The organism is Intrasporangium sp., assembly GCF_032907665.1.
Taxonomy (GTDB): Bacteria; Actinomycetota; Actinomycetes; order Actinomycetales; family Dermatophilaceae; genus Intrasporangium.
Genome location: NZ_JAJJPG010000006.1, coordinates 7,300 through 63,966, shown reverse-complemented (window position 1 = coordinate 63,966; position 56,667 = coordinate 7,300). Strand labels below are relative to the sequence as shown.

Annotated in this window: 53 protein-coding genes and 1 pseudogene (1 of these 54 only partly in view); 33 read left to right on the top strand and 21 right to left on the bottom strand. The window is 71.5% G+C overall.

Annotated features, from left to right (window positions below; translation table 11 throughout):
- A protein-coding gene (locus LOY02_RS02085; protein ID WP_317180661.1) for a LuxR C-terminal-related transcriptional regulator crosses the window boundary here: on the bottom strand, window positions 1–1,404 show its 5' portion. The gene continues 1,314 nt to the left of window position 1, outside the view; only the first 1,404 of its 2,718 coding nucleotides appear in the window; it begins with the start codon at window positions 1,402–1,404; the stop codon falls past the left edge of the window.
- Window positions 1,405–1,592: 188 nt separating this feature from the next.
- Here LOY02_RS02085 and LOY02_RS02080 point away from each other — a divergent pair, with 188 nt between their 5' ends.
- Window positions 1,593–2,159, top strand: a complete 567-nt coding sequence (locus LOY02_RS02080) for an OsmC family protein (protein WP_317180660.1) — start codon at window positions 1,593–1,595, stop codon at window positions 2,157–2,159.
- Window positions 2,156–3,328 carry an NAD(P)/FAD-dependent oxidoreductase gene (locus LOY02_RS02075; RefSeq protein WP_317180659.1) on the top strand — a complete coding sequence of 391 codons (1,173 nt, stop codon included), beginning with the start codon at window positions 2,156–2,158 and terminating at the stop codon, window positions 3,326–3,328. The genes LOY02_RS02080 and LOY02_RS02075 overlap by 4 nt, the downstream gene beginning before the upstream one ends.
- A gap of 84 nt (window positions 3,329–3,412) precedes the next feature.
- On the opposite strand, the pseudogene LOY02_RS19205 reads toward LOY02_RS02075, so the two are convergent.
- The 4 genes and pseudogenes from LOY02_RS19205 to LOY02_RS02055 all read right to left on the bottom strand — a co-directional run.
- Window positions 3,413–3,823 (bottom strand): annotated as a pseudogene (locus tag LOY02_RS19205) (dihydrofolate reductase family protein); the annotation flags it as partial.
- A gap of 63 nt (window positions 3,824–3,886) precedes the next feature.
- Complete coding sequence (locus LOY02_RS02065) at window positions 3,887–4,546, bottom strand: hypothetical protein (RefSeq protein ID WP_317180657.1); 660 nt, start codon at window positions 4,544–4,546, stop codon at window positions 3,887–3,889.
- 25 nt (window positions 4,547–4,571) lie between these two features.
- Window positions 4,572–7,037: a phosphoketolase family protein gene (locus tag LOY02_RS02060; RefSeq protein WP_317180656.1), complete on the bottom strand. Its 2,466-nt coding sequence runs from the start codon at window positions 7,035–7,037 to the stop codon at window positions 4,572–4,574.
- Between the two features lie 147 nt (window positions 7,038–7,184).
- Window positions 7,185–7,541: a VOC family protein gene (locus tag LOY02_RS02055; protein WP_317180655.1), complete on the bottom strand. Its 357-nt coding sequence runs from the start codon at window positions 7,539–7,541 to the stop codon at window positions 7,185–7,187.
- Between the two features lie 146 nt (window positions 7,542–7,687).
- Here LOY02_RS02055 and katG point away from each other — a divergent pair, with 146 nt between their 5' ends.
- The 4 genes from katG (at window position 7,688) to LOY02_RS02035 (ending at window position 12,926) form a co-directional block, all read left to right on the top strand.
- On the top strand, window positions 7,688–9,883 hold the full coding sequence (katG, locus tag LOY02_RS02050) for a catalase/peroxidase HPI (RefSeq protein WP_317180654.1): 2,196 nt from the start codon (window positions 7,688–7,690) through the stop codon (window positions 9,881–9,883).
- A 44-nt stretch (window positions 9,884–9,927) separates the two neighbouring features.
- Window positions 9,928–10,401, top strand: a complete 474-nt coding sequence (locus tag LOY02_RS02045; protein ID WP_317180653.1) for a GNAT family N-acetyltransferase — start codon at window positions 9,928–9,930, stop codon at window positions 10,399–10,401.
- Window positions 10,402–10,504: 103 nt separating this feature from the next.
- A complete protein-coding gene (locus tag LOY02_RS02040) occupies window positions 10,505–11,317 on the top strand; it encodes an enoyl-CoA hydratase/isomerase family protein (protein ID WP_317180652.1) in 813 nt (270 codons plus the stop codon).
- A 79-nt stretch (window positions 11,318–11,396) separates the two neighbouring features.
- Window positions 11,397–12,926 (top strand): acyl-CoA synthetase, encoded by a 1,530-nt coding sequence (locus LOY02_RS02035; RefSeq protein ID WP_317180651.1) that lies wholly within the window; start codon window positions 11,397–11,399, stop codon window positions 12,924–12,926.
- Between the two features lie 2 nt (window positions 12,927–12,928).
- Here LOY02_RS02035 and LOY02_RS02030 read toward each other — a convergent pair whose 3' ends face one another.
- Window positions 12,929–14,185 carry an MFS transporter gene (locus tag LOY02_RS02030; protein ID WP_317180650.1) on the bottom strand — a complete coding sequence of 419 codons (1,257 nt, stop codon included), beginning with the start codon at window positions 14,183–14,185 and terminating at the stop codon, window positions 12,929–12,931.
- Window positions 14,186–14,260: 75 nt separating this feature from the next.
- Complete coding sequence (locus LOY02_RS02025; RefSeq protein ID WP_317180649.1) at window positions 14,261–16,666, bottom strand: HAD-IC family P-type ATPase; 2,406 nt, start codon at window positions 16,664–16,666, stop codon at window positions 14,261–14,263.
- 71 nt (window positions 16,667–16,737) lie between these two features.
- Between LOY02_RS02025 and LOY02_RS02020 the strand changes: the two genes are divergently transcribed.
- Window positions 16,738–18,159 carry an NAD-dependent malic enzyme gene (locus tag LOY02_RS02020; RefSeq protein WP_317180648.1) on the top strand — a complete coding sequence of 474 codons (1,422 nt, stop codon included), beginning with the start codon at window positions 16,738–16,740 and terminating at the stop codon, window positions 18,157–18,159.
- A gap of 161 nt (window positions 18,160–18,320) precedes the next feature.
- Here the strand turns inward: LOY02_RS02020 and LOY02_RS02015 are convergent, their stop codons facing one another.
- Together LOY02_RS02015 and LOY02_RS02010 are read right to left on the bottom strand one after the other, a co-directional pair.
- Window positions 18,321–19,250 carry an LLM class F420-dependent oxidoreductase gene (locus tag LOY02_RS02015; RefSeq protein WP_317180647.1) on the bottom strand — a complete coding sequence of 310 codons (930 nt, stop codon included), beginning with the start codon at window positions 19,248–19,250 and terminating at the stop codon, window positions 18,321–18,323.
- Between the two features lie 55 nt (window positions 19,251–19,305).
- Window positions 19,306–20,286 (bottom strand): pirin family protein, encoded by a 981-nt coding sequence (locus LOY02_RS02010; protein ID WP_317180646.1) that lies wholly within the window; start codon window positions 20,284–20,286, stop codon window positions 19,306–19,308.
- 36 nt (window positions 20,287–20,322) lie between these two features.
- Between LOY02_RS02010 and LOY02_RS02005 the strand changes: the two genes are divergently transcribed.
- The 4 genes from LOY02_RS02005 to LOY02_RS01990 all read left to right on the top strand — a co-directional run bounded on the left by LOY02_RS02005 (window position 20,323) and on the right by LOY02_RS01990 (window position 23,814).
- Window positions 20,323–20,664 carry a GNAT family N-acetyltransferase gene (locus LOY02_RS02005; RefSeq protein ID WP_317180645.1) on the top strand — a complete coding sequence of 114 codons (342 nt, stop codon included), beginning with the start codon at window positions 20,323–20,325 and terminating at the stop codon, window positions 20,662–20,664.
- A complete protein-coding gene (locus tag LOY02_RS02000; protein WP_317180644.1) occupies window positions 20,661–21,041 on the top strand; it encodes a YidH family protein in 381 nt (126 codons plus the stop codon). The genes LOY02_RS02005 and LOY02_RS02000 overlap by 4 nt, the downstream gene beginning before the upstream one ends.
- A complete protein-coding gene (locus LOY02_RS01995) occupies window positions 21,034–21,339 on the top strand; it encodes a DUF202 domain-containing protein (RefSeq protein WP_317180643.1) in 306 nt (101 codons plus the stop codon). Before LOY02_RS02000 ends, LOY02_RS01995 begins: the two co-directional genes overlap by 8 nt.
- 186 nt (window positions 21,340–21,525) lie before the next feature.
- Window positions 21,526–23,814 (top strand): sodium-translocating pyrophosphatase, encoded by a 2,289-nt coding sequence (locus tag LOY02_RS01990; RefSeq protein WP_317180642.1) that lies wholly within the window; start codon window positions 21,526–21,528, stop codon window positions 23,812–23,814.
- 125 nt (window positions 23,815–23,939) lie between these two features.
- On the opposite strand, the gene LOY02_RS01985 is transcribed toward LOY02_RS01990, so the two are convergent.
- Window positions 23,940–24,458 (bottom strand): inorganic diphosphatase, encoded by a 519-nt coding sequence (locus tag LOY02_RS01985; RefSeq protein WP_317180666.1) that lies wholly within the window; start codon window positions 24,456–24,458, stop codon window positions 23,940–23,942.
- Between the two features lie 136 nt (window positions 24,459–24,594).
- Between LOY02_RS01985 and LOY02_RS01980 the strand changes: the two genes are divergently transcribed.
- The 5 genes from LOY02_RS01980 (at window position 24,595) to LOY02_RS01960 (ending at window position 29,886) form a co-directional block, all read left to right on the top strand.
- Window positions 24,595–26,067, top strand: coding sequence for a D-alanyl-D-alanine carboxypeptidase/D-alanyl-D-alanine-endopeptidase (locus tag LOY02_RS01980; RefSeq protein ID WP_317180641.1), 1,473 nt, complete (start codon window positions 24,595–24,597; stop codon window positions 26,065–26,067).
- Window positions 26,068–26,189: 122 nt separating this feature from the next.
- Entirely contained in the window at window positions 26,190–27,314 is a 1,125-nt protein-coding gene (locus tag LOY02_RS01975; protein ID WP_317180640.1) for a zinc-dependent metalloprotease, read from the top strand.
- A 20-nt stretch (window positions 27,315–27,334) separates the two neighbouring features.
- A complete protein-coding gene (tilS, locus tag LOY02_RS01970) occupies window positions 27,335–28,336 on the top strand; it encodes a tRNA lysidine(34) synthetase TilS (RefSeq protein ID WP_317180639.1) in 1,002 nt (333 codons plus the stop codon).
- Window positions 28,337–28,406: 70 nt separating this feature from the next.
- Window positions 28,407–28,958 carry a hypoxanthine phosphoribosyltransferase gene (hpt, locus tag LOY02_RS01965; RefSeq protein ID WP_317180638.1) on the top strand — a complete coding sequence of 184 codons (552 nt, stop codon included), beginning with the start codon at window positions 28,407–28,409 and terminating at the stop codon, window positions 28,956–28,958.
- 61 nt (window positions 28,959–29,019) lie between these two features.
- Window positions 29,020–29,886 (top strand): DUF1028 domain-containing protein, encoded by an 867-nt coding sequence (locus LOY02_RS01960; protein WP_317180637.1) that lies wholly within the window; start codon window positions 29,020–29,022, stop codon window positions 29,884–29,886.
- A 9-nt stretch (window positions 29,887–29,895) separates the two neighbouring features.
- Here the strand turns inward: LOY02_RS01960 and LOY02_RS01955 are convergent, their stop codons facing one another.
- Together LOY02_RS01955 and LOY02_RS01950 are read right to left on the bottom strand one after the other, a co-directional pair.
- Window positions 29,896–31,902, bottom strand: a complete 2,007-nt coding sequence (locus tag LOY02_RS01955; protein ID WP_317180636.1) for a translation factor GTPase family protein — start codon at window positions 31,900–31,902, stop codon at window positions 29,896–29,898.
- A gap of 168 nt (window positions 31,903–32,070) precedes the next feature.
- Complete coding sequence (locus LOY02_RS01950) at window positions 32,071–32,859, bottom strand: NAD-dependent epimerase/dehydratase family protein (protein ID WP_317180635.1); 789 nt, start codon at window positions 32,857–32,859, stop codon at window positions 32,071–32,073.
- 94 nt (window positions 32,860–32,953) lie between these two features.
- Between LOY02_RS01950 and LOY02_RS01945 the strand changes: the two genes are divergently transcribed.
- The 7 genes from LOY02_RS01945 to LOY02_RS01915 all read left to right on the top strand — a co-directional run bounded on the left by LOY02_RS01945 (window position 32,954) and on the right by LOY02_RS01915 (window position 39,668).
- Complete coding sequence (locus LOY02_RS01945) at window positions 32,954–33,454, top strand: MarR family transcriptional regulator (protein WP_317180634.1); 501 nt, start codon at window positions 32,954–32,956, stop codon at window positions 33,452–33,454.
- A gap of 135 nt (window positions 33,455–33,589) precedes the next feature.
- Complete coding sequence (gene ftsH / locus LOY02_RS01940; RefSeq protein WP_317180633.1) at window positions 33,590–35,680, top strand: ATP-dependent zinc metalloprotease FtsH; 2,091 nt, start codon at window positions 33,590–33,592, stop codon at window positions 35,678–35,680.
- A gap of 3 nt (window positions 35,681–35,683) precedes the next feature.
- Complete coding sequence (gene folE, locus LOY02_RS01935; protein ID WP_317180632.1) at window positions 35,684–36,256, top strand: GTP cyclohydrolase I FolE; 573 nt, start codon at window positions 35,684–35,686, stop codon at window positions 36,254–36,256.
- Window positions 36,257–36,290: 34 nt separating this feature from the next.
- Complete coding sequence (gene folP / locus LOY02_RS01930) at window positions 36,291–37,241, top strand: dihydropteroate synthase (RefSeq protein WP_317180631.1); 951 nt, start codon at window positions 36,291–36,293, stop codon at window positions 37,239–37,241.
- Window positions 37,238–38,128 carry a 2-amino-4-hydroxy-6-hydroxymethyldihydropteridine diphosphokinase gene (gene folK, locus LOY02_RS01925; RefSeq protein WP_317180630.1) on the top strand — a complete coding sequence of 297 codons (891 nt, stop codon included), beginning with the start codon at window positions 37,238–37,240 and terminating at the stop codon, window positions 38,126–38,128. The genes folP and folK overlap by 4 nt, the downstream gene beginning before the upstream one ends.
- The gene (locus LOY02_RS01920; protein ID WP_317180629.1) at window positions 38,125–38,628 is read left to right on the top strand and encodes a DUF3180 domain-containing protein; all 504 of its coding nucleotides are present in this window, start codon (window positions 38,125–38,127) and stop codon (window positions 38,626–38,628) included. The genes folK and LOY02_RS01920 overlap by 4 nt, the downstream gene beginning before the upstream one ends.
- A 152-nt stretch (window positions 38,629–38,780) precedes the next feature.
- Window positions 38,781–39,668 carry a hypothetical protein gene (locus LOY02_RS01915; protein WP_317180628.1) on the top strand — a complete coding sequence of 296 codons (888 nt, stop codon included), beginning with the start codon at window positions 38,781–38,783 and terminating at the stop codon, window positions 39,666–39,668.
- Here the strand turns inward: LOY02_RS01915 and LOY02_RS01910 are convergent.
- The 4 genes from LOY02_RS01910 to LOY02_RS01895 all read right to left on the bottom strand — a co-directional run bounded on the left by LOY02_RS01910 (window position 39,659) and on the right by LOY02_RS01895 (window position 42,741).
- The gene (locus LOY02_RS01910) at window positions 39,659–39,934 is read right to left on the bottom strand and encodes a hypothetical protein (RefSeq protein WP_317180627.1); all 276 of its coding nucleotides are present in this window, start codon (window positions 39,932–39,934) and stop codon (window positions 39,659–39,661) included. The two genes, LOY02_RS01915 and LOY02_RS01910, sit on opposite strands and share 10 nt — an antisense overlap.
- 8 nt (window positions 39,935–39,942) lie before the next feature.
- Window positions 39,943–41,136: an NADH-quinone oxidoreductase subunit D gene (locus LOY02_RS01905; RefSeq protein WP_317180626.1), complete on the bottom strand. Its 1,194-nt coding sequence runs from the start codon at window positions 41,134–41,136 to the stop codon at window positions 39,943–39,945.
- 65 nt (window positions 41,137–41,201) lie between these two features.
- The gene (locus tag LOY02_RS01900) at window positions 41,202–41,759 is read right to left on the bottom strand and encodes a copper resistance protein CopC (protein ID WP_317180625.1); all 558 of its coding nucleotides are present in this window, start codon (window positions 41,757–41,759) and stop codon (window positions 41,202–41,204) included.
- Window positions 41,760–41,763: 4 nt separating this feature from the next.
- Entirely contained in the window at window positions 41,764–42,741 is a 978-nt protein-coding gene (locus LOY02_RS01895) for an SAM-dependent methyltransferase (protein ID WP_317180624.1), read from the bottom strand.
- Window positions 42,742–42,773: 32 nt separating this feature from the next.
- On the opposite strand from LOY02_RS01895, the gene LOY02_RS01890 reads away from it, so the two are divergent.
- The 5 genes from LOY02_RS01890 to nadC all read left to right on the top strand — a co-directional run bounded on the left by LOY02_RS01890 (window position 42,774) and on the right by nadC (window position 47,929).
- Window positions 42,774–43,673 (top strand): Rossmann-like and DUF2520 domain-containing protein, encoded by a 900-nt coding sequence (locus tag LOY02_RS01890; protein ID WP_317180623.1) that lies wholly within the window; start codon window positions 42,774–42,776, stop codon window positions 43,671–43,673.
- Window positions 43,670–44,632 carry a pantoate--beta-alanine ligase gene (gene panC, locus LOY02_RS01885; protein ID WP_317180622.1) on the top strand — a complete coding sequence of 321 codons (963 nt, stop codon included), beginning with the start codon at window positions 43,670–43,672 and terminating at the stop codon, window positions 44,630–44,632. Before LOY02_RS01890 ends, panC begins: the two co-directional genes overlap by 4 nt.
- 11 nt (window positions 44,633–44,643) lie before the next feature.
- The gene (gene panD / locus LOY02_RS01880) at window positions 44,644–45,066 is read left to right on the top strand and encodes an aspartate 1-decarboxylase (RefSeq protein ID WP_317180621.1); all 423 of its coding nucleotides are present in this window, start codon (window positions 44,644–44,646) and stop codon (window positions 45,064–45,066) included.
- Window positions 45,067–45,269: 203 nt separating this feature from the next.
- Window positions 45,270–47,039 carry an L-aspartate oxidase gene (locus LOY02_RS01875; protein ID WP_317180620.1) on the top strand — a complete coding sequence of 590 codons (1,770 nt, stop codon included), beginning with the start codon at window positions 45,270–45,272 and terminating at the stop codon, window positions 47,037–47,039.
- Window positions 47,036–47,929, top strand: a complete 894-nt coding sequence (gene nadC, locus LOY02_RS01870; protein WP_317180619.1) for a carboxylating nicotinate-nucleotide diphosphorylase — start codon at window positions 47,036–47,038, stop codon at window positions 47,927–47,929. Before LOY02_RS01875 ends, nadC begins: the two co-directional genes overlap by 4 nt.
- A 63-nt stretch (window positions 47,930–47,992) precedes the next feature.
- Here nadC and LOY02_RS01865 read toward each other — a convergent pair whose 3' ends face one another.
- The 3 genes from LOY02_RS01865 to LOY02_RS01855 all read right to left on the bottom strand — a co-directional run bounded on the left by LOY02_RS01865 (window position 47,993) and on the right by LOY02_RS01855 (window position 49,912).
- On the bottom strand, window positions 47,993–48,682 hold the full coding sequence (locus tag LOY02_RS01865; RefSeq protein ID WP_317180618.1) for a class I SAM-dependent methyltransferase: 690 nt from the start codon (window positions 48,680–48,682) through the stop codon (window positions 47,993–47,995).
- The gene (locus LOY02_RS01860; protein WP_317180617.1) at window positions 48,679–49,491 is read right to left on the bottom strand and encodes a hypothetical protein; all 813 of its coding nucleotides are present in this window, start codon (window positions 49,489–49,491) and stop codon (window positions 48,679–48,681) included. The genes LOY02_RS01865 and LOY02_RS01860 overlap by 4 nt, the downstream gene beginning before the upstream one ends.
- A 73-nt stretch (window positions 49,492–49,564) precedes the next feature.
- Window positions 49,565–49,912, bottom strand: a complete 348-nt coding sequence (locus LOY02_RS01855; RefSeq protein WP_317180616.1) for an SPW repeat protein — start codon at window positions 49,910–49,912, stop codon at window positions 49,565–49,567.
- Window positions 49,913–50,062: 150 nt separating this feature from the next.
- On the opposite strand from LOY02_RS01855, the gene LOY02_RS01850 reads away from it, so the two are divergent.
- The 4 genes from LOY02_RS01850 to LOY02_RS01835 all read left to right on the top strand — a co-directional run bounded on the left by LOY02_RS01850 (window position 50,063) and on the right by LOY02_RS01835 (window position 53,540).
- A complete protein-coding gene (locus tag LOY02_RS01850; RefSeq protein ID WP_317180615.1) occupies window positions 50,063–50,815 on the top strand; it encodes an ABC transporter ATP-binding protein in 753 nt (250 codons plus the stop codon).
- Complete coding sequence (locus tag LOY02_RS01845) at window positions 50,812–51,546, top strand: ABC transporter permease (RefSeq protein WP_317180614.1); 735 nt, start codon at window positions 50,812–50,814, stop codon at window positions 51,544–51,546. Before LOY02_RS01850 ends, LOY02_RS01845 begins: the two co-directional genes overlap by 4 nt.
- Window positions 51,547–51,715: 169 nt before the next feature.
- A complete protein-coding gene (locus tag LOY02_RS01840; RefSeq protein WP_317180665.1) occupies window positions 51,716–52,648 on the top strand; it encodes a Ppx/GppA phosphatase family protein in 933 nt (310 codons plus the stop codon).
- 85 nt (window positions 52,649–52,733) lie between these two features.
- A complete protein-coding gene (locus LOY02_RS01835) occupies window positions 52,734–53,540 on the top strand; it encodes a sugar phosphate isomerase/epimerase family protein (protein WP_317180613.1) in 807 nt (268 codons plus the stop codon).
- A gap of 16 nt (window positions 53,541–53,556) precedes the next feature.
- On the opposite strand, the gene LOY02_RS01830 is transcribed toward LOY02_RS01835, so the two are convergent.
- The gene (locus LOY02_RS01830) at window positions 53,557–54,279 is read right to left on the bottom strand and encodes an SDR family oxidoreductase (protein WP_317180612.1); all 723 of its coding nucleotides are present in this window, start codon (window positions 54,277–54,279) and stop codon (window positions 53,557–53,559) included.
- A 219-nt stretch (window positions 54,280–54,498) separates the two neighbouring features.
- Here LOY02_RS01830 and LOY02_RS01825 point away from each other — a divergent pair, with 219 nt between their 5' ends.
- The gene (locus LOY02_RS01825) at window positions 54,499–54,801 is read left to right on the top strand and encodes a hypothetical protein (RefSeq protein WP_317180611.1); all 303 of its coding nucleotides are present in this window, start codon (window positions 54,499–54,501) and stop codon (window positions 54,799–54,801) included.
- A gap of 394 nt (window positions 54,802–55,195) precedes the next feature.
- Here LOY02_RS01825 and LOY02_RS01820 read toward each other — a convergent pair whose 3' ends face one another.
- Window positions 55,196–56,422 carry an acetyl-CoA hydrolase/transferase family protein gene (locus LOY02_RS01820; protein ID WP_317180610.1) on the bottom strand — a complete coding sequence of 409 codons (1,227 nt, stop codon included), beginning with the start codon at window positions 56,420–56,422 and terminating at the stop codon, window positions 55,196–55,198.
- Window positions 56,423–56,667 lie beyond the last annotated feature (245 nt).

Genomic DNA, 56,667 nt, shown 5'->3' with positions numbered 1-56,667 from the left:
GAGGAACAGCACGTCAGCGAACTCCCCGGCGAAGGCAGCCGCCCGCGCCTGGCGCCGGTCGTCGGCCGCCGACCAGTGCAAGGCGGCGCGCACGTCATCGACAACCCGGTCGAAACGCACTGACCACGCGTCCTCGGCGTCGACGGTGCGGAGCGCCGCCGTCTCCGCCCGGCTCCACTGCTCGTGGCGGGCCCGGAGCGCCTCGTGCTCGCCGGCAGCCCGCGCCTGCTCCTCGGCGAACTGCCGGATCGTCTCCAGCAGGCGATAGCTCGTCGGCTCGCCGCGGTCCACGAGGAGCAGGCTGTGGTCGGCCAGGCGAGACAGCCCGTCGGCGACCGCGGCGTGGTCCCAGCCCGGGACGGCGACCACCCGGGCGGCGTCGACGTCGAACCGGGCCGCGAAGACTGCGACGCCGCGCAGGAGGGCCCGGTCAGTCGGCGTGAGCAGGTCGTAGCTCCAGCCGATGGTGTCGCGCAGCGAGCTGTGCCGGTCTGCTGAATGGCCGCCGGCGGTGAGGAACCGCAACCGCTCGTGCAGGCCGGCCTCGAGTCCATCCAGCCCAAGGGTCGCATAGCGGGATGCAGCCAGCTCGATTGCCAGCGCCAGCCCCTCCAGCTCGAGGCAGAGTGCGGCCACGCGGGCTCGGTCGGGCGGGCTCGCCTCGCCGGTCGCCTGTACCGCGCGAGCTTCGAACAGCGAGACGGCGTCGCCTCCGTCTGCGGTGACGGACAGCCCGGGTACGGAATACACCCACTCCTGAGGAAGCATCAGGCGGGTCCGGCTGGTGGCCAGAATAGTGACTCCAGGGCAGGCACGGGCCACCAGGTCGATGCACCCGCGGACCGGGTCGATGAGATGCTCGCAGTTGTCCAGGACGAGCAGCCCGTCGCCGCCTGCCAGCGACGCGACGAGCGCCGCTTCCGGCGAGGTCACTCGTCGCTCGGGCACTCCCACCGCCTCCGCCACGGTCGCGAGGACCGCGCTGGGATCCGTCACCCGGACCAGGTCGACGAACCACGACCCGTCCCGACGCGTCTCGGCCAGATCGGCAGCCACCTCGATCGCGAGGCGAGTCTTGCCCACCCCGCCCGGCCCGACCACGGTGACGAGCTGATGGCCGGCCAGGGCTGCTGTGAGCTCTGCGCGCTCGATGTCCCGCCCGAGGAACCGTGTCACCGGCACCGGCAGCTCACCGCGGACCGGCGCAGCACTCGGCGCAGCCAGCCGGGCGAGACTGCGCCGGTCCGGCACCTCGTACTTGCGCAGCAGCGCGGACACGTGGCTCTCCACCGTGCGCACCGAGATGAAGAGGGCCCGCGCGATCTGCGCGTTCGTCAGGTGCTGGCCGAGGAGGGCCAGGACCTCCGACTCGCGCGCCGTCACCGCGGTGTCGAGCGTCGCCACGTGACCAGTGTGCCCCCGAGCTGCGTCTCGCAGCCCGGGTTCACGATCGGCGGGCGAGCTCCGCGCCGAGCTCCGTGCTCGGGGGTCCGTGCTCGAGATCCGTGGTGACCACGGATGTGCCACCACCCCACCGCAGGGGACCGTCGTCGGGTCAACCGGCATCATCCGACCACGTCAAGGAGCGACCCATGACCACCACGATCAACCACCCGAGCCGGAACGGCGTCGACACGGCGGCACTGTTCGCCACCCTCGATGCGGTGAAGGCTGACCCCGAGCTGGCCAAGTTCACCTTCCACGCCACCAATCGCTGGGTGAGCGGAACCCACAACCAGTCGACGATTCATGGCTTCTTCGGTGCCAAGCAGGACATGGCGCACCAGTCCGCCTGGACCTTCAGCGCCGACCACCCCGCGGTGTTGGTCGGCAAGGACAACGGGCCGACCCCCGCGGAGTTCCTGCTCCACGCTCTCGCAGCGTGCCTGGCGTCGGGTATGGCGAACATCGCCGCGGCCAGGGGCGTCGAGCTCACCGACGTCACCACCGAGGTCGAAGGCGACATCGACCTGCTCGGGATCCTCGGCCTCTCCGACGAGGTCCGCAACGGCTTCCAGCAGATCCGGGTCCGCTTCACGATGCACGGCGACGACCCGGACCGGCTCCGGGCTGTCGTCGAGCAGTCGCGGCGCCGCTCCGCTGTCTACGACATGCTGACGAACGGGGTCCCGGTCTCGATCGAGGTCGACGCGGAATGAGGTACGACGTCGTGGTGGTGGGCGCCCGCGTGGCGGGTGCCGCCACCGCACTCCTCCTGGCCCGGTCCGGACTGCGGGTGCTCGTCCTCGACCGGGCGAAGAGCGGCACCGACACCCTGTCGACGCATGCCCTGATGCGCGGCGCCGTGCTGCAGCTGACCCGTTGGGGACTGCTGGACCGCGTGATCGCTGCTGGGACACCGCCGGTGCAGCGGGTCACGTTCCGCTATGCGGGGGAGGTCGTGCCAGTGGAGATCAAACCGTCCTTCGGCGTGGACGCGCTCTACGCACCGCGCCGTACGGTCCTCGACCCGATCCTGGTCAACGCCGCAGCGGAGAGCGGGGCCGACCTCTGCTTCGGCGTCGCCGTCAGCGACGTCGAGCGAGAAGCGTCGGGCAGGGTGACCGGCGTCCTCGGCCGGAGGCGGGATGGCCGCGGGTTCCGCGCTCGGGCGCGCCTCGTCGTCGGCGCGGACGGTATCCGCTCCACCATCGCCGAGCGCGTCCTCGCTCCCGTCGAGCGCATCGGCACCGGCGGCGGCGCCACAACGTACGGGTACTGGCCCGGGCTCGGCACCGAGGGCTATGAGTGGAACTTCCGCCCCGACGCAGCGTCCGGGATCATCCCCACCAACGACGATCTGTCCTGCGTGTTCGCCAGTGCGACCCCGGGGCGAATCGGTCGCGGCGGGCCGGCCCCCTTGCTCGAGATCCTCGCCGAGACCGACCCCGAGATGGCGAGTCGCCTCGCGACCACCAGCCCGCCGCCGATGCGCACCTTCACCGGGTGCCGCGGGTATGTCCGCCGCCCGTGGGGTCCGGGCTGGGCGCTGGTCGGCGACGCCGGCTACTTCAAGGACCCGCTCAGCGCCCATGGCATCACCGACGCGCTCCGCGATGCAGAGCTGCTCACCCGTGCCGTGGTCTCCATGCTCGTGGATGGGGCCGACGAACGCGACGCCCTGGGAAGCTACCAAGCAACTCGTGACGCCTTGTCCTCGTCGCTGTTCCAGGTCACCGACATCATCGCCGGTCACCGCTGGACGGACCGTCAGATCGGTGACCTGCTGCTTCGGCTCAACGCCGCCATGGCAGACGAGCTCGACCTGCTCGCCGAGCTGCCGGCCCTCTCTGCGGCCGGTCGGAGGCTCGATGCATCGATCGGCTGACGCCGTGGGAACCTCCGCGCCGGCGGCGAGAGCGGGGTGGATGAGGAGGCTGACCTCGTCAACGAGGCCGGCGCTGAGCAGCGCGCCATTGAGCGCGCCGCCGCTGTCCACGCGGACGACGCGAGCGCCGTACCGCTCCTGCAGAGCGAGGAGCATCGCCGCAAGGTCGACTCGGTCGGTGCCGGCGCTGATCTCGGGGAGACCAGGTCTCCGTGGCGGCGTGGCCTCGGTATGGACCGCGACCACGTGTGACCAGTAACCCGCGTCGCGCAAGGCTTGCCAGGCACTGACGCGGCCGCGGCTGTCGATGACGGCCAAGGTCGGTCCGTCGGGTGCAGGCCCGGGCTGCTCGGTCTCGGCGAGCGCCGACTCCTGGGCCAGGATCGTGTCCGCCCCGGCCAACGTGACGTCCTCGTGCCACGTCGCCCCCAGCTCGTAGAACCGGGCCACGTCGGCCTCGAAGCCTCCGGTGGACCCGTCCAGCGAGACGGCCACGTGCAGCACGACGTAGGGCCTGTTGTGAGCGGTGCCATCGGCAGGGTCGTCCACCCCCGAACCCTACGCCGTGCGTGCCCGGTGCAGCCGGATCGCCCGGACCGTGAACGTGAGCGCCAACAGGCCGGCACCGCAGAGCACCGCCAGCTGCGCCCAAGGCATGATCTGTGCGTTGCCGCTCGGCCGCGTGAGGCCGAAGTAGACCATGAGGGCCGGCGCGGCGAGTGCCGGCAGCAGGGCCCACAGCCGGGGACGTCTGGCGAGAGCACCGAGCACGGCCATGGTCGGCCCGATGATGACCGAGATCGCGGACCACAGCTGGATCTCCGGGATGCTCAGAGCCTCGTTGAGCCCGAGGGCGGCGTCAGTGACGTAGTAGGCGAGCACCGCAAGCACCAGGCCACCCGTGGCCAGCAGCGCCGACGCACCGAGGTGCCGGATGAACCAGCCCACGCCGAAGGCGAACAGGGCCCACGCCCACGGCGTGCCGAGCCAGGAGCTGACGTACTCCAACCAGCGCACCCCCTGTCCCGGCGTCGCCGTGAAGGGACCGTAGGCGGAGCCGAGGGCATTGGTCGCCGAGTTCGCCACGCCCAGAGCGGCCCCCGCGGCAAGCGGGGTCAGTCGACGCAGATTCGTCGCGCGCGCTACATCGCGGAGCGCTGTCTGACCGGCGGGTGTGGACGCAGTCGCACGGGGCTCCATGAAGAGGGATCCTGCCACGGCGGCGCACCCGCCTCGCCGGCCGTCACTCGTTGTCGGCACCGGTGTCGGAGCTGAAGGCGCCCTGCACTCCCTCCGCGTCGGCGCCGGGCCACACCCACTCCTTGACCTCGGGGAGGTCGTCGCCGTGCTCGCGGGTGTACTGGCGGGCGCGCAGCCGGGCATCGAGCATCCGTTGACGCAGGCCTGCTGCCGTGCCGGACAAGCCGGGTACCCGGTCGATGACGTCGATGACGAGGTGATACCGGTCGAGGTCGTTGAGCATCACCATGTCGAAGGGCGTCGTGGTGGTGCCCTGCTCCTTGTAGCCGCGCACGTGGATGTTGTCGTGGTTCGTGCGTCGATAGGTCAGCCGGTGGATGAGCGTCGGATACCCGTGGTACGCGAACACGACCGGCTTGTCCACGGTGAACAGGGCGTCGAACTCCCGGTGGGACAGCCCGTGCGGGTGCTCCTTCTCGTCCTGCAGCCGCATGAGGTCGACCACGTTGACGACCCGGACCCGCAGGTCGGGAAGGTTCCGGCGAAGGAGGTCGACGGCGGCGAGAGTCTCGAGGGTGGGGACGTCGCCGGCACAGGCCATGACCACGTCGGGCTCGCCGTCACCGCTGTCGGCGCTGGCCCACTCCCAGATACCGATACCGCGCGTGCAGTGGGTGATCGCCTCATCCATGGCGAGCCATTGCGCCTGCGGCTGCTTTCCGGCGACCACGACGTTGATGTAGTCCTTCGTCCGAAGGCAGTGGTCGAACGTCGACAGCAGCGTGTTGGCGTCCGGCGGCAGGTAGATGCGGATGACGTCAGGGCTCTTGTTGGCGACATGGTCGATGAAGCCCGGGTCCTGGTGCGAGAACCCGTTGTGGTCCTGGCGCCACACGTGCGACGACAGCAGGTAGTTCAGCGAGGGGATCGGCACCCGCCACGGGATGTCGCGGGTGACCTTCAGCCACTTCGCATGCTGGTTGACCATCGAGTCGACGATGTGGATGAACGCCTCGTACGAGTTGAAGACGCCGTGCCGTCCGGTGAGGAGGTAACCCTCCAGATAGCCCTCGCACAGGTGCTCCGACAGGACCTCGACGACCCGGCCGGATCGGGCCAGGTGCTCGTCGGTCGGCAGGATGTCCGCCGACCACACCTTGTCGCCCGCCTCGACCGTGGCGCCGAGCCGGTTCGACGCGGTCTCGTCGGGGCCGAACACCCGGAAGTTCTCCCGGTTCCGGTCGACGACGTGGCCAAGCCACCCACCCAGGACCTTCGTGGCCTGCTCGACAGCGCCGCCCGGGGTCGGGACGTCGACGGCATGCTCCCGGAAGTCGGGCAGCGTGAGGTCGCGGGTCAGCGTTCCGCCGTTCGCGTGCGGGTTCGCACTCATCCGACGGGCACCGGCCGGGTTGTTGGCGGCGACGGCCGCGACGATGCGACCGTCCTCCCCGAAGAGCTCGTCGGGCCCGTAGGAGCGCATCCAGTCCTCGAGGACTCGCGTGTAGGCCTCGTCGCCGCGAACGTGGTTCATCGGCACCTGGTGGGAACGCCAGGTGTTCTCGACCGGCTTGCCGTCGATCTCCTTCGGGCCCGTCCAGCCCTTGGGGGTGCGGAAGATGATCATCGGCCAACGAGGCCGTCCCTCGAGGGTGCCGTCGGCGGCTCGCTGCTTGATCGAGGCGATCTCGTCGAGGACCTCGTCGAGCATCGCCGCGAACCGCTGATGGACGACGAGGTGGTCCTCGTCGTCGAACCCGCCTTCGAACAGGTATGGCTGGTAGCCGTACCCGGTGAACAGCGCCCTGAGGTCGTCGTCAGGGATGCGCGCCAGGATCGTCGGGTTGGCGATCTTGTAGCCGTTGAGATGCAGGATCGGCAGGACGACACCGTCGTTGACGGGGTCGACGAACGTGGTCGAGTGCCACGCCGCTGCGAGCGGTCCGGTCTCGGCCTCGCCGTCGCCGATCACCGCCGCCACGACCAGGTCGGGGTTGTCGAACGCAGCGCCGTAGGCGTGGGCGAGGGAGTAGCCGAGCTCGCCGCCCTCATGGATCGAGCCGGGCGTCTCAGGGGCGACGTGGCTCGGCACGCCGCCGGGGAACGAGAACTGCCGGAACAAGGTGCGCAGGCCGTCCGAGCCCTGGCCGACATGGGAGTAGAGCTCGCCGTAGGTGCCCTCGAGCCAGGCCGCTGCGACCAGCGAAGGGCCGCCGTGGCCGGGTCCGCTGATGTAGATCATGTCGAGGTCGCGCTCGATGATCTCGCGGTTCAGGTGGGCGTACAGGAAGTTCTGACCGGGCGAGGTGCCCCAGTGACCGAGGAGCCGAGGCTTGACGTGCTCTGCCGTGAGAGGTTCGCGCAGGAGGGGGTTGTCCATGAGGTAGATCTGGCCGACGGCCAGGTAGTTCGCCGCGCGGAACCAGGCGTCGACACTGGCCAGTCGCTCCGCGTCGAGCGGCCCCTCGGGTATCGAGGTCGTGCGTTTCGTCGTCCGCTTCCGGGCCATGTGCTGGCTCCCTCCGGCATCAACCGTCGCATGCGTCCACAGCTCGCTCGATCGGCGTCACCAACCTACCCGGTCACCATCGTGCGGCGGGCTGGGGCGTGCGCAGCGGCATACGGAAGCGGCCGCGGGCCCATGAGGCCCCGACGGTCACGTGAGGCAGAGACAGAAGGGGTGGCCGGCTGGGTCGAGGAGCACCCGGAAGGCATCGCTCGGCTGGTGCTCGTGCCGGGTCGCACCGAGGGCAACGAGCGCCGCTTCCGCCTCGTCGAGGTCATCGACGAGCACGTCCAGGTGCATCTGCTGCGGAATCGTCTGGGCCGGCCACGCGGGTGGCGTGTATGCCGCGACCTCCTGGAAGGAGATGCACTGCCCGTAGTCCGCCCGGATGTTCGCCCAGCCGGGGGACTCGTCCACCTTCCAGTCGAGCATCGCTGCGTAGAACCGGGCCAGGGCGCCGGGGTCGGGGCAGTCGATCACGATGCCGGGATAGCGTCCAATGGCCATGTGCGTGAGTGTAGGACGGGAACCGGACAGTTTCCGTCCGGGTCCGCACACCCTTGATGCGTTTCCGCCCAGCGGAGAGACTGAGGCGTGACGACGAGGCCGGCCGGTCCCCGGGACCGGGGGCCGAGGACCTGAGGAGGATCGACGTGTCAGAGCACGGCAGCGAGAGCGAGAACCCCGTCATCGAGGCGCCGACCCCGGCGCCCAACCGCCCCCGCACGAACCAGGACTGGTGGCCGAACCAGCTCAACCTGCAGGTCCTGCACCAGCACAACCCGCTGGGCGACCCGCTGGGTGCGGACTTCTCCTACGCGGAGGCCTTCTCGAGCCTCGACGTCGAGGCCCTGAAGCGCGACGTCGTCGAGGTCATGACGACCTCGCAGGACTGGTGGCCGGCTGACTACGGGCACTACGGGCCGCTCTTCATCAGGATGAGCTGGCACTCCGCGGGCACGTACCGCATCGAGGACGGCCGGGGCGGCGCGGGCGACGGTGCCCAGCGCTTCGCCCCGCTCAACAGCTGGCCCGACAACGTGAGCCTCGACAAGGCCCGGCGGCTGCTCTGGCCGGTGAAGAAGAAGTACGGAAGTGCCATCTCCTGGGCCGACCTGATCGTCTTCGCCGGGAACTGCGCCCTCGAGTCGATGGGTTTCGAGACGTTCGGATTCGGCTTCGGCCGGGAGGACATCCCGGAGCCGGAGGAGATCTTCTGGGGCCCCGAGGACGCCTGGCTCGGCGACCAGCGCTACAGCGGGGAGCGCGAGCTGGCCGCCCCCTTCGGCGCCGTGCAGATGGGCCTGATCTACGTCAACCCCGAGGGACCGAACGGCAACCCGGACCCCTTGGCCTCCGCCCGTGACATCCGGGAGACGTTCCGGCGGATGGCGATGAACGACGAGGAGACGGTCGCGCTCATTGCCGGCGGCCACACCTTCGGCAAGACCCACGGGGCCGGGCCGGCCGACCACGTCGGCCCCGAGCCCGAGGCTGCGCCGATCGAGGACATGGGTCTCGGTTGGAAGTCCACCTACGGGACGGGGAAGGGCCCGGACACCATCACCTCCGGGCTCGAGGTGACATGGACCTACCACCCCACGAGGTGGGACAACGAGTTCTTCCACATCCTCTTCGCCTACGACTGGGAGCTCACCCAGTCACCGGCAGGCGCCAGCCAGTGGCGCCCGAAGCACGGCGCCGGCTCGGACATGGTGCCCGGCGCGTTCGAGGGTGCGCCCCGCCGTGAGCCCCGGATGCTCACCTCCGACCTCGCGTTGCGTTTCGACCCGGCCTACGAGAAGATCTCGCGCCGGTTCCTGGAGAACCCTGAGGAGTTCCGGCTCGCCTTCGCCAAGGCCTGGTACAAGCTGCTCCACCGCGACATGGGCCCGGTCACGCGCTACCTCGGGCCGTGGGTCCCCGAGCCCCAGCTCTGGCAGGACCCCGTGCCACCGGTGGACCACGAGCTGGTCTCGGACGAGGACGTGGCCGCTCTCAAGGCCAGGCTCCTCGACTGCGGGCTGTCCATCCCGCAGCTGGTGCTGACGGCCTGGGCCTCGGCCGCGACCTTCCGCGACACCGACAAGCGCGGAGGCGCGAACGGCGCCCGGATCCGTCTCGAGCCCCAGCGCAGCTGGGAGGTCAACCAGCCGGCCGAGCTCGCGACGGTGCTCGAGACCCTGGAGCGGGTCCAGCGCGAGTTCAACGACGCCCAGACCGACGGCACGAAGGTCTCCCTCGCCGACCTCATCGTCCTCGGCGGCTGCGCGGCCATCGAGCAGGCCGCGCGGAACGCCGGGCATGGGATCACCGTGCCGTTCACGCCCGGACGCACCGACGCGACGCAGGAGCAGACGGACGTCGAGTCCTTCGAGGTGCTCGAGCCGAAGGCCGACGGGTTCCGCAGCTACCTCCGGTCTGGCGAGAAGCTGCCCCCCGAGACCCTGCTGCTCGACCGCGCCAACCTGCTGCGCCTCACGGCTCCCGAGATGACGGTGCTCGTCGGCGGGATGCGTGCGCTCGGGGCCAATGTCGGCGGGACGCCCTACGGCGTCCTCACCGACCGCCCGGGGACGCTCACCAACGACTTCTTCGTCAACCTGCTCGACATGAGCACGGAGTGGCGCACCTCGGAGACGACCGAGCACGTCTACGACGGCCGCGACCGCGCGACGGGCGAGGTGAGGTGGACGGCCACAGCGGTCGACCTCGTCTTCGGGTCCCACTCCCAGCTGCGGGGGATGGCCGAGGTCTACGGCGCCGACGACGCGCAGGAGAAGTTCGTCAGGGACTTCGTCGCGGCCTGGGACAAGGTGATGAACCTCGACCGCTTCGACGCCCGCTGAATCTCGTTGGCGGGTCGGCCGCGGTGGCGGCAGCATGACGGGCCATGAGCGACCCGGTCATTCGCCGCGCCACCGCGGCCGATGCGCACGCCATCGTCGACCTGCGTGCCCTGATGTTCTCCTCGATGGGTGTCCCGGGGGTCGATGACGACGGGTGGCGGCAGGGCGCGGTCCGCTGGTTCCAGGCGGAGCCGGCCCAGCGGCATACGTGTGCCGTCGTCGCGGAGCGCGACGGTCGGGTGGTCGCGGGGGCGATGGGCTCGCTCCGCTTCGAGATGCCCTCCCCGGTCAACCCCAACGGCGTGTGGGGGCTGCTCAACAACGTCGCGACGTTCCCCGACGCGCGGCGACAGGGCCTGGCCCGTGCGTGCGTCGTCGGCGTGCTCGACTGGTTCCAGCACGAGACGGAGGCCTCGGTGCTCGAGCTGTTCGCCACGGGGGAGGGCTCCGGCCTCTACGAGGAGCTCGGGTTCTCGGTGACGGCCTGGCCGGCCATGCGGATGCGCCTTCCCCGGTGACGCGCGCACGTCCACGGGTCGGACCCGGCGTGTCCGCCGATTGCGTGGACGTCCTACGATCAGCCGCAGCGGCGTCGCCGACGACGCGCGGAAGGGGCGGACGATGACGGATCCGGTCACGAGCGAGGTCGAGCCGCGCGGCGTGCGCTACGAGCGCGCGGGGCAGGATGGTCGGGTCGGACGGATCGTCCTCGCGCGGCCGGAGGCGTCGAACGCCTTCGACCTGCCGGCGGCGCGGTCCCTGGGATTCGCCCTCGACCGCGCCGAGGCCGATATCGATCGGTCCGACATCGGCGCCGTACTCGTGACGGCCGAGGGTCCGCGCTTCTGCGGCGGCGGCGACGTCAGGTCCTTCGCAGCCGCACACGACCAGCCTGCCTACCTGCGTGAGCTCGCCGCCACCCTCGAGGCCGAGCTGCGTCGCCTCTCCGACCTGCCGGTGCCGGTGATCGCAGCTGTCCAGGGGAGCGTTGCCGGGGCGGGTCTCGCCGTCCTGCTCAACTCCGACGTCGTGCTCTCCGGCCGCTCCACCCGCTTCACCATGGCCTACGCAGGCATCGGTCTCACGCCGGACTGCGGCGTCTCCTACCTCCTGCCGCGGGCCGTCGGCCAGCAGCGGGCCCTCGCGCTCGCCGTCACCGGCCGCGTCCTCGGCGCGGACGAGGCCGCCACCTGGGGGCTCGTCACCGACGTCGTCGACGACGCTGTCCTGCCCGAGCGGGCGCTCGAGCTGGCCGAGTCGATCGCCGCCGGGGCGGCCGGGGACACGGCCGCGCTCGGCCAGGCCAAGCGGCTGATCCGCTCGTCCTGGGACGTCACCCGGGCAGGGAGTGCGGCCGACGAGGTCGACACCATCGCCACTGCGGTGACCTCGGCCGAGGCCCGACGCCGCATCGAGCGCTTCGTGAGCCGCTGAGCCGCGCACCACCGAAGACCCCAACCGACGAACACCCCGACGAACACCCCCGACGACCTCTCGACGACCAAGGAGCCCCATGTCGGTCATCACCCGCAGCAGCACCGTCGACGGCATCATCCGCCGCAGCGCCCGGACCTTCCGCGACCGGCCGGCGACGATCTTCGGGGGGCGGACGCTGACGTATGCCGCCCTCGACGAGGCCGTCACCCGCGCGGCGGCGCACCTGCTCGGCCTCGGCCTGGCCAAGGGCGACCGAGTCGCTGCCTACGGCAAGAACTCCGACGCCTACCTCATCGGCTTCCTCGCGTGCGCCAGGGCGGGCCTGGTCCACGTCCCGCTCAACTACAACCTCACCGGCCCGGAGCTGAGCTACCTCGTCACCCAGTCGGGCAGTCGCGCGATCCTGCACGACCCGGCGCTCGCCGGCCATCTCGACCTGCTCGACCCGGAGGCGTTGGAGCTGCTCGAGCGGCGCATCCCGCTGCGCGACGCGGACGGTTCGCTCGTCGACGTGGCGCTGTCCGGCGAGGTGCCCGAGGTGGAGGTCGAGGTGGCCGACACGGACACGGCGCAGTTCCTCTACACGTCGGGCACGACGTCGCGGCCGAAGGCGGCGATCATGAGCCACCGGGCCCTCGTCCACGAGTACCTCTCGTGCATCGTCGCGCTCGACCTCGCGGCGGACGACAACCCGCTGCACGTCATGCCGCTCTACCACTCGGCGCAGATGCACGTCTTCCTCGTGCCGTGGCTCGCGGTCGGTGCGACGAACACCATCCTCGAGGTCCCCGACGCGGCCGAGATCCTGCGGCGGATCGAGGAGGACGGGCACCGCTCCTTCTTCGCCGCGCCGACGCTGTGGGTCGCGATGGCCAACCACGCCGACTTCGAGGACCGCGACCTCGACGGACTGCGCAAGGCGTACTACGGAGCCTCGATCATGCCCGTCCCGGTTCTCCAGCGGATCCAGGCCAAGGCGCCGTCCCTGGGGTTCTACAACTGCTTCGGCCAGTCCGAGATCGCGCCGCTCGCGACCGTCCTGCGGCCGGAGGAGCACGCCGACCGCCCGGACTCCGCGGGTCGTCCGGTCCTCTTCGTCGAGGCGCGCGTCGTCGACGCCGAGGGCAACGACGTCGCGGCGGGGGAGACGGGCGAGATCGTCTACCGCTCGCCGCAGCTCTGTGACGGCTACTGGGACGACCCCGGGGCGACCGCCGAGGCCTTCTCGGGCGGCTGGTTCCACTCCGGCGACCTCGTCCGCATCGACGAGGAGGGCTACGTCTTCGTCGTCGACCGGATCAAGGACGTCATCAACACGGGCGGTGTGCTCGTGGCGTCCCGTGAGGTCGAGGACGCCCTCTACACGCACCCCGCGGTCGCCGAGGTCGCCGTCGTCGGGGAGCCCGACGAGAAGTGGGTCGAGGCCGTGACCGCCTTCGTCGTCCCCAAGTCGGAGGTCACCGAGGCCGACCTCATCGCCCACGTCCGGGACCGGCTCGCCTCCTTCAAGCTCCCCAAGCGGGTCACCTTCGTCGAGTCCCTCCCGCGCAACGCGTCGGGCAAGATCCTCAAGCGTGAGCTGCGCCGGGACGCCGAGGCGTCCTGACGTCAGAGGGCCGTATGCCGCTGGGCCGGCTCCCAGCGGTCGCTGCCGTGCCCGGCGCGGCCGACTCGCAACGCCGAGCCGCCGACCCAGGAGACTGCCACGGCGACCAGACCGGCCACGACGGTGACGGCGAACGCCGGCGTGTGACCGCCCCAGTCGGCGAGGCGTCCGGACAACGCCGCCCCGACGGCGTAGCCGAGGCCGGTCGCTGCGGCGAGCAGCGTCATGGCCGCGCCGGTGCGCGACGGGGGAGTGATCCGCTCACCGAGCGTGAAGGTCGTGATCATGTAGGGCGCGACGCTGACACCGAGGACGAGCAGGGTCGGGACGAGTGTCGGGAGCGAGTCGACGAGGAGGAGCGGCAGGGAGAGGACGAGCAGGAGCACGGCGAACCACCGGAGACGGTGGGGCAGGGGCCACCTCGGGGGGAGGGCGGCCATGCCGAGACCCGCGGCCACGCTGCCGACGCCGAGCAGGGCGTGGAGGTAGCCGGTCAGCCCCGGCTGGCCGGCGTCGGTCGCGAGGACGGACGTGCCGGTCTGGACGGACCCGAAGACGGTCCCGATGACGAACTGGCTGATGCAGAGCAGGACGAGTCCGACGGTGAGGAGCCGTCCGCGTGGGGCCGTCCCGCTCCTCGCGACGCTGTGGGTGAGGATCGCGGTGTCGTGCAGGGCGAACCAGGTCCCGAAGGCGGCGAGGACGACGGCCGCGGCAGCGAGTGCGGCGGTCGGGCTGGCCAGGGAGACCCCGAGCCCGACGAGGGCGGGCCCGAGGACGAACGACGCCTCGTCAGCGGCCCCCTCGTAGGAGAAGGCAGCCTCGACGAGGTGCGGCTCGTTGCGTCCGGACCGCGACGTGATGGGGCGCCAGCGGACCCGTGCCATCGGCCCGACCTGTGGGAGGAAGAGGCCGGTGACCGCTCCCGCGACAGCCGACCAGACCCATGGCAGTGAGGAGTTCGCGACGACGAGGAGCGCGCCGAGGCTGGCGGCACCGGCGAGGGACTGCACGGCGACGATGCGACGCTGGCCCAGCCGGTCGGCCCGCGCGCCCCAGAAGGGCGCGCCGACGGCATTGGCGATGGCCAGGGCGCCCGCAGCGGCACCCCCCGCGCCGTAGCTCCCGGTGGTCCCGGCGACGAGGAGCAGGGTGCCCAGCTGGCTCATGGCCAGCGGCAGCCGGGCGACGAAGGCGACGAGGACGTAGGCGGGACCGGTCAGGCCGAAGAGCCTCCGGTAGGAATCGAGGGGCGACACGAGCGGCTCCAAGGTGCACGGAATGCGCACCTTCCCGCCCAACAGGTGCGCCCGATGCCCTTTGCCGTCGCCATTCTACGACTTTGCCCGGGGCACCGCCCAGCGGTGCAGGGCCTCGATGGCCACGGCGCCGACCAGCCCGATGCCGAGGGACGGCCAGACGAGCGCCCAGGGCGCGTCGAAGGCGAAGAACTCGTGGCCGACCGGCAGGACGAAGGCGAGCAGGGCGAGCAGCGCCATGGCCCCGATGAGCCCTGCCTTCCACCAGCGGAACGGGCGCGCGAGCACGACGAGGATCGAGAAGAAGACGACGAGCAGGGTGATCGTCGCGCCGGTGCTCGGCTGGATACAGGCGAGGTCGATCCCGACGTCCCCCGGCTGTGCGATCTCGCACCGGGCGGCGAACTCCTCCGGCGGGACCCCGTAGCGACGGCCGCTGAGGACGTAGGAGGCGATGACGGCGAGGCCGGCGATCGCCCCGGCGGGGACGGCGAAGCGGAGGATCCGGCCGAGGAAGCCCGGCAGGTAGCGCCGCTTGTTCGGGCCGAGGGCGAGGAAGAAGGCGGGGATGCCGATGGTGAGTGTCGACACGAGGGTGAGGTGGCGCGGCAGGAAGGGGAAGGGCAGCGCGGCGAGGGCGGCGGCGATGATGGCGAGCAGGCTCATCGCGTTCTTCGCGACGAAGAGGTTCGCGACCCGTTCGACGTTGCCGATGACCCGTCTCCCCTCGGCGATGACCTTCGGCAGGTGCGCGAAGCGGCCGTCGAGCAGGACGAGCTCGGCGACGGCCTTGGTGGCCTGCGCGCCGTTGCCCATGGCGACGCCGATGTCGGCGTCCTTGAGGGCGAGGGCGTCGTTGACCCCGTCGCCCGTCATCGCGACGACGTGCCCGTCGGCCTGGAGGGCGTGGACGAAGGACCGCTTCTGCTCCGGCGAGACCCGGCCGAAGACGGTCGAGCGGGCCAGGACCTCGCGCAGGACCTCCGGGTCGTCGGGGAGCGTCCGCGCGTCGACAGGGTCCTTGGGGTCGAGCCCCACCTCCCGCGCCACTGCGGCCACGGTCTGCGGGTTGTCCCCGGAGATGATCTTGATCTCGACGCCCTGCTCGTCGAAGTAGGCCAGGGTGTCCCGGGCATCGGGGCGGATCTGCTCGGTGAGGGTGACGAGGGCAGCGGGGGTGAGGTCGTCGGGCAGGACCGGCTCGTCGAGAAGCCGCCGGCTCCGCGCGAGCAGGACGATGCGGCGACCCCGGCTGGCCAGCTCAGCCACGTCGTCACGCAGCGGGTCCTCGTCGGCGAGCAGGACCTCGGGCGCGCCGAGGATCCACGTCTCGTGCTCCTCGAAGCAGGCTGCGCTCCACTTGCGCTCGGAGTTGAACGGCACGACCGCCGTGCGGCGCCATCCGGGCGAGGCCAGCGCGGCACCCACGGCGGCGAGGGTGCCGTTGGCGTTCGGGTCGTCGGCGAGCGCACCGAGAGCGCAACGGATCTCGTCCGCGTCTGCATCGCGGACGGGTCGGGCCGCTTCGAAGGCGATCTCGCCGACGGTGAGCGTGCCGGTCTTGTCGAGGCAGACGACATCGACCCGGGCGAGGCCCTCGACGGCGGGCAGCTGCTGGACGAGCACCTGGTCGCGGGTGAGCTGGACCGCAGCGAGGAGGAAGGCGACGGAGGTGAGCAGCACGAGGCCTTCCGGCACGAGTCCGACGACTCCGGCGGCGGAGCGGAGGACGACGGCCTCCCACCCCTGGTCCCCGACGATCCTCCACTGCGACCAGATCTGCAGGGGTAGCGCGATGACGATGACCCAGGTGATGTAGCGGAGCAGCGTGTTGATCGACGCCTGGATCTCCGAGTACGTGCGGGTGAACCTCCTCGCCTCGGCGGCTATCCGGTTGACGTAGGCGTCGGAGCCGATCGCCCGTGCGTGGTACCGGCCGGAGCCGGCCACGACGCTCGTCCCCGAGAGGATCTCGTCGCCGGCCGGGTGGTGGACGGGGTCGGACTCGCCGGTGAGGTTGGCCTCCCCGAGCTCGAGACCCTCGGAGGTGAGCAGGACGCCGTCGGCGGGGACCTCGTCGCCGGCCCGCAGCTCGATGAGGTCGTCGAGGACGACCTCGCTGGTGGGGACGTCCCGGGTCTGTCCGTCGCGCACCACCCGCGTCGTCGGTGCGTGGAGCAGGGCGAGCCGGTCGAGCTTCCGCTTGGCGAGGTACTCCTGGACGATGCCGATGGCCGAGTTGACGACGAGGATGATGCCGAAGAGGCCGTCCGCCCACGACCCGGTCGCGAGGACGAGGACGAAGAGGGCGCCGAGGATCGCGTTGAACCGGGTCAGCACGTTGGCCCGGACGATCTCGCCGACCGAGCGCGACGTCCGCTCCGCGATCTCGTTGACCTCGCCGCGCGCGACGCGCTCGGCCACCTGGGCGCTCGTCAGCCCGGTCACGTGGTCGAGGTGCACTTCCCCGGTGGTCGTCACTGCCTCATTGTCGTATGCCGCTGGGCCGGCTCCCCGGCAAGGCCCCTCCGCGGGCGTGGGACGATGATCCGGTGACCGAGTCGATCCAGCGTGCCCGAGCGACCACCGCCTCCTACTCGATCACGATGCGACTGCACACGGGCACGGATCCGGCCGTCATCGGCGAGCTCGCGACGAAGGTCGCCGAACGGGGTGGCATCACGACCGCCCTCGACGTCGTCGACTCCCACCCCGACTCCCTCGTCATCGACCTCACGGCGTCCGCGTCCGATGGCGACCACGCGAACGAGCTCGTCGAGGCCGTCGAGACCCTCGAGGGCGTCCGCGTCCACAAGGTCTCCGACCGGGTCTTCCTGCTCCACCTCGGCGGCAAGATCAGCGTCGAGCCCAAGGTCAACCTCCGCACTCGCCAGGACCTCGCGATGGCCTACACCCCAGGTGTCGGCCGGGTCAGCATGGCCATCGCCGAGCACCCGGAGGACGCGCGACGGTTGACGATCAAGGGCAACGCCGTCGCCGTCGTCACCGACGGGACGGCGGTGCTCGGGCTCGGCGACATCGGGCCGAAGGCGGCCCTTCCCGTCATGGAGGGCAAGGCGGCGCTCTTCAAGCGCTTCGCCGGAATCGACGCATGGCCGATCTGCCTCGACACGACCGACGTCGACGAGATCGTGCGCACGGTCGAGCTCATCGCGCCGGGCTTCGGTGGCGTCAACCTCGAGGACATCGCTGCTCCCAAGTGCTTCGAGATCGAGGCCAAGCTGCGCGAGCGCCTCGACATCCCCGTCTTCCACGACGACCAGCACGGCACCGCCATCGTCGTGCTCGCGGCCCTCACGAACGCGCTGCGGTGCATCGACATGAAGCTCCCCGACGCCCGCATCCTCGTCTCCGGCGGCGGGGCGGCCGGCTCGGCGATCGTCCAGCTGCTCCTCGCCGCGGGCGCCCGCGACGTCACCGTCTACGACCGGATCGGCCTGCTCCACCGCGACGACGAGCGGCTCACGCCTGCCTGGCGAGCGCTCGCGGAGCAGACGAACCCGCGCGGAGTCGTCGGTGACCTGCGGACCGGACTCCGCGGGGCCGACGTCTTCATCGGCGTCAGCGCGCCGCGCATCCTCGACGCTGCGTGGATCGACGAGATGGCCGAGCAGCGGATCGTCTTCGCGCTCGCGAACCCCGACCCCGAGGTCGACATCCACGAGGCGACCAAGCGCGCCACGGTCGTCGCCTCGGGACGGAGCGACTACCCGAACCAGATCAACAACGTGCTCGCCTTCCCGGGCGTGTTCCGGGGTCTGCTCGACGCCCGGGCGCGCGACGTGACGACCGAGATGCTCATCAAGGCCGCCGAGGCGATCGCCTCGGTCGTCACCGACGAGCAGCTCAACCCGAACTACATCATCCCGAGCGTGTTCCACCCCGACATGAGCAAGACCGTCGCCAGGGCGATCGTCGACTGCGTGCCGAAGGATCCCGACCCCCAGGGGTGAGCGGACGTGACGGCGTGACGGGCGACGGCGCACCCCAGCCACCCGACTCACCGGATGACGACGCAACACGCCCGGCAATCCCCAACCGGCACCGGAAATATCCGGGTGGGTTGCGGGTTGCCGGGCGTGTTGCAGGGGGTTGCAGAGCGACGGGGCGCGGGTCAGCGGAGCTGGCGCAGCACCCCGTCCGCGATCTCCTCGAGGTGGTCGAGGTCGGACAGGTCGAGGACCTGGAGGTAGACCCGGCTCGCGCCGACCTCGGCGAAGGTCCCGAGCCTGTCGACGATCTCGTCGGCGGAGCCGGCCAGGCCGTTCCTCCGCAGCTCGTCGACCTCACGCCCGATCGCCTCGGCCCGGCGCCGCAGGGTCGGTTCGTCGTTGCCGAGCGCGACGACCTGGGCGGCCGAGTAGACCAGCTCGTCACCGTCACGTCCGCGCTCGGCGCACGCCGCGCGGACCCGCCTGAAGAGCCCGCCCGAGTCCGAGGCCGACTGGAAGGCGGCGTTGAACTCAGCGGCATACTGCGCGGCAAGGGCGGGCGTGCGTCGCTTCCCCGCCCCGCCGATGATGATGGGCACTCCACCCTGCTGGGCGGGCTTGGTCAGGGCGGGGGAGTCGGCGATCGGGTAGTGGGTCCCCTCGTGGGTGAAGGTCTGGCCCGGGGCCGTCTCCCACAGCCCGGTGATGACGGCCAGCTGCTCCTCGAGCCGGTCGAAGCGCTCGCCCACGGGCGGGAAGGGAATGCCGTATGCCGTGTGCTCGGCTCCGAACCACCCGGCGCCGAGTCCCAGCTCGACCCGGCCACCACTCATCTGGTCGACCCCGGCCACCTGCACGGACAGCGGCCCGGGCAGGCGAAAGGTCGCCGACGTGACGAGGGTGCCGAGCCGGATCGTCGACGTCTCCCTGGCCAGGCCGGCGAGGGTCGTCCACGCGTCCGTCGGGCCGGGCCCACCGTCGCCGCTCATGTGCAGGTAGTGGTCGGAGCGGAAGAACCCGCCGAAGCCGAGGTCCTCGGCCGCACGGGCGACCGCGAGGAGGTCGTCGTAGGTGGCGCCCTGTTGGGGCTCGGTGAAGATGCGCAGGTCCATGGTCACGTCCGTGGGCAACGCGGGGTGGCGGTGTGGGATTCCGGGGCGGCGTGGTTCAGCCGCGGGTGCGGAGCCGGACGTTGGGCAGCTCGGGCGCGGGCAGCGTGTCCGGCCACGCATCCGGGAAGGCGCCGAACTGGACGCCACCGCCGGTCTCGCGCTCGCGGTGCCACGCGTCACGGAAGCGCACGACCTCGTCGTGGGTGCGCCCGATGAAGTTCCACCACATGACGATCTGCTCGCCGAGTGGCGCCCCGCCGAGGAGCAGCACGCGGGTCGGCTCGGACGGACTCGCCTCGAGGGTGAGCCGCTCGGCGCCGAGCGGCTGGAACGCGATCTCGCCGGGCTTGGCCACGGCGGCCCCCATCGTGAGCGTTCCCGTGTCGCAGAGGACCCCGTGCTCGTGCGCCGGGTCCACGGGCACCTCCAGCCGCTGGCCGGGGGGCAGGTTGATCTCGGCGCCGACGAGGTCGGAGAACATCGAGACCGGCGAGGTCTCGCCGAAGAGCGTCCCGAGGAAGACGAGGACGCGGGCCCCCTCGACGTCGATGGGGGGCGGCTCGTAGTGCTCGAACGCGGCCGGCGCGAAACGGTGCTCGTCAGGCAGGGCCACCCACAGCTGGGCCCCGTGCAGGACCGTCGTCCCCTCGGTGGAGTACTCGGAGTGGGCGATTCCGGAGCCGGCCGTCATGATGTTGAGCTGCCCCGGCCGGACCATCGCGTGGGCCCCCGTCGTGTCGCGGTGCTCGACCTCCCCGGTGAAGAGCCACGAGACCGTCTGCAGACCGGTGTGGGGATGGCCGGGGACCTTCATTCCGCCGGTCTCGGAGACGTCGTCGGGGCCGTAGTGGTCGACGAAACACCAGGCCCCGATGAGCGAGCGCTCGCGCTGGGGCAGGCTCCGCCGGACCGGCATGGCTCGCGGACCACCGAGCGGCACGTTCCGGTAGGGCAGGACGACGGCTGCGCCGCGACCGGACGCCTCCTGCCGGCCGTCGCAGACGACCTCCGCGGGGTTTCGCTCAGGGTTGCTCACCTCGACCACGCTAGACCCGTCAGGCAGACTCGGGCCATGGCGACAGACGCAGAGGCCCAGACCGTCACGCACAACAGCGCGCGCAGCCGCTTCGAGATCGCAGTGGATGGGCGGCGCGTGGGTCTCGCGGAGTACACCGAGGACGACGGCCGCCGGATCTTCTTCCACACCGAGGTCGACGACGCCTACTCCGGGCAGGGCCTGGCGGGCGCGCTCATCCGAGCGGCCCTCGAGGCGACCCGAGCAGCGGGCCTGCGCATCGTGCCGGTCTGCCCCTACGTCGCCGCGTTCGTCAAGCGCCACCACGACTGGGACGACAGCCTCGAGCGGGTGGACCGCGAGGCCCTCTCGGCAGTGAAGCAGGCGACCCGGGCGTGAGCACGGACGAGCGCCGACCCAGGTCGGTCTACGGCGTCGGTGAGGAGCCGGACCCGAGGTTCAGCCTGGCCAACGAGCGGACCGCGCTGGCCTGGATGCGCACCGCCGTCGCCCTCATCGGGGGCGGGATCGCGCTCATCTCCTTCGCCGACACGGGGGCGCTGCCGCCGTGGGCCATGGCGCTGGGTCTGGGCGCCGCCCTCGGGGGAGCGGGCGTCGCGATCCGCGCGGCCCGCTCATGGGCCCGGATCGAGCGGGCGCTGAGGCTCTCCGAGCCGCTCCCGCCGCCGAACGGGCTCTACGTCGTCGCCGTCGCCGTCGTCGTGGCCGCCGCCGTCATCGTCGGCATCGCCCTGGGTGGGCTGCTGAGTGCGTGACCCCGGCCTCCAGCCGGAGCGGACCGCCCTCGCGTGGACGCGGACCTCCGCCGCCCTCACCGTGCTGCCGCTTCCGCTCGTCGTCATCGGCGCGCGCCACCACGCGTGGGCGCTCGTTGCGCTCACGGCCGCGGTGCTGGTCCTGTCGGCGACCACGGCCTTCCGGCTCGCCTCCGGGGTTCGCCGGGCCGTCCACCACGATCGACCGTTGCCGTCGCCCTTCACCGGCCGGCTCCTGCCTGTCCTCTCGGTGCTGCTCCTCGTCGTGGTGTCCGCCGTGGCGGCCGTGCTCTGGTGACGCCGGATCGGCCATCGCAAACCGGGCAGTGAGACGTAGCCCGCATCCCTCTTGCGGCGTGCGGGGCATGCCCTAGAGTAACCGGCGTCACGTCGGGCGACCGACGGCAAACGCGTTTGACCAGCGCCGGTCCGCGACGGGTTGACCGGTCCCAGGAATATGCATGCTGCATGGATCAGGAGTTCGATGTCTTCCCTAACCGCGGCGGAAATCGTCGTCACCGGCAGTGACCAAGGAATCGTCATAGGCGTGGCGGTCGTGGCGCTCATCGCGCTGGTCATCGCCTTCGTGCTGCGGGCCGGCGTGCTCGCGGCCGGCCAGGGCACCCCGAAGATGCAGGAGATCTCGGCGGCGGTGCAGGAGGGTGCGGCGGCCTATCTGGCGCGCCAGTTCCGCACCCTCGGCGTCTTCGTCGTCATCGTCTTCGTCCTGCTCTTCGTCCTGCCGGCGACGACCACGAGCGAGCGCATCGGTCGGTCCATCTTCTTCCTCCTCGGTGCCGCCTTCTCGGCGTCCATCGGCTACTTCGGCATGTGGCTCGCGACGCGGGCCAACGTCCGGGTCGCCGCGGCCGCCAACGGCGACGGCGGCCGGGAGAAGGCCATGCAGGTCGCCTTCCGCACCGGCGGAGCGGTCGGCATGGCGACGACGGGCCTCGGCCTGCTCGGGGCTGCGGTCGTCGTGCTCGTCTACGCGGGCGAGGCGCCCAAGGTCCTCGAGGGCTTCGGCTTCGGCGCCGCGATGCTCGCGATGTTCATGCGTGTCGGCGGCGGCATCTTCACCAAGGCCGCCGACGTGGGCGCCGACCTCGTCGGCAAGGTCGAGCAGGGCATCCCCGAGGACGACCCGCGCAACGCCGCGACGATCGCCGACAACGTCGGTGACAACGTCGGCGACTGCGCCGGCATGGCCGCGGACCTCTTCGAGTCCTACGCGGTCACGCTCGTCGCCTCGCTCATCCTCGGCAGCTCGGCCTTCGGCGCCAAGGGCCTCATCTTCCCCCTCATCGTCCCGGCCATCGGCGTCCTCACGGCGATCGTCGGCGTCTACATCACCAAGGCGCGCGCGGGCGAGCCGGGCCTCGTCACGATCAACCGCTCGTTCTACATCTCCGCGGTGATCTCCGCGATCCTGTCGGGCATCGCGGCCTTCACCTACCTGCCCACCTCCTTCGCCGACCTCGGCCTCGAGGGAGTGGCGGACCAGGAGGGCAACCCGGCGCTCATCGCCACCGTGGCCGTCATCATCGGCATCGTCCTCGCCGCGATCATCCTCTGGCTCACCGGCTACTTCACCGGCACCGAGACGAAGCCGACCCAGGGCGTCGCCCGCTCGTCGCTCACCGGCGCGGCCACGGTCATCCTCGGCGGCATCTCCGTCGGCTTCGAGTCCGCGGTCTACACGGCCCTCGTCATCGCCGGGGCGGTCTACGGCGCGTTCCTGCTCTCGGGCTCGATCATCGTCGGTCTCTTCGCCGTCGCGCTCGCCGGCTGCGGCCTGCTCACGACCGTCGGCGTCATCGTGGCGATGGACACCTTCGGCCCGGTCTCCGACAACGCCCAGGGCGTCGCCGAGATGAGCGGCGAGGTCTCCGACGAGGGCGCCGCGATCCTCACGGAGCTCGACGCGGTCGGTAACACGACCAAGGCCATCACCAAGGGCATCGCGATCGCCACCGCCGTCCTCGCGGCGACCGCGCTCTTCGGCTCCTACTCCGACGCGATCGGCCAGGCCCTGGCCGAGGCGGGCGAGGCCGTGACCGGCTTCTTCATCGCCAACGTCGTGTCGCCCGACACCCTCGTCGGCATGCTCATCGGCGCCTCGGTCGTCTTCCTCTTCTCGGGCCTGGCCATCAACGCCGTGGCCCGGGCAGCCGGCGCGGTCGTCATGGAGGTGCGCCGGCAGTTCCGCGACATCCCCGGCATCATGGAGGGCACCGGCAAGCCGGAGTACGGCAAGGTCGTCGACATCGTCACGCGTGACTCGCTCCGTGAGCTCGCCACGCCCGGCCTGCTCGCCGTCTTCGCGCCGATCGCGGTCGGCTTCGGCCTCGGTGTCGGCCCGCTCGCGGGCTACCTCGCGGGCACGATCGCGACGGGCACGCTCATGGCCGTCTTCCTCGCCAACTCCGGTGGCGCCTGGGACAACGCCAAGAAGATCGTCGAGGACGGCGTCCACGGTGGCAAGGGCTCGCCGGCGCACGAGGCGACGGTCATCGGCGACACCGTCGGCGACCCGTTCAAGGACACTGCCGGTCCGGCCATCAACCCGCTCCTCAAGGTGATGAACCTCGTGTCGCTGCTCATCGCACCGGCCGTCGTCACCCTGACGGTGGGCGACTCCGCGAACGACGTGGTCCGCTACGCCATCGCCGTGGTCGCGGTGCTCGTCATCGTCGCTGCGGTGCTCGTCTCCAAGCGGCGTGAGTCCTCGCTGCACACCGAGCCCGTGCCGGCGGAGAAGCAGCCGGTCTGACCCGGTCCAGCCAGCCACAGAACGACGTATGCCGCCCACTCGCCCGAGTGGGCGGCATACGTCTGCCTGTGCCGGGTGCGAGTGAGCCCGTCAGCGAGCGCCCATGGCGTCGCTGCGGCGTCGTCTCAGTGGGAGCTCTGCCGATCCCAGCGGTGCGTCGTCAGGCCTGCCTCCGTGGCCCGCTCGAGGGCCTCGCGGACGACGCGCTCGGCCGTGGCCCGGTCGCTCCAGTCGGCCGCCGCGACGTGCTTGCCGGCCTCGAGATCCTTGTAGCGCTCGAAGAAGTGCTTGATCTCGTCGAGCTTGTGGGCCTGGACGTCGCGGACGTCCTGCAGGTCGTTCATCCGCGGGTCGACCGGCACGCAGAGGACCTTGTCGTCGCCGCCGGCCTCGTCCTCCATGTGGAAGACGCCGATGGGCCGCGCGTGGATGAGCACTCCGGGGAAGGTCGGCTCGGGCATGAGCACGATGGCGTCGAGCGGGTCGCCGTCCTCGCCGAGGCTGTCCTCGATGTAGCCGTAGTCGCCGGGGTAGGCCATCGAGGTGTACAGGAACCGGTCGAGCCTGATCCGCCCCGTCTCGTGGTCGACCTCGTACTTGTTGCGCGATCCCTTGGGGATCTCGATCGTCACGTCGAAGTCCACGTCGTTGCCCTTTCGCTGGCTCACCCCATGCTCGTCGACGGGGCCCTTCCTGACAGAATCTCGGGCAACAGTGTCGCGTAGGTGGCACCGATCTGCGAAAACCCACCAGCTCGTGGACCTGAAAGGGGGCGTCGTCGTGAGGCGGTTGACGGCGGCCCTGACCGCCTCCGCCGTGCTCGTCGTCGGCTATGCCGCGCTCGATGCCGCCGACCGCGTCCCTGGCCTGCTGACGACCCGACCCCTCCCGCCACCGCCTCCGACCGAGACCCCGGGCACCCGCACCCTGCCCCTCGTCCCCCAGCCGTCACTGTCGACGTCCGTCCGTATGCCGCTGGGCCCGCTCGCCGGAGAGCGGGCCGCGCCCAGCGCGGCGGGTATGCGCACAGCGCTCGCCGACGTCCTCGACCTGCCCGCGCTCGCGGACTCGGCGCTCGTCGTGCGTGACGGGCAGTCGGGCGAGGTCCTCTTCGACCGGGGAGGTGACGAGCTGCGGATCCCCGCGTCGACGACGAAGCTGCTCGCCGCGGCCGCGGTCGGTCAGGTCTTCGCCCCCGACGAGACGCTGACCACCGTGGTGCGCCAGGGCGAGGCCGCGGACGAGATCGTCCTCGTCGCAGGGGGTGACAGCCTGCTCGCCCCCGGCGCTGGAGACCCGGACTCCGTGGCAGGCAGAGCCGGGCTGGCCGACCTCGCGGACCAGGTCGCGGCGGCCCTGGCGGACTCCGGGATCGAGCGGGTCACCCTGTCGGTCGACGAGTCGCACGCCCCGGGCCCGAACCATGCCCCGACGTGGGGCGAGTCGTTCCACGGCCTCGGCATCGTCGGCACCGTCGCGATGCTCGGGCTGAGCTCGGAGCGAGCCGCTGCCAACGACCCGGCGCCGATCGATCCGGTGGGCTCGGCGGCGGAGGCCCTCGCCGCGCTGCTGGAGGAGCGTGGCGTCTCGGTCTCGGCCGTCGAGCGCGATTCCCCGGCCGCGGGACCCGGTGACCGTCCCGACGAGACTGCCACTGCGACAGGCACGCCGGCGCCCTCCCCGCGCGTCCTCGGCTCGGTCGAGTCGGCCCCCGTCCGCGACCAGCTCGCGCTCGCGCTCACCGACTCCGACAACACGCTCACCGAGATCCTCGCGCGCCAGGCGGCCTTCCGTGACGGCGCGGGCACCGACTTCGACGAGGTCGGCGCCTGGATCGTCGAGCAGGTCGCGGCCCTGGGCGTCGACACCGACGGAGCGACCCTCGCCGACGCGAGCGGCCTCTCCCGCGAGAACCGTGTCACGGCCGAGCTGTTGACCGAGGTCCTCGTCCTCGGCTACGACGGCCGGCACCCCGTCCTGCGCACCGCCCTCGAGGGGATGCCCATCGCCGGCCTGAGCGGCACCCTCGCCGACCGCTTCATCACCGACCGGGAGGCGCCGGAACCCGCCGCGGGGCGGGCCCGCGCGAAGACCGGGACCCTCACCGGCGCCAACTCGCTCGCGGGGTCCGTCGTGGACGACGACGGCCGCCTCCTCGTCTTCGCCGGCCTCGTCGCAGGCGCGCCGACCGAGGATGCCCGAGACGCCCTCGACCGCTTCGTCGCCGCCCTCGCCGACTGCGGGTGCCGCTGACCGGTCGCGCTGCCCTTCAGCCAAGGCCAGGCCGCCTGCCGGAGTGGAGCGGGAACGATCGGGGGTACAACGGACGTTGGGTGGGGCAACGGGCCCACCTCGCCACCGTTGAAAGGGCAGGCATGACCGACTCCGTGCACGACCCCGCTCCGGACGGCCTGACCGGCCCACCATCCCGGGATCCCGCCGTTCGAGCGGGAGCGAGCTCAGCGGCATACGTCGACTACGAGTTCGCGAAGTGGACGGGACGCACCGTCGTCAAGGCGGGACCGCAGGTCACGAGCGACGAGGTGGACGAGATCGTCGCCGACCTGCGCGCGGCGGCGGCCGAGGCCGAGGAGCCGGTGGCGCAGACCAGCCGTCTGCGGGCCCCGGATGGCGCTCCACCACCGCTCATCGTCGACCGCGCGGGATGGATCAGCGCCAACGTCGACTCCTTCAAGGCGATGATCGACCCGGTCGTGGACAAGCTCCTGGCCAAGCGCAGGTCGCCCGAGAGCCCGACCGCCCAGGCGATCGGTGGCAAGGTCACCGGCGCCGAGATGGGCGGGATGCTCGCCTACCTGTCGAGCAAGATCCTCGGCCAGTACGACCTCGCGCCGGGTGGCACGCCCCGGCTCCTCCTCGTCGCGCCCAACATCGTCGAGGTCGAGCGCAAGCTCCGCGTCAACCCCCAGCACTTCCGCCGTTGGGTCGCGATGCACGAGGAGACGCACCGCGTCCAGTTCACCGCCGTCCCCTGGCTGCGCGACCACCTCGTCGCGCGGTCCCAGTCCCTCGCCGTGGATCTTGCCCCGACGCCCGAGGAGATGGGCAAGCGCCTCGAGCAGCTGGCGAGGAACCTCCCCGGGGTGATCTCGTCGGGCGAGGGGATCGGGCAGCTCTTCGCGACCCCGGAGCAGAAGGCGCGGATCGCGGAGCTCACCGCCGTCATGTCCCTGCTCGAGGGGCACGCGGACGTCGTCATGGACGACGTCGGGCCGAGCGTCATCCCGACCGTCGACGAGATCCGTCGCAAGTTCAACGCCCGGCGCAGCGGCGCGGTCGGGGTCGACCGGCTGCTGCGCAAGCTGCTCGGCATCGAGGCCAAGATGCGGCAGTACCGCGACGGCGCCGTCTTCGTGCGCGCGGTGACCGACGAGGTCGGTCGCGAGGGTTTCAACGCGGTGTGGTCCACTCCGGATAACCTGCCGAAGGCCACCGAGATCCTCGACCCCGGCGCGTGGGTGCGCCGGGTCCACGGCTGACGAAGGAGGCTCAGTCAACGATGACGGGACCTGATCCAGCGGTCGCGGCGACCCGCCTTGCCGTCCGCGACCATTTCGCCGACGTCCCGGAGGGCGGGCTCGTCCTCGTGGCCTGCTCCGGCGGCCCCGACTCCCTGGCCCTCGCGGCGGCGCTCGCCTTCGAGGCGCCGCGTGCGGGGCTGCGAGCCGGCGCCGTCGTCGTGGACCATGGGCTGCAGGAGGGGTCCGGCGAGGTCGCCGAGCAGGCGGCGTGGACCTGTCGGGACCTCGGTCTCGACCCCGTCGAGATGGTCCGGGCCGAGGTGAGGGTCACCGGCGCCGGCCTCGAGGCAGACGCCCGCGCCGCCCGCTACCGGACCGTCGACACGGTGGCCGACCGCCATGGCGCCAGCGTGGTCCTGCTCGGACACACGCGTGACGACCAGGCGGAGCAGGTGCTCCTCGGTCTCTCCCGCGGCTCGGGCGCCCGTTCGCTCAGCGGCATGCCCCTGCGGCGGGGCCGCTACGTCCGCCCGTTGCTCGCCCTGCCTCGGGCGACGACGCTCGCCGCGTGCCACGCGCTCGGCCTCGAGCCGTGGCACGACCCGCACAACGCAGACGAGTCGTTCCGGCGAGTCCGGGCGCGGCGCCTCCTCGAGGCCCTCGAGGGGGACCTCGGGCCGGGCTTCGCGGCGGCGCTGGCGCGCTCCGCCGACCTGCTGCGCGAGGACGCCGACTACCTCGAGAGCCTCGCGGTCCGGGCCAGGGCAGAGCTGCCCTCCGCGCCGGGCGACCCGGGCGTCGACCTCGAGGCGCTGGCTGCGCTGCCGCGGGCGATCCGCACCCGCGTCTGGCGGATCCTCGCCGCGGAGGCCGGGGCGCCGATCTCCGACGTCTCCGCGGCGCACGTCGAGTCCCTCGACGCCCTCCTCACGTCGTGGCACGGGCAGGGACCGCTCCATGTCCCGGGCGGGATCGCCGTGGCCCGCACCGGCGGCACGATCCGCTTCAGCCCGATCCGCGAGACCGCCGACACGCACTGAGGGGCCGGCCGTGGATCGAGGTTGGGGTTGAATAGGCCCCGAACCCACCTACCCGCACCAAGGAGCCTTCGTGGACCACGAGCACATGGGAGACGACCTGGCCAAGGTCCTCTTCACCGAGGAGCAGATCCAGAGCCGCCTCGCCGAGCTCGCCGCTGACATCTGGAGGGACTACGAGGGCAAGGACCTGCTCCTCGTCGGCGTGCTCAAGGGCGCCGTCGTCGTCATGGCGGACCTCATGCGAGCCCTGCCCGGCACGGCGCCGATGGACTGGATGGCCGTGTCGTCCTACGGCTCCGGCACCAAGAGCTCCGGGGTCGTGCGGATCCTCAAGGACCTCGACGTGGACATCACCGGCAAGGACGTGCTCATCGTCGAGGACATCATCGACTCCGGCCTGACCCTGTCGTGGATCAAGGCGAACCTCGAGTCGCGCAAGCCGGCCTCCGTCGAGATCTGCACCCTGCTGCGCAAGCCTGACGTCGTCAAGGTGGACATCCCCGTCAAGTACGTCGGCTTCGACATCCCCAACGAGTTCGTCGTCGGCTACGGCCTCGACTACGCGGAGAAGTACCGCAACCTGCGGTGCGTGGGCACGCTCGCTCCGCACGTCTACACATGACGGCACCCCTGGGCCGTATGCCGCTGGGCTCGCTCACCGGGTCCCCCGACAGGAGGTGCCCATGACCTTCTCGATCGTGGCCCGCGAGGGCGAGGCCTACGGCGTGGCCGTCGCGAGCAAGTTCCTCGCCGTGGGCGCCGTCGTTCCCGCTGCACGGGTCGGAGTCGGCGCCGTCGCGACCCAGTCCTGGGCGCGGGTCGCCTACATCTCGGAGCTGCTCGGGCGGCTCGAGGCGGGGGAGGATGCGGAGTCGGCGCTGGCGTCGGCGACGGCGACCGACCCCGGGAGCGCGACGCGCCAGCTCGGTGTCGTCGGCCGCGAGTCCGCAGCGACGTTCACCGGTGACGAGTGCCTCCCGTGGTGCGGCGGCGTGGCCCGGGTCGCCGACGACGGCGAGTCGGCCTACGCGATCCAGGGCAACATCCTCGTCGGACCCGAGGTCGTCGAGGCGATGGAGGCCGCCTGGAACGACTCCGCCGGCTCGACCTTCCCCCAGCGGCTGCTCGCCGCTCTCACGGCCGGGGACGCCGCCGGCGGCGACTCGCGCGGACGCCAGAGCGCGGCGGTGCTGGCCGTCGAGCCGGGTTCGGGCTACGACCGCAGCGGGGTGGCCGCAGACCTCCGGGTCGACGACCATGCCGACCCGGTGGGGGAGCTCGGCCGGCTCCTGGACGAGTGGGAGCTCTACTTCGGGCGCCCGGAAGACGTCCGGCCCCTCGAGGGCGACCTCGCCGACGAGGTGGCGGAGCGGCTCGCACGAATCGGGCACGCTCCCGAGGGCGACGGGGTCGAGGCCGCCCTGGTCGCGTGGGCCGGAGAGGTGAACTACGAGTCGCGACTGGCGCCCGGCGGGATCGATCGTCGGGTCCTCGAGGCACTCCGGACCGCGACTGACCCGACTGCCGCGAGTGACGCGACGTCGGACTGACCCGAGCGGTCAGAGCTTGCCGGCGACGCGCAGGAGGTACTCGCGACGGTGCAGCGGGTCGGCGTCGGTCCGCGGCCGCTCCGGGATCTCGCCCGTCACCGGCTGGTAGCCGGCGAAGGTGCACACGAGGTCGCCCTCGCCACCGGTGAGCGCGGGCACGCGCTGCTGCAGCTCGTGCACCTGTGCAGCCGGCACAATGCCGCCGAGGTGGGCCGCCCGGCCACGCACCATCGTCTCGTGCGGCACGGCGCGGTTGCGGGCGAGGAGCGCGAGGGCGGGGCCCACAGCGGTCGCCGGCAGGTCGAAGTCGAAGCGGTGGACCGGCTCCTCGACTCGGGTGCCGGCCTGGCACAGGGCGGCCATGAGCACGAGCGGGGTGAGGCAGCGGAAGTCGCCGGCCGTGCTCGACATGGACGCGTCGAACGTCGCGTGCATGGCGCTCTGTCTCGGCCAGTAGCCCGAGTGCGTCATCGTCACCACGCAGTCCGGCACGGGCCAGCCGTGCAGCCCCTGCTGGAGGCAGGCACGCACGGACTCCTCGACGGCCCGGAAGAACGCGGGCGGCATCGATCCCGGCTCCACCTCGAGCCGGAACGCCACGCCGCTGCCCACGTCTGACGGCTCGACCCGGAGCCCGACCGTGGCGAGGAAGGGGTTCGGGTCGACGTCGATGACCTCATGCGCGGCGCCGACCCCGACGACGCGCTCGATGCAGATGACGGACGTCTCGCGGAAGCGGACCTCGACCCCGTGGTCTGCGGCCAGCACCGCGGCGATGACTTCCTTCTGCACCTCGCCGAAGAGCGACAGGTGGGTCTCGCCGCGCTCGTCGTCGTGCCGCAGGTTGATGAGCGGGTCCTGCTCGGCGAGCCGGGTCAGGGCCGCGTGCATGGCGATCCGCTGCTCCCCGTGGACCGGCTCGACGACCGTCTCCAAGGTGGGAGGCGAGAAGTGCGAGCCGTCGGACCGGGTAGCGGCGGCACCGATCGGGTCGCCGACCCTCGCCGTCTCGAGCCCGACGACCTGAGCCATCCGCCCGGCCGTTGCGACGCTCGAACGCACGAGCCCGCCGCGGTCGTAGACCTTGATCGCGGTGACGCGGTCGTCGACGTCGCCGAACCGGACCTTGTCGCGGACCCGCAGGGCACCGGAGCGCATCTGGACGATCGCGAGCTTCTCACCGGAACCGCCCCGCTCGATGGCGAAGACGGTCCCGCCCAGCGGTTCCTCGGCCCTGCCTCGACAGGCCGGCAGGTACGTCGTCACCGCGGCCGCAACGTCGTCGAGCCCGGCGCCGGTGATCGCTGAGCCGAAGAGCACCGGGTGCACGAGACCCGCGCGGGCCTGCCGGACCAGGTTCTGCCTGAGCCGCTCGGGCGTCACGGTGTCGGGGGCGTCGACGGCGTCGGCGAGGAGCCGGTCGTCCGACTCGCTGAGCAGCTCGGTGAGGCGGGCAACGTGCGCGACGTCGTCAGCGGCATACGGCACGTAGGCCGCTCGGCTCGTCCCGAGCTCTGTCACGGTTCCGAGGGGGATGACGTGGGGCGTGAGCCGGTCGGCGAGGTCGTGCAGCAGGCTCGCCTCCTGCGCGCCGAGCCGGTCGATCTTGTTGACGTAGATGAGGGTCGGGATGCCGAGCCGGCGCAGGATGCGCATGAGCACCCGCGTCTGTGCCTGGACCCCCTCGACGGCGGACACGACGAGCACGGCGCCGTCGAGGACGGCGAGCGAGCGCTCCACCTCGGCGACGAAGTCCGAGTGGCCGGGCGTGTCGATGAGGTTGACGACGGTGGGCGCGTCGGGAGGCCCCAGCTCGAACGAGACGACGGCGGCGCGGATCGTGATGCCGCGCTGGCGCTCGAGGGCGAGCGTGTCCGTCTGGGTGCTGCCGTCGTCGACGCTGCCGGGCTCCTCGATGACCCCGGCTCGATGCAGCAGCCGCTCGGTCAGGCTGGTCTTGCCGGCGTCAACATGGGCGACGATCCCGAGCGCGAGGGTGGGTGGTGCGGATTCCACGGTCCTTCATGTCCTTTGCATAGGCGGTGTCGACCTGCTGCTGGGGAGACATGAAGGGGTGGCGCATGCCCGTTTCCTCTCTCGTCGGGGAGGCGCCTGCCGGACGGACCGGCGCCTGACGGGTTGACGACCTCAGTGCACCAACCCGCCGGACGCCCTCGCAACCGGTTATCGCACGGGACCCGCTGGGGCCACCGCGTTCGCGAGCGCCGACCGCTCGCAAGGCTCCCAGCCGAGGGCCCTGGCCGCGGGTGCCGTGACCACCTGGCTGAGGGCAAGGGCCTCGGCGAAGGCGCTCCCGAGGTCGGTCGAGGCGTTCGCCCATGGCTTCGCCGATCCGCCGCGGGCAGTGGCGAGGTCGACGACGCGGATGCCGGGTTCGGCGACGGCGTGCAGGAGTGTGCCGGGCTTGGCCCGCTCCAGGGCGGTGACGAAGAGTCGGGCGGCGTCGTCGACGTGGACCATCGGCCACGTCGTCGTGGCGGCGCCGACATACCTGCCATCGAGCAGCTCGACCAGGCCCCTCCCTCCACCGTGGAGGACGCCGGGCCGGATGACGACGCCGCCCCCGTCGAGGACGAGCCGCTCGATGGCCGGACGGCCGGAGACGAGCGCGATGGGCCGGACCTCGGCCGTCTCGTCGACCGGCTCGGACGTCGCCCCGAGGACCCATACCCCGCTCGTGTAGACGAGGGGTCGGCCGGGCAGGGCGTGCAGCAGGGCCCGCACCCCGTCGGCCTGGACGTCCCAGTCGGCGTCCGCGGCAGCGGCGTGCACGACTGCGTCGATGTCGGGAGTGACGGTCGCTGCGAGCGAGGCCGGGTCACCGAGGTCGGCGAAGCGGTCGCCGGCCCTCGGATTCCGGCTGGCCACCACGGCATCGTGACCGGACTGGTGCAGCGCGGACACGATCGCGCTGCCGAGGTAGCCCGTGCCACCGAGAACGAGAACCTTCATGAGTGCTCCTGGATAGTAGTGTCTTAACGCTAAGAGAAACTGCCTTAGGGCTAAGTTATTCCCGGAGAGGTCGACGATGGCGAGCGAGCGATCGGTGTCGGGTTCCCGCCCCGACGGCGTCGAGGTGGTGCTGGCCCAGTGGCGGAGCGAGCGACCCGACCTCGACACGACCGCGATGGGCACGATCGGCCGGTTGAGCCGAGTGAGCCATCTCGTCCAGCAGCGGCTCAAGGCCAACTTCGCGCGGTTCGACCTCGAGCCGGCGGCCTTCGACGTCCTCGCCACCCTGCGCCGTGCCGGGCCGCCCTATCGCCTCAGCCCCTCGTCCCTCGTCAGGACGGCCATGGTCACGTCCGGGGCGATCACCCAACGCCTCGACCGGCTCGAGACACGCGGCCTGGTGCGTCGTGCCCCGGACACGTCGGACGGGCGTGGTGTCGTCGTCGAGCTCACCGCTGCGGGCTCGGCACTCGTCGACGAGGTCCTTCCCACCCACCTCGACCTCCTCGAGGGACTGCTCGGCGGGATCAGCCCGGCCGACCGTGACGCGCTCGATCGCGGCCTGCGTGCCCTGCTCGGCTCGCTGGCACCCTGACGAGGACCGGGCTGGTTGGGCACGACGGGCGGGTATGCGGAACACTGGTAGTTCGCCGGACGTTGATCCGGTGCACGCGAAGGTGCACTCACACTGACGAGCAGGAGGACCGGGGCCGTCGGGCCCCGTACGTACATGGACGCAAAGCGGATTCTGCGCACCCCACTGGTGTGGATCATGGTCCTCATCAGCGCGCTCGTCTTCGGCATGATGTTCTCGGACGCCGGTGCGCCCCGCATCGACACGTCCGAGGCGATGAAGCAGATCACCTCGGGCAACGTCGAGTCGGCCAAGCTGCTCAACAACGAGCGGATGGAGCTGACCCTCAAGCAGCCGTACACGTCGGCCGACGAGACGGTCAAGGACGCCAAGACCGTCTTCGCCTTCTACGTCGAGGCCCGCGGCGAGGACGTCGTCGACGCGCTCAACACGGCCGCTCCGCCGGAGGGGGTCACCGACTTCATCGAGGAGCCGAGCTGGCTCGGGTCCCTCCTCGTCTCGATCCTGCCGATCATCATCATCCTCGCCCTCTTCTGGTTCCTCATGGGACAGATGCAGGGCGGGGGCAGCCGCGTCATGCAGTTCGGCAAGTCGCGAGCCAAGCTCGCGACGAAGGACACCCCGAAGGTCACCTTCGCCGACGTCGCCGGCTGCGACGAGGCCATCGAGGAGCTCCAGGAGATCAAGGAGTTCCTCCAGGAGCCGTCGAAGTTCCTCGCCGTCGGGGCGAAGATCCCCAAGGGTGTGCTCCTCTACGGCCAACCGGGCACCGGCAAGACGCTGCTCGCCCGCGCCGTCGCGGGAGAGGCCGGCGTCCCCTTCTACTCGATCTCGGGCTCCGACTTCGTCGAGATGTTCGTCGGCGTCGGCGCGAGCCGGGTCCGCGACCTCTTCGAGCAGGCCAAGGCCAACGCTCCCGCCATCGTCTTCGTCGACGAGATCGACGCCGTCGGACGCCACCGCGGCGCCGGGCTGGGCGGCGGCCACGACGAGCGCGAGCAGACGCTCAACCAGCTCCTCGTCGAGATGGACGGCTTCGACGTCAAGACCAACGTCATCCTCATCGCGGCGACCAACCGCCCCGACATCCTCGACCCCGCCCTCCTTCGTCCCGGGCGGTTCGACCGGCAGATCGCCGTCGAGGCGCCGGACATGCTCGGCCGCCACCAGATCCTCCAGGTGCACGCCCAGGGCAAGCCCATGTCCGAGGACGTCGACCTGCTTGCCGTCGCGCGCCGCACGCCCGGCTTCACCGGTGCGGACCTGGCGAACGTCCTCAACGAGGCCGCGCTGCTCACCGCCCGGAGCAACCAGAAGATCATCGACAACCGCGCCCTCGACGAGGCCATCGACCGGGTCATCGCCGGTCCCCAGAAGCGCAGCCGCATCATGTCGGCCAAGGAGCGCAAGATCACCGCCTACCACGAGGGAGGCCATGCCCTCGTCGCTGCCGCGCTCAACCACACCGACCCGGTGACCAAGGTGACCATCCTGCCGCGCGGTCGCGCGCTCGGCTACACCATGGTCATGCCGGTCGATGACAAGTACTCCACGACCCGCAACGAGATCCTCGACCAGCTCGCCTACGCCCTCGGCGGCCGCGTCGCGGAGGAGATCGTCTTCCACGAGCCGACGACCGGTGCGAGCAACGACATCGAGAAGGCCACGAGCATGGCCCGCAAGATGGTCACCGAGTTCGGCATGAGCGAGCGGATCGGGGCGATCAAGCTCGGCCAGAGCCAGGGCGAGGTCTTCCTCGGCCGCGACTACGGCCACCAGCGCGACTACTCCGAGGAGATCGCCGGCATCGTCGACGAGGAGGTGCGCAAGCTCATCGAGGGTGCGCACGACGAGGCCTACGAGGCCATCAACGAGAACCGTGACGTCCTCGACCGCCTCGTCCTCGAGCTGCTCGAGCGCGAGACGCTCAACCAGGCCGAGATCGCCAAGGTCTTCCACGACATCGTCAAGCTGCCGCAGCGGCCGACCTGGCTCTCGTCCCAGACGCGGGTCCCGGGGGACCGGCCACCGGTCCTCACGCCCGCGGAGCTCGCGGCCAAACAGAACGGTCACCTGCCCCCGCCCGCCTCTCCCGACCCCACGGTCGAGGAGAAGATCGACGAGGCCGCGTCCGTCGGAGCCCACCCGCTGGCCGAGGAGCGCCCGCCCGTCGAGGTCGTCGAGGTCCCGGACGACCAGCCGGTGAGACCCGACGAGAAGGGCTGATCCGTGGCGATCGACGTGGCGAGGGCCGAGGCCGCCGTCCGGGAGCTGCTGCTCGCCATCGGTGAGGACCCCGAGCGCGACGGCCTCGTGGACACTCCGTCCCGGGTGGCCCGGTCCTACGCCGAGATCTTCGCCGGCCTCGACATGAACGCCGCGGACGTGCTCGACAAGACCTTCGAGATCGAGCACGACGAGCTGATCATCGTGCGGGACATCGAGCTCTACTCCACCTGCGAGCACCACCTCGTCCCCTTCCACGGCGTGGCCCACGTCGGCTACATCCCGGGCAAGGACGGCCGGGTCACGGGGCTGTCCAAGCTCGCGCGGCTCGTCGAGGTCTATGCCCGCCGCCCACAGGTCCAGGAGCGGCTGACCACCCAGATCGCGGACGCCCTTGTCGAGCACCTCGCCGTCCAGGGCGTCATCGTGGTGATCCAGGCCGAGCACCTGTGCATGTCGATGCGAGGCATCCGCAAGCCGGGCGCGTCCACGATCACGTCGGCGGTGCGTGGGCAGCTGCGCGACCCGGCTACTCGAGCGGAGGCCATGGCGCTCATGCTCGAGGGCAACAAGTGACCGTTCCAGCCGCACCGACGACAGAATGGCGGTCATGACCGCCACAGACGCCGCAGCCCTGGCCGCTGCCGCCCTCGTCACCGAGCGCGACCGGACCCTCGTCATGGGCGTCGTCAACGTGACGCCGGACTCGTTCTCCGACGGCGGCGTCTGGTTCGAGCCGGAAGCCGCCCTCGCCCACGGCCGAGACGTGCTCGCGGCCGGGGCCGACATCGTCGACGTCGGAGGCGAGTCCACCCGCCCGGGCGCCGAGCGGCCCACGCTCGAGGAGGAGCTGCGCCGGGTGCTTCCTGTCGTGACGGACCTCGCCGCCCAGGGGGCCGTCGTGTCGATCGACACCATGCGTGCCCCCGTCGCCGCGGCGGCCCTCGAGGCGGGGGCGGGCCTGGTCAACGACGTCTCGGGCGGCCGCGCCGACCCGGACATGGTCCCGCTCGTCGTGGAGGCGGGCGTCCCCTACATCGCGATGCACTGGCGTGGCCACAGTTCCGACATGCAGTCACGCGCGGTCTACGACGACGTCGTGGCGGACGTATGCCGTGAGCTCGGCTCCCGCCGGGACGAGCTGCTGGCTGCCGGGCTGAGCGAGGACCTCCTCGTCCTCGACCCCGGCCTCGGCTTCGCGAAGACGGCCGAGCACAACTGGGCGATCCTCGCGGCGCTGCCCGAGCTGCACGAGCTGGGCCAGCCGATCCTCCTCGGCGCGTCGCGCAAGGCGTTCCTCGGGCGGCTCGGCCGGGCCGAGGACGAGGCGCCGCGGCCCGCCGCGCAGCGGGACCTCGAGACGACGGCCACCTCGGTCATGGCCGCCATGGCGGGCCTGTGGTGCGTCCGGGTCCACGACGTCGAGTCGACGGTCCGCGTCCTGTCCGTCGTCGCTGCCGCGCTCGACCACCTGCCGGACCGTGACGACCATGACGACCACCATGACGGCCCTGACGACCACCATGACGACCACGACGCAGTCGCCGAGGTGAGCTCATGAGCGACGACGAGATCGTCCTCACCGGCGTGTCGGCCCGTGGCTTCCACGGCGTGCTCGATGCGGAGAGGCGGGACGGCCAGACCTTCGTCGTCGACGTCCACCTCACCCTCGACCTGTCCCGGGCCGGGCGGACCGACGACCTCTCCGCGACGGTGAACTACGCCGAGGTCGCCTCGGCCGTCGTCAACCGGGTCACCGGGCCACCCTTCGACCTCATCGAGCGCCTGGCCGAGGTGATCGCCGACGACGTGCTCGCCTTCCCGCTCGTCGAGGCCGTCGAGGTGGTCGTCCACAAGCCCGAGGCGCCGGTCGGCCATCCCTTCACGGACGTCGCCGTCCGGGTCCGACGTCGCAACGGACCTCGCACCGTCATCGCGCTCGGCTCCAACCTCGGCGACCGCGGCCGCACCCTCACCCTCGCCGTCGACGCCCTGCGGTCCCTGCCCGGTTTCACCGTGACGTCTGTGTCGCCGATCGTCGAGACCGATCCCGTCGGCGGCCCGGAGCAGCCGCCGTATCTCAACGCCGTCGTCGTCGGGCGGACGACCCTGGGTCCCGAGGCGCTGCTCGCCGAGCTGCACCGGATCGAGGCCGCGCACGGCCGGACCCGGGAGGTCCGATGGGGCGCACGCACGCTCGACCTCGACCTCATCCAGTTCGGGGAGCCGGGGTCCGGGCACGAGGTCGTCAGCACGGACGACGCCCTGACCCTGCCGCATCCCCGAGCGGCAGAGCGTGCCTTCGTCCTCGTTCCCTGGGCTGAGGCGGAGCCCGAGGGTCGGCTCCGCGTGGGCGCGGGGGACAGCGACATCCGGCCCATCGGCGAGCTCCTCGCACGCCTGGACCGGTCGGGGATCCGGCCCGGACCCGAATGGGAGCAGTGGTGAAACCGCACACCGGCATCCGCGTCACGACACTCGTCCTGACCGGCCTCGTCGTCCTCGTCCTGGCCTGGCTCGTCATGCGCTGGGTCGAGGGCTCCGGGCGGAGCGTCCCGGACCCCGGCTGGGTGGGCGCAGCGGCGATGCTCTTCCTCGGCGGCGGAGTGCTCGTCGCGGGCTGGCAGGTGCGCCGGTTCCGCGACGGCGTGGGCGAGGCGACGATGAGCCCGCTGCGGGCCGCTCGCACCCTCGTCCTCGGGCAGGCCGCGGCGCTCACTGGCGCGGCGCTGACGGGGTGGTACACCGCGATCGTCCTCGTCCTGCTGCCCGCCGCGGACATCGAGTCGCAGCGCGACCGCATCTGGCCCTTCGCCCTGCACGCCGTGGTGGCTCTCGCCCTCGCTGTCGCGGGCATGGTGGTCCAGCGCTGGTGCCGGGTGCGCCCGCGGGACGAGCATGACGAGGACGAGCTCGACGAGCTGAACGGCCACGTCGAGGACCGGTGATGCAACGATCCCGGCTCCCCGCGGGTCTGACCGGTATGGCGAACCCGAAGCGCAGCCCTGCCCGCCGAGCCGTTCTCCTTGCGGTCATCGCTCCGGTCGTCCTCGGGCTCGGTGCCTGCGGCGAGGTGAGCGCACCAGGCCCGGGAGGGACGGTGACCAGCGCACCCTCGGCCGGCGTTCCGGCCACCGGTCGCGACGCGACACCGGGATCGCTGCCGTCCACGACCGTGCCGGCTGCACCCGCCCCGCAGGCGTTCGTGGATCGGGCGAAGGCGGTCGCCTCGGCGGTCCGCGGGGCCGGGCTCCCGACGGGATCCGACGGGCTCGTTCTGCTCCACGGCTGGACGGCGGACCTCGCCTTCGACACGGATGCCCAGAAGGTCGCCTGGGCAGCCGGCCGGGTGACCCTCGCGCCGTCGGTCCCCGCGGACCAGGTCGGGGTGTCGACGATGACGCTGCCCGACGGGTCGGAGCGTCCCGTCGACGTCATCGGTCCACAGGAGGCGCTCGCCCGGGCCCTCGAGGACAGCACAGGCACCTGTGCCGGCGTGCCGGAGGCCGACTGCGGGATCACGCTCAGCGGAGCGAGCCTGACCACGGCCCGGGTGGCGACGAACGAGGGCGAGGTCACGGTGCCCGCCTGGTCCCTCACCGGCGACGGGCTGTCGCGGCCGATCGTCGTCGTCGCGACGGGGCCGGGGCCGCTCCAGCTGCTGGATCGGGATGCCTCCCCGCCCGGTCTGCCGCCGGCCGGGCCGGGACTGAACTCCGCCGATACCCTCGACGCGGTCTCGGGTCGGGCGATCACGGTCCAGATCGGGCACAGCGCGTGCGACCGGGACCTGCAGGGCCACGTCGTCGAGTTCGCCGACCTCGTCGTCGTCGGCGGCACGCACACCCCGCCCGAACCCGGCACGATGTGCACCGCGCAGTACCTCTCCGCGCCCACCGTCCTGCAGCTGGAGAAGCCGCTCGGCGACCGCATCGTCGTCGACGTGCTCAGCGGCAGGCCCCGGCTCCTCGGCGTGCCCTACAGCTGACTCGCGCTCGTCGTCGGACCGGCGGGCGTTGAGGCAGTCGTCGCTGAGCTCGTCGCTGAGCTCGTCGGGGAGGTCGTTGCCGGTGTGATGGCCGGTGTGGTCGTCTGCCCGTCGGTGGTCGTCGTCGTCCGGTTCGGCCGCGGAGGCGGGATCGTGTCGACGAGGTCCTCGTCGGAGCAGGCCGCCAGGGCCCACACCGTCGCGGTGATGACGGCCACCGCCGCGGCACGAAGCGCGCTGGCGCGCGGGAGCGAGCCCAGCGGCATACGGGACCTCACTTGTCGACGTCGCCGACGACGAAGAACATCGAACCGAGGATCGCCACCATGTCGGAGATGAGCTGCCCCGGGAGCATCTCGGTGAGGACGGAGACGTTGTTGAACGACGCGGAGCGCAGCTTGAGCCGCCACGGCGTCTTCTCCCCCCGCGACACGAGGAAGTATCCGTTGAAGCCGAGGGGGTTCTCCGTCGCGGTGTAGATCGCACCCTCGGGGACCTTGAGCACCTTCGGCAGCTTGACGTTGATCGGTCCCTGGGGGAGCTGGATGAGCCGGTCGAGGCAGGCCTCGGCGAGGTCGAGGCTCACCCGGGTCTGCTCGAGGAGCACCTCGAGGCGGGCGAGGGAGTCTCCGGAGTCACGGGTCACGACGCGGCCCGGGCCGCCCTTGACGAACAGCTCGCCGTAGGCGAGGTACGGCGCGTCCCGGCGCAGGTCGACGTCGACCCCGCTGGCCCGCGCGATCGGCCCGCTCACTCCGAAGCCGAGCGCCGTCTCGCGCGGCAGCACCCCGACGCGGCGCGTGCGTGCCTCGAGGATCTCGTTGCCGACGATGAGGTGCTCGAGGGACGGCAGCCGCTTGCGGACGTTGACGATGGCCTTGTCGACGCGCCCCAGCCAGCCCGCGGGCAGGTCCTCCTTGAGGCCGCCGACGCGGTTGAACATGTAGTGCATCCGTCCGCCCGACACCTCCTCGAGCACCGCCTGCAGCTCCTCGCGCTCCCGGAAGGCGTAGAAGACCGGGGTGATCGCGCCGAGCTCGAGCGGGTAGCTGCCGAGGAACATCAGGTGGTTGAGGACACGGTTGAGCTCGGCGAGCGCGGTGCGCGCCCACGTCGCCCGCTCGGGGACCTCCATGCCGAGCATGTGCTCGACGCCGAGGACGACCCCCAGCTCGTTGGAGAAGGCGCTGAGCCAGTCGTGCCGGTTGGCCAGCACGAGGATCTGGCGGTAGTCCCGCACCTCGAAGAGCTTCTCGGCCCCCCGGTGCATGTAGCCGATGATCGGTTCGGCACTGACGATGCGCTCGCCGTCGACGACGATCCGCAGCCGGAGCACGCCGTGGGTGGCCGGGTGCTGGGGCCCGATGTTGAGGACCATGTCGGCCGTCGCGAGGCTTCCGGCGCCGACCCCCACCGTGAGAGCGCGCTGGCGTGGCGAACGGCGGGGCGACGCGGTCGTCTCGGTCATGGGTCGAGTATGCCGTGTCGTCGCCGAGCGGATCGTGCGGCGGGGCCTCGGCTTTGCCCGGCCCGTCAGGTCACCCTGCGGCGGGTGCGGAGGACGATCACGACGACGAGGCCGACGGCGATGAGGGTGGCCGCCGCCGTGAGGGCGATCGGCACGAACTGCGAGTCCTTCGCCTCCTCGGCCTCGGGGTCCAGCGCCGCAGGCGCGGCAACGGTGGGGCCGGCCGTCGCGGTCGACCCGTCCAGCCCGGTCCGGGCGAAGAAGCCGAAGGAACCGGTGATCGGGTGACCGTCGTCGGACGTGACGCGGTAGGCGACGGTGTAGTCACCCGCGGGCGCGTTGGCGGCGATGGCCTGCCGGACCTCGCGGCCCTGGACCGTCGCGAGCCCCTCGGCTGCGTTGCCCGCCGGTCCGGTGATGATGATCTGGAGGCCGATCTCGAGCGGCTCCTGGCTGAAGACGAGCACGACGTCGGCGGGAAGCCGGTCGACGGTGGTCCCATCGCCCGGCGTCGTCTTCTCGAGCACGTCGTGGGCCAGCGCCGTGGGTGCGGACCCGACGAGGCCGGACGTCAGCCCGACAGTGAGGCCGAGGGCGAGCAGGAGCAGGACGAGCCGACGCATGCGCTCAGGGTACGTCGGCGGCTCCGACGTGCTTCACGGCCCACCAGAAGTCCCCGAGGCCCCCCGGACGGATGAGCTCTGCCTCGGCCGAGGCCCGCTCGAGCGCTCGCAGATAGGCCAGCGGGTCGCTCTGGGCCAGGGCATGGTCCGGCCGCTCCCCGCGCAGCCCGAGATCGCGCAGCAGGTCCCGCTGCGAGGCGAGGCCGTCGGCCCACAGCGAGTCCATCGCGACGTGGGCGGTGACATCGCAGCTGCCGTCGGGCACGGGAGGCACCAGGGTGCCGGACCGGTAGCCCACCAGGGTGCCGCTGCGCGGACGGTCCGCGGCGAGGTGCCCGTAGTCCACGGCGACGAGCACGCCGGACTCGACTCGGCCGACGAGCTCGGCCCAGGCCGCATCGCGGGCCCGGCCCACCTCGACCCGCTCGCCCGGCCGCGCGTCGGGCCAGTGCGCCGTCACCCAGTCGAGGTCCTCCCCGGACAGGCCACCCCCGAGGTGCTCGTCCCCGGTGGCCGGGTCGACGAGCACCTCGCGCAGCTGCCCGCGGTCGTCGACCCCGGCCACCGTGCAGGGGACCACGTCGAGCCACTCGTGGGCGACGACGAGAGCACCTGAGAGTCCCTCCAGCGCGTCCGGGAGCAGTGCCCCGCCCGCGGCGCGGACCCACTCGATGCGGGGGTCGAGGCCCTCCGGCCGGTCGACGACGTCGACGGCCACGACCCCGGCCCGGGCCCCGAGCAGATCCGCGACGTGCGTGGCCAGCTCGCCACGCCCGGCGCCCACGTCGACCACCACCGCGGGAGGACCCCCGCGGTGCCTTCGCGACCACAGGCGGAGCAGGGCCTCGGCGAGGACGGCACCGGTCACCCCGTGGGTCGCGGTCGTGAAGTGGGCGGCCGGCCCGCCGCGCGTGACGTAGAAACCACGCCCAGCGGCATACAGCGCCGTGTGCCACGCCTCGCGCCAGGGAACGGGATCCACGGGAACGGACTGTAGGCGATACCGTGCCGTGGATGACTACTCCGCACGACCGCCCCGCACGGTTCGACGTCGGCGTCGTCGGGGCCGGGCGGGTCGGCGCCGTGCTGGGGGCCGCACTCGTCCGTGCCGGGCATCACGTCACCGGCGTCACCGCGGTCAGCGAGGCGAGCCGCGAGCGCGCCGCCGCCCTGCTGCCCGGCGTGCCGGTCAAACCGATCCCGGACGTCGTCGCCGGTGCACACCTCGTCGTGCTCGCCATCCCCGACGACGCGCTGGCCGAGGTCGTCGCCGGACTCGCGACCACCGGCACCTTCACCCCGGGCCAGCTCGTCATGCACACCTCGGGGGCCCATGGGATCGCCGTGTTCGAGTCCGCCGCCGAGCGGGACGTCGTGCCCCTCGCCCTCCACCCGGCCATGACCTTCACCGGCACCGCCATCGACCTCGAGCGCCTCCACGACTGCTGCTTCGGCGTGACGACCGTGGACCTGGCCCGCCCGCTCGCCGAGGCCCTCGTCATCGAGATGGGCGGCGAGCCGGTGTGGATCCCGGAGGACGAGCGGCTCACCTACCACGCCGCCCTCGCCCACGGCGCCAACCATCTCGTCACGCTCGTCAGCCAGTCCATGGAGCTGCTGCGCCACGCCGGAGTGGAGGAGCCCTCGCGCATCCTCGAGCCGCTCCTGTCGGCGGCCCTCGCCAACACCCTCCAGCAGGGTGATGCTGCCCTCACTGGTCCGGTGGCGAGGGGAGATGCCGGTACCGTTGCCGGTCACGTGGGGCTGCTCCGCGAGGTCGCCCCGGACATCCGGCCGACCTACCTGGCGCTGGCTCGGGCCACGGCCCAGCGGGCCCTGCTCAGCGGCCGGCTCCGGCCATCCGCCGCGGACCCGCTGCTCCAGCTGCTCGCCGACGAAGAGGACGACTCGTGACCTCGGACACCACGGAGACCACAGGCCCCACGGGCACGACGGGCGACCAGCAGGCCCCGTCGGCCGCGACAGGACCGGTTCGTCCGGTCGTCGCCCGCACCCGCGACGAGCTGCGCACGGCACGGGCCGAGCTCGACGACGGCGATGTCGCGGTCGTCATGACCATGGGGGCGCTGCACGAGGGCCACGCCACCCTCATCCGACGGGCCAGGGAGACGCACGCCCATGTCGTCGTGACGATCTTCCTCAACCCGCTCCAGTTCGGGCCGAGGGAGGACCTGTCGCGCTACCCGCGCACCTTCGACGCGGACCTCGAGATCTGCACCGCGGCGGGGGTCGACCTCGTCTTCGCGCCGACGCCGGACGTGATCTACCCCGACGGTGACCCCGGCGTGCGGGTCTCGGCCGGCCCGCTCGGCGACGTCCTCGAGGGGCAGTCCCGGCCCGGCCACTTCGACGGCATGCTCACCGTCGTCGCGAAGCTCATGCACCTCACGCGGTGCACGTCGGCGTACTTCGGCCAGAAGGACGCCCAGCAGCTGCTCCTCATCCGGCGCATGGTCCGGGACCTCGACTTCCCGGTCCGGGTCGTCTCCGTCCCGACGGTGCGCGAGGCGGACGGGCTCGCGATGTCGAGCCGCAACACCTATCTCACCCCGTCCGACCGCGAGGTCGCCCTCTCGCTCTCCCGGGCGCTGCAGGCCGGTGCCGACGCCGCGGTCGAGGGCGCCTCGGCGATCCGCCGGGCCGCCCGGGCGGTGCTCGTGCGCGAGCCGCTCGCCCTCGTCGACTATCTCGTCCTCGTCCATCCGGAGACCCTCGAGGACGTCCCCGAGTGGTACCACGGCGAGGCCCTGCTGGCCGTGGCCGCGCGCGTGGGGACGACACGCCTCATCGACAACGTCCCGGTGCTCGTCGGCCCGGGCGGCGGCGCCCGCGAGACCTTCGCCGACCACTAGGAGACCGCCCCGTGCAGCGCTTCATGCTCCACTCGAAGATCCACCGTGCGACAGTGACCCAGGCCGACCTCCACTACGTCGGCTCGCTCACCGTCGACCGGGACCTCATGGACGCGGCCGACCTCTGGCCCGGCCAGCAGGTCGACGTCGTCGACGTCGACAACGGCAACCGGCTCACGACCTACGCCATCGAGGGCGAACGCGGCTCCGGGGTGGTCTGCATCAACGGCGCAGCCGCCCGACTCATCTCGCCCGGCGACACCGTCATCATCATCGCCTACGCGTGCATGGACGACGAGGAGGCGCGGTCCCACGAGCCGCAGGTTGTCTTCGTCGACCGGGACAACCGGATCGTCGAGGTCGGCCACGACGCGGGCGACGTGCCCGACGGCTTCGGCCTGCGGACCTCCGCCGTCACGGCCGGCGCCCGCTGAGGACCACGACCACCATCCCTGACTCATGCCACCGCAACACGCCCGGCACTTCGCAACAGACACCGGAAATATCCGGGGTGAGTTGCGAAGTGCCGGGCGTGTTGCCGCAGGGAGCGGCGGGAGGGCTGGGAGTGAGCCGACGGCGCGCGAGCCGGCTCAGCGGCATACCGTATGGACGTGACGCACCACGAGAGAGGGCGGCGATGAGCGCGAGCGGCATCCGCATCCCACGACGCCTCCGCGCCCCCGCCCCCGGCTGGACGGCCACCGCTGACGTCATCGTCGTCGGGTCAGGGATCGCCGGCCTGACCACCGCGCTGCGTCTGCGCCGCCGCGTCGCCCGGGTGCTCCTCGTGACGAAGACCGTTCTCGACGAGGGTTCGACGGCCTGGGCTCAGGGCGGGATCGCGGCGGTCATGTCGCCCGACGACAGTCCCGAGGAGCACATCCACGACACGCTCGTCGCCGGCGTCGGACTCTGCGACGTCGAGGCCGTGCACACCCTGGTCAACGAAGGGCCCGATGCGGTCTGGGACCTCATCGCGATCGGCGCGGACTTCGACCGTGGCGAGACCGGCAAGATCTCCCTGACCCGCGAGGGAGGCCACCACCGCGACCGGATCCTCCACGCGGGGGGCGATGCCACGGGACGCGAGATCAGCCGCGCCCTCATCGCTGCGCTCAACCGGGTCCGCGACGACCCGGGCATCGAGGTCATCGAGCATGCCCTCGTCGTCGACCTCCTGTCCGACGCGGACGGGCGCGTCTGCGGGGTGACGTTGCACGTCATCGGCGAGGGGCAGGTCGACGGCGTCGGCGCCGCGCACGCGAGAGCCGTCGTCCTCGCGACCGGTGGGCTCGGCCAGATCTATGCCTCGACGACGAACCCCAGCGTCGCGACCGGCGACGGGATGGCGGCGGCGCTCCGGGCCGGAGCCGAGCTCGCCGACCTGGAGTTCGTGCAGTTCCACCCCACGGTGCTCTACCTCGGGGAGGGCTCGACCGGACAGCAGCCGCTCATCTCCGAGGCGGTCCGCGGTGAGGGCGCCTTCCTCGTCGATGGCGACGGCGTTCGCTTCATGGAGGGCCAGCACCCCCTCGCCGACCTCGCGCCCCGCGACGTCGTCTCACGCGCCATCATCACGCGGATGCGTGAGACCGGGACCGACCACGTCTACCTCGACTGCCGGCATCTCGGCGCCGCGTTCCTCGAGCAGCGGTTCCCGTCCATCGTCGACCGCTGCCGTGAGCTGGGTTTCGACCCGGCGACCGAGCTGCTCCCGGTGGCCCCCGCCCAGCACTACGCCAGCGGCGGAGTGCGCACGGACCTCCGTGGCCGGACCTCGGTGGAGGGCCTGTATGCCTGCGGAGAGACCTCGTGCACCGGCGTGCACGGCGCCAACCGGCTGGCCTCCAACTCGCTCCTCGAGGGGCTCGTCTTCGCCCGCCGGACCGCGGACGACCTCATCGCACGGCTCGGGGCGGGCGAGCTGCCGCCGACCACACCGATCCCCGACCCGGACCCGCCCGTGCGGGAGCTCGTCCGGGGCAAGAGGCGCCTGGCCGTCCAGCGGGCGATGACGGCGGGTGCCGGCTCAGTGCGCTCGGCAGGATCCCTGGCGCAGACCGAGGCGGCGCTCGCGGCAGTCGCGGCGCGGGCGGCGGAGAAGGACACCCGCCGTGTCTGCGGACCCAAGAGCTGGGAGACGACGAATCTGCTCCACCTCGGTCGGGCCCTGACCCACGCCGCGCTGCTCCGGGAGGAGACCCGGGGCGGCCACGTGCGGGAGGACTTCCCGGAGCGAGACGACGCGCGGTTCCTGCACCACATCGTGGTCTCTCGGGGACCCGACGGCCACCTCGCGGCCCATCGCGTCGACGTGCCCCGATCCAACCTGGACGGCCTCGACCTCGATCATGCCACCCCGAGACATGCTGTGGCCCAAGCACATTCGACAGGAGACCTGGAATGACTGCTGGTACGGCCGACGGGCTCTCCGGCTTCCCCGACGCGTGGGCCCGCGAGCTCGTCGCCACTGCCCTGCGTGAGGACCTCGGCCCCGACGGGCTCGACGTGACGACCCTCGCGACGATCCCGGCCGACCAGGAGCGCGCCGGGGCGATCGTCGCGCGGGCACCGGGCGTCATCGCAGGAGGACCGGTCATCAGCCTGGTCCTCGAGGCCGTCGCCGCGACGATCGGCGCTCCCGTCCCCGCGGTGGAGGTCGTCCGCCCGGACGGCAGCCGGGTCGAGCGGGGTGACGTCGTCGCCCGGGTGAGCGGCAGGACGCAGGTCGTCCTCACCGCGGAGCGGACCATCCTCAACATCCTCTGCCGCCTCTCCGGCGTCGCGACGCACACGCGCCGCTGGGCCGATGCGCTCGAGGGCACGTCGACGATGGTCCTCGACACGCGCAAGACGACACCCGGGATGCGCTGGCTGGAGAAGTACGCCGTCCGCGCCGGGGGCGGGACCAACAAGCGCCTCGGCCTCTACGACGTCGCGATGATCAAGGACAACCACAAGCTGGCCGCGGGGTCGGTCGGCGCCGCGCACGCCCTCGTGCGCGAGCGCTTCCCCGACGTGGACGTCCAGGTCGAGGTGACGACGCCGGCCGAGGCGCGGGAGGCCTACGACGCCGGGGCACGCTTCATCATGTGCGACAACATGCCGGTCGACGTGCTCCGCGAGACGGTCGCACTGCTGCGGGCTCTCCCCGAGCCGGTCGAGATCGAGGCGACGGGCGGGCTCACGCTCGAGGTCGTGCGGGAGTACGCGGCGACGGGGGTCGACTTCGTCTCGGTGGGCGGGCTGACGCACAGCTCCCCGATCGTCGACCTCGCGCTCGATCTCGTCGACTGATCGTCACCACACCACCAGGCCGTATGCCGCTGGGCTCATTCCCCGTGCCCCGCCCCGCGGGCTTCAGTAGCCGCGCCACCAGAGGTTGACGGCGTAGTCCACCCCGATGGCGTCCGGGTGCTCCGCGAGGATGAGGTCGGCGTGCTCCGGCGCGAACTCGATGCGGACCACTGCCTCGAAGTCCTCGCGTGAGTCGAAGTCCCATCGGATGTCGAGCCGCTCGCGTGACCAACCCTGCCGCCGCCAGAACCGCTCGACCGCCCGCGGGTCGTAGGAGGGCAGGGCCCGGCGGAACCAGGCACCGAACGTCGACCGCGTGGCGTCGTTGTCGATGACGAACGCCGCGCCTCCGGGTCGCATGATCCGGTCCAGCTCGGCCAGCCCGGGCTCGCATCCGGGCCCGAAGAAGTAGGCCCAGCGGGCATGGGCCACGTCGAACGACGCATCCGCAACCCCGATCGAGGCGGCGCCCTCCTCACGGACCGAGCACAGCGGCATACGGGAAACTCGTTGTGCTGCAAGGGAAGCGAGCGGTGGGTGAGGTTCTACGCCGACGACGGAGCGAGCCGTCCGGGCGAACATCGGCAGGTGGTAGCCGGACCCGCACCCGATGTCGACGACGTCCCGCCCCGCCCAGTCGAGAATCCTGCGCATCGCCGCCTCGATGACGCCGGGCCGGTCCACGCCGCGGTTCTCGATCTCGTAGACGTCGGGGGTGTCCCAGATGTTGGGGGAGGGGATGGCCCCGGTCATCCGGTGGGTCCCCCGGGAGGCGACGCAGCCATCGTCGCCGGATGCACGATGAGGGGCAGCAGCTTGCGGGCGCCACGGGCGCGCACCGCCCGGACCTGGGCGAGGTGTGCCTCCGCGCGGATCGCGAGCTCCTCGTAGGCGGCCGGGCCCATCAGCTCGATGAGCTCGGGGGCGTTGGAGCGGTAGACCGGCTCGCGGCCGACGTGCGCCTCGGAGTTGCCGGAGCAGTACCAGTCGAGGTCGTGCCCGCCCGGACCCCAGCCGCGCCGGTCGTACTCGGTGATCGTCACCTCGAGATAGCTCGACTCGTCGGGCAGCTCCACGGTCCGGTAGGTGCGCCGGATCGGGAGCTGCCAGCAGACGTCGGGCTTCGCGGTGTGCGGCTGGGCCCCGGTGAGGACGGCGTGCTGGTGCAGGGCGCAACCGGCGCCGGCGGGGAAGCCCGGCCGGTTGAGGAAGATGCACGCCCCGTCGACGACGCGCGTCTTGCGGGCCCCGTCCTCCTTCTCCGACCAGTCCTTCCGGCGGCCAGTGGCCGAGCCGACGTCCCGGTACTGCCACTCGTCCTCGCCGAGCTCAGCGACGACGGCGGCGACGCGCTCGAGGTCGTCGTCATCGGTGAAGTGCGCCCCGAGGGTGCAGCACCCGTCGTCGGGCCGGCCCTCGTAGATGCCCTGGCAGCCGCTGCCGAAGATGCAGGTCCAGCTGCTCGTCAGCCAGGTGAGGTCGCAGCGGAAGCGCTGTCCAGCGTCCGCGGGGTCGGTGAACTCGACCCACACGCGGGGGAGGTCAAGCGGAGCTTCGGCCACCGCCACACCCTACGTCGCCATGCGGGCACCCGCCCGGCGGTTGGCCGGGTGGGTGCTCCGGACTCCCTCGCCCTCAGTGCGACGTTGCCATCGTGTCCCGGTGGTGCATCCGCGTGAGCTGGATGTCGGCGGCCCCGACGATGAACGTCACGGCGCCGATGATCCAGGCGGTCCAGGCCATCGGGCTGGTGCCGGTGAAGCCCATGACCCAGGGCGAGACGAAGAACGCCACACCGAGCAGAGCCATGAGGCCCTCGAGCGGGATGACATCCGGGCGGACCAGCTCGGCGATCGCGGCCAGGGCCGTGATGATGCCGAGGGCGACCATGGTCATGGTCGCCCGGTCGGTTGTCGTCGTCCAGATCGGCGACAGGAAGGCGTAGACGCCGGCGATGAGAGGCAGCAGATCCTGTAGTTGCATCCCTCGCTTCATGATGGGATCGACCCTCTTTCACATACGGGTCCGTCGATCCGAGGCGGACCGGACACTTCGATTGTCGATCCGAGCGACCTGCCGGTCAACGTGCCCGGACTCCCGGCCGATGCTCCCGCGTGCCAGTAGATTCAGGGCATGAACGGCACCGACGGGAGCCCGGCGGTCGTCATCCGCGACCTCACCGTGGTGCGCGGCAAGCGACAGGTCCTGTCGGAGCTGTCCCTCGAGATCCCCTCACGTCAGGTGGTCGGGCTGCTCGGCCCGTCCGGCTCAGGCAAGTCGACGCTGATGCGGTCGATCGTCGGGGTCCAGGTCGTCGAGTCCGGAACGGTCACGGTTCTCGACCACCCGGCCGGGTCGCCGGCGTTGCGGCACCGGGTCGGCTACGTGTCGCAGTCGCCCAGCGTCTATCCGGATCTCACGATCCGGGAGAACGTCGCCTACTTCGGCCGGGCCGTCGGCCTCACCGGGCGCGGGCTGCGCGAGACCGTCGCCCGCACCCTGGCGGAGGTCGACCTCACCGACCACGCCGCCGTCCTCGTCCGCAACCTCTCGGGCGGGCAGGAGTCGAGGGTCTCGCTGGCCTGCGCCCTCGTCGGGCGCCCCGGGCTGCTCGTCCTCGACGAGCCGACGGTCGGTCTCGACCCGGTGCTGCGCCGCGACCTGTGGAACCACTTCCGCGACCTCGCCGAGCAGGGGTGCTCGCTCATCGTGTCGAGCCACGTCATGGACGAGGCGGCCCGCTGCGACCGTCTCGTGCTCCTGCGGGAGGGCCGGGTCCTCGCCGACCTGACACCGGCAGAGCTGCTCGAGCGCACGGGCGAGTCCGACGCCGACGCCGCCTTCCTCGCCCTCGTGGAGGCCACGGGCGGAGGGGAGATCTGGTGAACCTCGGCCTGACCCTCGCGACGACGGGACGCGTCCTGCGGCAGCTCCGCACCGACCACCGCACGATCGGCCTCATCATGGTCGTGCCCATGGTCTCGATCGGGCTCATCGCCTGGATCTACGAGAACACCCCCATCTTCGACGCCATCGGCCCGGCGCTCCTCGGGGTCTTCCCGATGATCGTCATGTTCGTCGTGACGTCGGTGGCGACCCTGCGTGAGCGCCAGTCGGGCACGCTCGAGCGTCTCCTCACGACACCCATGGGCAAGGGCGACTTCATGCTCGGCTACGCCGGAGCCTTCGGCGCGTTGGCGGTCGTCCAAGCCCTCCTCGCCACCTCCTTCGCCATCTGGGTGTGCGACCTCGACGTCGTCGGGCCGCTCTGGATGCTCGTGCTCGTCGCCGTCCTCGTCGCCGTCCTCGGGACCGCCCTCGGACTGCTCGCGAGCGCCTTCGCGCGGACCGAGTTCCAGGCCGTGCAGTTCATGCCGGCCTTCATCACGCCCCAGTTCCTCCTGTGCGGGCTCCTCGTCGACCGCGACCAGCTCCCGGACTTCCTCGGACTCGTCTCCGACGTGCTGCCGCTGTCCTACGCCGTCGACGCGATGAAGGAGGTCACCGCACACACCGACGTGACGAGCGCCGGGGTCTCGTCGATGGCCATCGTCGTGGGCTTCATCGTCCTCGCCCTTGCCCTGGCCGCGCTCACCCTCAGCCGACGCACACCCTGACGACCCTGTCATTCGTGGCCACTCGACCGGGACTGAGCCGGGTGTTTGTGGCCACTCGACGTGGCGTTCGGTTCGGGGCCACTCGACCGGGTGTTTGTGGCCACTCGACCCGGGGGTGTCGGGGGTGCTCGTTCAGGGGATGTTCACCGGAGACCGCTACTGTCGCACCATGCGCCTGGGCGTCATCGACATCGGGTCCAACACGGTCCACCTCCTCGTCGTCGACGCGTATCCGGGTGCCCACCCGCTCCCGGCCTTCTCGCACAAGATCGACCTGCGCCTGTCGGAGAACCTCACCCCGGAGGGCCTGATCAGCGACGACACGGCAGACCGGCTCGTCGAGTTCGTGCGGGAGTGCCTCGAGATCGCCGAGGACCACGGCGTCCAGGACCTCTTCGCCTTCGCGACCTCGGCGATGCGTGAGGCCCCCAACGGTGACGCGGTCATCGCGCGGGTGAGGGAGCGGACGGGCGTTGCCCTCGAGGTGCTGAGCGGCGCGGACGAGTCCCGGGTGACGTTCCTCGCCGTGCGCCGCTGGTTCGGCTGGTCGAGCGGCCGCCTGCTCGTCATCGACATCGGAGGCGGCTCGCTGGAGCTCGCGGCGGGCATCGACGAGGACCCCGATGCCGCGATCAGTCTCCCGCTCGGGGCGGGGCGCCTCACCCGGGAGCGCCTCGTCGGCGACCCGCCCACGGCCGAGGAGACTCGTGCCGTCCGCTCGTACATCCGCACGACCCTGGCCCGTCAGGTGCGGCCGCTGCTCACGGCCGGCGCCCCCGACCGCGCAGTGGGCACGTCGAAGACGATGCGTGCGCTCGCGCGGATCGCCGGGGCGGCTCCGCGCGACGAAGGCCAGTTCGTCCCCCGTGAGCTGCGCCGCGCCGACCTCGGGACGATCGTCGACAAGCTCAAGGGCCTCGACGCCGCGTCCCGGTCGGCGCTTCCCGGCGTCTCCGAGGCACGGGCGCAGCAGATGCTTGCGGGTGCGCTCGTGGCCGAGGCCGCGATGGACCTGCTGGGCATCGACCGGCTCGACATCTGCCCGTGGGCCCTGCGGGAGGGGCTGATCCTCCGTCGTCTCGACCACCTCGGTCCGGAGTAGGTCGCCGGAGGTCGCCCGGAGCAGGTCGCCGGCGTGTGACGCGTCACGTGGACTCGATCGGTGCTCGCGTCGGCAGTGTCGCAGAATGAACCCCATGACGATCCGCATCGGGCTGTCCACGGCCGCGATGTATCCCGACAACGCGGCCACCGCCTTCGCGACGGCCGCGCGACTCGGCTACGAAGCGATCGAGGTCATGGTGTGGACGGACCCGGTGACCCAGGAGCCTGGCGCCCTGCGCGCCCTGAGTGACCACCACGGACTGCCGATCGTCTCCGTGCACGCCCCGACCCTGCTGCTCACCCAGCGGGTGTGGGGAACCGATCCGTGGGACAAGGTCGACCGGTCCATCGAGCTCGCGCTCGAGGTGGGAGCGACGATCGTCGTGCTGCACCCGCCCTTCCGGTGGCAGCGCGACTACGCCGCCGGCTTCGTCGACGGCATCGCCCTGCGCGAGCACGACACAGGGATCCGGCTCGCGGTGGAGAACATGTTCCCGTGGCGCACCGCGCGCCGCGAGATGCTCGCCTACCTCCCCCACTGGGATCCGGTCGACCAGCCCTACGACAACGTGACGCTCGACCTGTCGCACACGGCCACGGCCGGCTCGGACGCGATGCACATGGCGCGTGAGCTGGGGGAGCGCCTCGCCCACGTGCACCTTGCCGACGGGCTCGGGTCGTACAAGGACGAGCACCTCGTTCCGGGGCGGGGCACCCAGCCGTGCGGTGAGCTGCTCGAGTACCTCGTGGAGATCGGCTGGTCGGGCGACGTCATCGTCGAGGTGGGGACCCGCAAGATGACGCCGGACCAACGGGAGGCGGCCCTCGTCGAGGCCCTGGCGTTCGCGCAGTTCGCGATCGTCCCGACACGGGGCGCCAGTCGCATCTGAGGTGACGCCGTCGAGGTCAGGCCCGGAAGCCGCGTGGTCGCACCACGACCTGGTCGATGCTCGCTTCGAGGGTGGCCGCGACCGCGAACCGCACGGCGCTGACGACGGACCCGACGTGCAGGTAGTCCTCGGCCTGGTACGGCCCGCCCTCGAAGTCGATCATCTCGTGCTGCATGTCGGTGTCGACACGCCCGGGGTGGATGGAGGTGACCCGCACGCCGGACCCACGCTCTTCCTCGCGCAGCGCGTCGGCGAAGGCACGGAGCGCGAACTTCGAGGCGGTGTACGGCCCCATGGTGGGGGATGCCGCGAGCCCTGCCCCCGAGTTGATGGCCACGACGAGACCCTGGGCGGCACGGAGGGCGGGGAGCAGGGCGCGCGTGATCCCTGCCACCGCAACGACGTTGACCCGCATCGACGCCTCCCAGTGGGACATCGGCACATCGGCGACCGTGCCGCGGTGCAGGACTCCCGCGGAGTGAACGAGCACGTCGACCCGGGGCAGGCGCGGCACGAGCTCAGTGAGGGCGGCCTCGAGCGAACCGCCGGGCCCACAGTCGAGCAGGTCGGCGACGAAGCCCTCGGCGGACGGAAGCGCATCGACAGCCCGCTCGACCGCAGCGTCAGTCCGGCCACCGACGACGACATGGTGGGTGGCGGCCAGGTCCTCGGCCACTGCGCGGCCGATGCCCCGCGTGGCCCCGGTGACGACTGCGACGGGTCGGTCGGTCGCGCTCATGGCGTCAGCCTAGGCCGTGTTGCTCAAGGAAGCTGGTGAGCCGGATTCCCCCAGACTTCGGCGTCGAGCAGCGTCATTGCCAGTGCGGGCCACGCCTCCCGCCTAGGACGGTGCAGCCGCATGGGTGTCCATTTCGCTGCATAAACTGTTGGCTCGTATGCCCGTCCGTGATGTCTATGCGCAGACTGATGGTTTCCTGTTCGACCGAAGGACTGAGCCGTGCCCGACCGACCTGAGATCGTCTGCATCTGCGGCTCTACCCGGTTCGTGGACGAGATGCGTGCGGCGAACCGTGATCTGACCTTCGCAGGTGTCATCGTCGTCGCGCCAGGCGAAGCGGACGAGTTGATCACCAACGAGCAGAAGACCGCGCTGGACTCCCTCCACCTGCGCAAGATCGACCTGGCTGACCGGGTTCTGGTCGTCAACCCCGGCGGGTACATCGGCGAGTCCACGAGCAGGGAGATCGCATATGCCCACGCCACCGGCAAGCCGGTCTCGTTCACCGATCCTGACCAGTAGACGCTTCGTGGTGCGGGCGGGCACCGAGTCACGGTCAGCCTCGCCGGGTGTTGCCTGAGGGTCTTCGCAGTCGTCGGGCTTGCGTCGCGCGACGTGATCTCTGATGAGGCGTGGGCCGTGCTCGGACCTCTGTTTCCCGCTGTGAAGGCGACGGGCCGTCCGCCATTGGAGCGACGCACGGTGGTCGAGGCGACGACGATCCCGGAACATAGCGAGGGCTCGCGATGCGATCAGACGAGATCACTCGCAGCCACCATTCCAGTCAGTGCCTCGCCGACACAACTCCACTGGGTCCAGACCTTGAGCAGAACGGCCCTGCGCCGACCACGACGGGAGGTGTCGTATGCCGCTGAGCCGGCTGGGCGGCATACGGCCCTCAGGGGGTGGCTGGGACTCAGGCGAGCCCTAGCGCTGCTGCCTCCTCCCACAGTTCCTCGCGCACCCGTGGGTGAGCGCACTCGTCGATGAGGTCCCGGCACTGCTCACGCTCGTCGTGCCCCCAGAGGCTGGCGACGCCGTTCTCGGTGACGATCGCGCTCTGCTGGAAGCTCGTCACGGGCTCGTCCACGAGCGGCACGATCGTCGACACGTCGGCCTTGGGGTGCCAGGAGCGCAGTGCGATGAAGGACTGGCCGCCGGGGGAGTGGAGCGCGCCGACGATGAAGTCGGTCTGGCCGCCGAAGCCCGAATGGATCCGCGCGTTGATGCGGGACGCGTTGGCCTGGCCGAAGAGATCGACCTCGAGGGCGGTGTTGACGGAGGTCATGCGGCGCTGCTGGGCGATGAGTCCCGGGTCGTTGGTCTTCTCCGTGCGCAACATCCGCACCCACGCGTTGCCGTCGACCCAGTCGTAGAGGTCCTGGCTGCCGAAGACGAACGACGCGACGAGCGGATGATCGCGGTCGAGGGCCCCAGCCGCGTCGAGCGCGAGGATGCCGTCGGAGAACATCTCGGTCCACACCCGGATGCCCTTGCGGCCGGTGATCGCGTTGAGCGTCGCGTCAGGCACGGCGCCGATACCGAGCTGCATCGTCGAGCCGTCGAGGACCATCGAGGCCACCCGCTCGCCGATCGTCGCACTGTCCTCGTCAGGCGTCCCTGCGGAGTGGGTCACGAGCGGCTCGTCGACCTCGATCGCCACGTCGACGTGGTCGAGGGGCACCTGGGCGTCGCCGAACGTGTACGGCATCCGGTCGTTGATGACGGCGATGACGAGGCCGCCGCGCGCCCGGCAGGCGTCGATCGCCGCCGGCAGGACGTTGACCTCCACCCCGAGGCTCAGCTGCCCGTCCCGGGGCGGCGCGCAGTGGATGAGGACCGCGTCCGGCAGGAGCGTGCGCGAGTAGAGGAGTGGCACGAGCGACAGTCGCGAGGGGACGTAGCGCAGAGCGGGATGGCGGCGCATACCGGCCCCGACGAAGCAGGTCTCGACGGTGACGCCCTCTCGCTCGGGCAGGCCGGGCGGGGCGTTGAGGGCGTGGAGGATGTAGGAGGGGAGGGCTTCGTCGAGGACCCTCACGCCGACCCACGGGATGGCCATGTTCCCGCTGGCGACGATGCGCGGGTTGGGTGGCAGTGACTGGACCCTGGAGCTCAGCTCCTCAACCGAAACGGTCTGCATGGCCCCATCCTTGCCGACCGGCGCCTGTCCCCGCCGGGTCCCTCGCCCCGGCGTGACGAACGTGTCGTGTCAGCTGGCCTTGCGCTTGCTGGCCGCCTTCTTCGTCGTCGCCTTCTTCGCCGCGGTCTTCTTGGCTGCGGTCTTCTTGGCCGGGGCCTGGTCCGTGGACTTCCTCGCCGTGGACTTCTTCGTTGTGGACTTCCTCGCAGGCTTCTCCTCGGCCTCGTCGCCCTCGGCCTCGTCGC

Coding starts and splice junctions, on each gene's coding strand:
- LOY02_RS02080 (WP_317180660.1), top strand. CDS start 1,593: ATGACCACCACGATCAACCACCCGAGCCGGAACGGCGTCGACACGGCG.
- LOY02_RS02075 (WP_317180659.1), top strand. CDS start 2,156: ATGAGGTACGACGTCGTGGTGGTGGGCGCCCGCGTGGCGGGTGCCGCC.
- LOY02_RS02060 (WP_317180656.1), bottom strand. CDS start 7,037: ATGGCCCGGAAGCGGACGACGAAACGCACGACCTCGATACCCGAGGGG.
- LOY02_RS02055 (WP_317180655.1), bottom strand. CDS start 7,541: ATGGCCATTGGACGCTATCCCGGCATCGTGATCGACTGCCCCGACCCC.
- LOY02_RS02045 (WP_317180653.1), top strand. CDS start 9,928: ATGAGCGACCCGGTCATTCGCCGCGCCACCGCGGCCGATGCGCACGCC.
- LOY02_RS02040 (WP_317180652.1), top strand. CDS start 10,505: ATGACGGATCCGGTCACGAGCGAGGTCGAGCCGCGCGGCGTGCGCTAC.
- LOY02_RS02035 (WP_317180651.1), top strand. CDS start 11,397: ATGTCGGTCATCACCCGCAGCAGCACCGTCGACGGCATCATCCGCCGC.
- LOY02_RS02015 (WP_317180647.1), bottom strand. CDS start 19,250: ATGGACCTGCGCATCTTCACCGAGCCCCAACAGGGCGCCACCTACGAC.
- LOY02_RS02005 (WP_317180645.1), top strand. CDS start 20,323: ATGGCGACAGACGCAGAGGCCCAGACCGTCACGCACAACAGCGCGCGC.
- LOY02_RS01990 (WP_317180642.1), top strand. CDS start 21,526: ATGTCTTCCCTAACCGCGGCGGAAATCGTCGTCACCGGCAGTGACCAA.
- LOY02_RS01975 (WP_317180640.1), top strand. CDS start 26,190: ATGACCGACTCCGTGCACGACCCCGCTCCGGACGGCCTGACCGGCCCA.
- tilS (WP_317180639.1), top strand. CDS start 27,335: ATGACGGGACCTGATCCAGCGGTCGCGGCGACCCGCCTTGCCGTCCGC.
- LOY02_RS01960 (WP_317180637.1), top strand. CDS start 29,020: ATGACCTTCTCGATCGTGGCCCGCGAGGGCGAGGCCTACGGCGTGGCC.
- LOY02_RS01950 (WP_317180635.1), bottom strand. CDS start 32,859: ATGAAGGTTCTCGTTCTCGGTGGCACGGGCTACCTCGGCAGCGCGATC.
- ftsH (WP_317180633.1), top strand. CDS start 33,590: ATGGACGCAAAGCGGATTCTGCGCACCCCACTGGTGTGGATCATGGTC.
- folP (WP_317180631.1), top strand. CDS start 36,291: ATGACCGCCACAGACGCCGCAGCCCTGGCCGCTGCCGCCCTCGTCACC.
- folK (WP_317180630.1), top strand. CDS start 37,238: ATGAGCGACGACGAGATCGTCCTCACCGGCGTGTCGGCCCGTGGCTTC.
- LOY02_RS01910 (WP_317180627.1), bottom strand. CDS start 39,934: ATGCCGCTGGGCTCGCTCCCGCGCGCCAGCGCGCTTCGTGCCGCGGCG.
- LOY02_RS01905 (WP_317180626.1), bottom strand. CDS start 41,136: ATGACCGAGACGACCGCGTCGCCCCGCCGTTCGCCACGCCAGCGCGCT.
- LOY02_RS01900 (WP_317180625.1), bottom strand. CDS start 41,759: ATGCGTCGGCTCGTCCTGCTCCTGCTCGCCCTCGGCCTCACTGTCGGG.
- LOY02_RS01890 (WP_317180623.1), top strand. CDS start 42,774: ATGACTACTCCGCACGACCGCCCCGCACGGTTCGACGTCGGCGTCGTC.
- LOY02_RS01875 (WP_317180620.1), top strand. CDS start 45,270: ATGAGCGCGAGCGGCATCCGCATCCCACGACGCCTCCGCGCCCCCGCC.
- nadC (WP_317180619.1), top strand. CDS start 47,036: ATGACTGCTGGTACGGCCGACGGGCTCTCCGGCTTCCCCGACGCGTGG.
- LOY02_RS01865 (WP_317180618.1), bottom strand. CDS start 48,682: ATGACCGGGGCCATCCCCTCCCCCAACATCTGGGACACCCCCGACGTC.
- LOY02_RS01855 (WP_317180616.1), bottom strand. CDS start 49,912: ATGCAACTACAGGATCTGCTGCCTCTCATCGCCGGCGTCTACGCCTTC.
- LOY02_RS01850 (WP_317180615.1), top strand. CDS start 50,063: ATGAACGGCACCGACGGGAGCCCGGCGGTCGTCATCCGCGACCTCACC.
- LOY02_RS01840 (WP_317180665.1), top strand. CDS start 51,716: ATGCGCCTGGGCGTCATCGACATCGGGTCCAACACGGTCCACCTCCTC.
- LOY02_RS01835 (WP_317180613.1), top strand. CDS start 52,734: ATGAACCCCATGACGATCCGCATCGGGCTGTCCACGGCCGCGATGTAT.
- LOY02_RS01830 (WP_317180612.1), bottom strand. CDS start 54,279: ATGAGCGCGACCGACCGACCCGTCGCAGTCGTCACCGGGGCCACGCGG.
- LOY02_RS01820 (WP_317180610.1), bottom strand. CDS start 56,422: ATGCAGACCGTTTCGGTTGAGGAGCTGAGCTCCAGGGTCCAGTCACTG.